This window comes from Burkholderia mycopellens (genome assembly GCF_964265025.1).
Taxonomy (GTDB): domain Bacteria; phylum Pseudomonadota; class Gammaproteobacteria; order Burkholderiales; family Burkholderiaceae; genus Burkholderia.
The window spans coordinates 3,183,407-3,238,886 of the sequence record NZ_OZ183802.1; the positions used below are offsets into that span (position 1 = coordinate 3,183,407).

A 55,480-nucleotide genomic window follows, 5' to 3' on the forward strand; every position below is an offset into this window, starting at 1 on the left:
CACATCGGCCTCTATGCATATCGTGCGCGTTTCCTGCGCACGTATCCGACGCTCGCGCAGGCGCCGATCGAACAGGCCGAGCAGCTCGAACAGCTGCGTGCGCTCTGGCACGGCGAGCGCATTGCCGTGCTGATCACCGAGTCCGCGCCCGAAGCCGGAATCGACACGCCGGCCGATCTCGCACGCGTGCAGGCCCTTTTTCAGCCGTCATCAAAATAACCCGTGGCATAATCAGGCGATTGTGCGAGCCGTCCGCGACCAGCGCGTCCTCGCTTGACCCCGCCCGCGGCCTTGCCGGCAGCCGCGCGTCGCCGAAGCCGACGCGCCGCATCAGACCGGTCCGTCGCGCGCCAGGCAAGCCCCGCGCTCGCAGTCGCCGACGCCTTAGCGTCTCGCCACACGAATCTACATACTTGGAGATATCACCATGCGTTTGATCCTGTTGGGCGCGCCCGGCGCGGGAAAGGGCACCCAGGCAAACTTCATCAAGGAAAAGTTCGGCATCCCGCAAATCTCGACGGGCGACATGCTGCGTGCGGCCGTGAAGGCCGGCACGCCGCTCGGCGTCGAGGCGAAGGGCTACATGGACGCCGGCAAGCTCGTGCCGGACGCGCTGATCATCGGCCTCGTCAAGGAGCGCCTGAAGGAATCCGACTGCGCGAACGGCTATCTGTTCGACGGCTTCCCGCGCACGATCGCGCAGGCTGACGCAATGAAGGAAGCCGGCGTCGCGATCGACTACGTGCTCGAGATCGATGTTCCGTTCTCGGAAATCATCGAGCGCATGAGCGGGCGCCGCACGCACCCGGCATCGGGCCGCACGTACCACGTCAAGTTCAACCCGCCGAAGGTCGAAGGCCACGACGACGTGACGGGCGAGCCGCTGATCCAGCGCGACGACGACAAGGAAGAAACCGTCAAGAAGCGTCTCGAAGTGTACGAAGCGCAAACCAAGCCGCTGATCACGTACTACGGCGACTGGGCGCAGCGCGGCGAGGAAAACGGCCTGAAGGCCCCGCAGTATCGCAAGATCTCCGGCCTCGGCAGTGTCGAGGAAATCCGCGCGCGCGCGTTTGACGCACTGAAGTAAGCAGCGCGTCGCGCACCCGCAAAGCCGCCCTTTCCGGGCGGTTTTTTTTGCCCGGACGGGATTCGCACGGCCGTCCCGGTCTCGCCGCCGCGCGAGAGTGCCCCGTACAATCGGTCGAGTGCGGGCGCCCCTGTTACCCGGGCACAGGCATTTCAACCGATCGCACGACATCGAACCCGGCATCCGCTTGGCGCGGCACCACAACAGGCGCCGGAGCATCAACGGCGGCCGACCACCTTGCATGGGTCCGCCCCAGGCGCCAATGCGCCAAGAGCACTCAACAAAGGAGACAGTCATGGACATTCGCGGCAACGTGTTTCTGATCACGGGCGGTGCATCGGGCCTCGGCGCCGGCACGGCGCGGATGCTCGCGCAGGCAGGCGGCACCGTCGTGCTCGCCGACCTGAACGACGCGGCGGGCACGGCGCTCGCGACCGAACTGGGCGGCATCTTCGTGCACTGCGACGTGTCGAGCGAGGCCGACGCGCAGGCGGCCGTCGGCGCCGCGCAGCGCGCCGGCACGCTGCGCGGCCTCGTGAACTGCGCGGGCATCGCGCCCGCCGCGAAGACCGTCGGCAAGGACGGCGCGCATCCGCTCGACGTGTTCGCGAAGACGATCAACGTGAACCTCGTCGGCACGTTCAACATGATCCGGCTCGCGGCCGCCGCGATGGCCGCCACCGCGCCGACCGCGGACGGCGAGCGCGGCGTGATCGTCAGCACCGCGTCGGTTGCCGCATTCGACGGACAGATCGGCCAGGCCGCTTACGCGGCATCGAAAGCCGGCGTCGCGGGCATGACGCTGCCGATCGCACGCGACCTGGCGCGCCACGGCATCCGCGTGATGACGATCGCGCCCGGCCTGTTCGAGACGCCGATGCTGCTCGGCATGCCGCAGGACGTCCAGGACGCGCTCGGCGCAATGGTGCCGTTCCCGCCCCGGCTCGGCAAACCGGCCGAGTACGCGCTGCTGGTGCGCCAGATCGTCGAGAATCCGATGCTCAACGGCGAGGTGATCCGCCTCGACGGCGCGATCCGGATGCAGCCGAAATAAGCACGAAAAACGCCCGCAGCGCGGGCGTTCTTTCATTCATTCAGGGTTCCCGCAGCGCGGTGCCGGCTCAATCGTCGCCGTCGCGCTGCATCCGCTGCCGCAATTCGGTCACCTGCGACTCGACGACGGTGGCGTCGTCCGCGTCCGGCCGCTCGCCGAGATACTGTTCGAGATCCTCGAGCGCGGGGCGCAGGTAATCGAGCCGCGCATACGCGAAGCCGCGGTCGCGGACCTCGTCGAGGTGCTCGGGCAGCAGGATCACGAGCCGCTGCTGCACCGCGAGCAGCCGCTGCCAGCGTTCCGTCTGAAGATAGATCGTCTTCAGGTTGCGCAGCATCCGCGCGATGACCTCGCGGCTCGTCGCCGGCTGCAGCAGCGCGCGCAACGCGCTGTCGACCGCACCGGCCGCACGCGCGACGTACGGCTCGAGCATCTCGACCATCTCGGCTTCGGACAGCGAATGGCCGTTGGCCGGATCGATGATCAGGTCGCCGTCCGGCAGCGTGACGCGCAGCAGGAAATGGCCGGGGAACGACACGCCGCGCGCCGGCACGCCGATCTGCTCGGCGAGCTCCAGGTACAGCACCGACAGCGAGATCGGGATCCCGCGCCGCCGCTTCAGCACCGCGTTCAGGTGGCTGTTATCGGGGTCGTAGTAGTCGTTGTGATTGCACGCGAAGCCGAGTTCGCGGAAGAAGAAATCGTTCAGTGCGGCGACGCGGCCCTTCAGGTCCGCATCGTCCGTGAGCCGCCGGCGCAGCCGCGCGGCCAGCATGTCGAGTTCGGCCAGCGTGCCCTGCAGGTCGAGGTCGGGATACGCGTCCTGTGCCAGCGACAGCGCCGCTTCCGTGACAGGCAGGCTGTCGTCGTCTGCCACGAGCGTGCTGAAGTAGTCGAGGACGCGGGTCATTGCGGTCGTCACTTGGCGCGCCTTCTGAAATAAGCGTATTTGAAGCCCATCACCCACAACATACCGAAATATAGTGCAGCGAACAGCACGAGGCACGCGGCCATCAATGCAATGCGATCGAGCGGCTGCGCACGCATCCCGGTCCAGTCGAAGCTGACCGACAGCCAGTGCATCAGGCCCGCGAGCACCAGCGCCGCGCCGATCAGCTGCACGAAGAAGCGCAGCCAGCCCGGCGACGGCTGGTAGATGCCGCGCTTGCGCAGCCCGATGAACAGCAGCAGCGAGTTCAGGCACGCGCCGACGCCGATGCTCAGCGTCAGGCCCGCGTGGCCGATCAGCGGCACGAACACGTAGTTCGAGATCTGCGTGACGATCAGCACGCCGATCGCGATCTTCACGGGCGTCTTGATGTCCTGCTTCGCATAGAAGCCCGGCGCGAGAATCTTGATCAGGATGATGCCGACGAGGCCGATCCCGTAGGTCGCGAGCGCGCGCGCGACCATCGTGACGGTATGCGCGTCGAACTTGCCGTAGTTGAAGAGCGTCGCGGTGAGCGGCGTCGCGAAGAAGAACAGCGCGAGCGCACTCGGCGCCGCGAGCAGGAACGTGACGCGCAGGCCCCAGTCGAGCAGCGCCGAATACTCGTGCGAATCGGCATCGACGTGCGCCTTCGACAGGCTCGGCAGCAGGATCGTGCCGAGCGCGACGCCGAGCAGCGCCGTCGGGAACTCCATCAGGCGGTCGGCGTAGTTGATCCACGACACGGCGCCCTGCCCGAGCCGCGACGCGATGTTGGTGTTGATGATCAGCGACAGTTGCGCGACCGACACGGCGAACGTCGCGGGCACCATCTTCGCGAGCACGCGCTTCACGCCCGGGTGACGCAGCGCGCGCAGCGGGTTGAGGCCGATCAGCGGCACCATGTCGATCTTCTTCAGGCCCGGCAGCTGCACGAGGAACTGCAGCACGCCGCCGACGATGACCGCCCACGCGAGCGCGAACACCGGCACCTTCAGGTGCGGCGCGACGAACACGGCCGCGGCGATGAACGCGACGTTGAGCAGCACCGGCGCGAACGCGGGCAGCGAGAAGCTCTTGTACGTGTTCAGCACGCCGGAGGCGAGCGTCGTCAGCGAGATGAACACGATGTACGGGAACATGATCCGCGTCATCGTGACCGCGAGCGGGAACGCCTGCCCGTCGGTGTGCAGGCCGGACGCGACCGCGAACACGACCCACGACGCGCCGACGATCCCGAAGACCGACAGCACGGCAAGCGCCCACGCCAGCACGGTCGACATCGCGTCGACAAGCGCTTTCGTCGCGTCGTGCCCCTGCTGGTTCTTGAACTCGGCGAGGATCGGCACGAACGCCTGCGAGAACGCGCCTTCGGCAGACAGGCGGCGCAGCAGGTTCGGGATTCGGAAGGCGACGTAGAACGCGTCGGTGTATTGACTGGCGCCGAACGCACGGGCGATCAGCGTCTCGCGGGCCAGTCCGGTCACGCGCGACAGCAGCGTGAAGCCGCTGACCGTCAGCAGGGCTCGGAATAGATTCATGGGGCGCTTATTATACGGACGTTGCGTGGCCCGGCCAGCGGCCGATGCCGAAAAGCGTGCATGCCTGCGGCGTCCCGCTCGGCGCATGTCACGTTGAACTTGCCACTCGCTTGATTTTGTTGCTATAATCGCCGGTTTCTGGGCTCGTACATGCACGGCAACTGCCGTTTTCATGTCCCGGCCTCGGTTAAAATCACCGTTTTTTTATGCGCCCCTGGGCAATCGTTCTCAGGGGACGGATCGAAAAGCAGCGCTTGGCCGTCAGGCTCCAAGCTCTGGAAACAGGACAGGATAAGGAACCGTCATGGCTAACTCCGCACAAGCACGCAAGCGCGCCCGCCAGGCCGCGAAGGCAAACTCGCACAACTCGGCGCTGCGCTCGAAATTCCGTACCGCGATCAAGTCGGTTCGCAAGGCTGTTGAAGCCGGCGACCAGGCAAAGGCTGCCGAGCTGTTCAAGGCTGCCGTGAAGACGATCGACACGATCGCCGACAAGAAGATCGTTCACAAGAACAAGGCCGCTCGCAGCAAGAGCCGCCTCGCCGCAGCCGTCAAGGGTCTGCAGGCAGCAGCGTAAATCCGGTGCGCCCGCTCACGCGGGCGTTCCTGTTTCCTGCGATCGCAAAAAAGCCCGCCTAGGCGGGCTTTTTTGTTGCCTGTCGCCGGCGCGCATCCTGCGAGCCAGCGACATTTGCCAGGCCGGACGCGGCAAGCGCCCTCGCCCTGGCCGGTATCACTTCTTGGCGTTGTAGTCCGGCAGTTCGCACGCCTCGGTGACAACAAGGTTGTTGTCCTTCGCGAAATTCAGCACGAAATCGAAAGCCATCGGCTCGACATCGCGCAGCCGGGAATCGAGGATCACGCATTTCAGGTCGCCGAGCATCGTCGGACGCACGTAGAGCGAATACTTGAGGCGCGCGTTCGGTCCGCTCGCCCCCGGCCCGAAGCAGGCCATCACACCGGCCAGACGTTCCGACCAGTCGCTCGGGCGAAACTTTTTCCCGTCTTTCGTGATGCCCTGGATGAAGAATTCGGTCGGAGGGGTTTCAGCCATGTGGTTACCCAAGTGACGGCCCGGCGATGTCCAGGCAACGGCGCCTGGATACGCGAACACAAAGCTGAAACGGACGGCGGCACAAGCATTCCGATATCCCGAAAACGGGACGTCGGTGTGCGCCGCCGGTGGACTGCACCGGATTTGTGCAGCGCACGGCTTGTGTCCGGCAGAGCGCGAGGAGGCTTGCCTGCCGGGCTGGAGAAAACTTTCGGATTATACCGCAGCGCGCCATCGCGCGTCGCCCCGACACCCCTCCTCCCGCTCCGCCTGCAGCACCTGGCGATCATGCCCCGCTTTTCTCCGCGGCTCGTCAAAGCACAGAAAATCCTTTATGCTGCTTTGAGTTATCCACACCCGACGGCGGCGCCGTCCGGCCTTGCTGCCGGGTGCAACCCGCCGTATTTCGCTTCATGACCGCCAAAACCATTCGTCACTACCTGCAGTTCAAGGATTTCTCGCTGGAAGACTACGAGTACGTGCTCGAACGCACGGGTATCCTGAAGCGCAAGTTCAAGAACTACGAGACCTATCACCCGCTGCACGACCGCACGCTCGCGATGATCTTCGAGAAGAGCTCCACGCGCACGCGCCTGTCGTTCGAAGCCGGGATCTTCCAGCTCGGCGGCCACGCCGTCTTCATGAGCACGCGCGACACGCAGCTCGGTCGCGGCGAACCGGTCGAGGATTCCGCGCAGGTCATCTCGCGGATGGTCGACATCATCATGATTCGTACGTTCGAGCAGGAAGTCATCAAGCGTTTCGCGGACAATTCCCGCGTGCCGGTGATCAACGGCCTGACGAACGAGTACCACCCGTGCCAGGTGCTCGCCGACATCTTCACGTACTACGAGCACCGCGGCCCGATCGCCGGCAAGACCGTTGCATGGGTCGGCGATGCGAACAACATGCTCTACACGTGGATCGAAGCCGCGCAGATCCTCGGCTTCAAGCTGCGCCTGTCCACGCCGCCCGGCTACGCACTCGACATGAAGCTCGTGTCGCCCGACAGCTCGCCGTTCTACGAAGTGTTCGACGATCCGAACGAAGCGTGCAAGGGCGCCGACCTCGTCACCACCGACGTGTGGACGAGCATGGGCTTCGAGGCCGAGAACGAGGCTCGCAAGCAGGCGTTCGCCGACTGGTGCGTCGACGAGGAAATGATGGGTCACGCTAACCCGGACGCCCTCTTCATGCACTGCCTGCCCGCGCACCGCGGCGAGGAAGTGACGGCCGGCGTGATCGACGGCCCGCAGAGCGTCGTATGGGACGAGGCGGAAAACCGCCTGCACGTGCAGAAGGCGCTGATGGAGTTCCTGCTGCTCGGCCGGCTGAAGCACTGACGCACTGACGCGCGCGGCCTCGTCGCAAGCGATAAGCGCCGGCACAGCCCGGCGCTTTTTATTTTCCCGCCACCCGCGCGGCATGCGCGCTCATGCCGATGCCCCTTCAGCCCGGCGCCGGCTGCGTCGCGGCGAAGCTTGGCCGCTCGCGCATCACCGCCTGCGCACGCGTGACGTTCGGGTATTTCCGCAGCAATTCCGCCCCTTCGGGGAACATGCCCACGTAAGCCAGAATCGGCGCCAGGAACAGATCCGCCATCGACAACCCGCTGCCGACCAGGTAGTCGCGCCCGCCACACGCCGCGTCGAACACCTGCAGATGCTGGTCGATTTCAGGCAGTGCCGCGTCGATCACCGCGCGATCGGGCTGGCCGTTCTCGCCTTTCGGGAACACGTATTGCAGTACGTAGCGGCGCACCATCGCGTCGTACGCGTGGCAGTTGATCAGGCTGATCCATTGCTCGCCGCGCGCATGCGCGGTGGCGCCCCACTGGGCCAGCAGGCTCGGGCCGTCGAACGCTTCGTCGATATAGCCGAGGATCGCACGCGTTTCGTAGAACTCGACCGGACCGTCGCAGAATGCCGGGACGCGTCCGAACGGGTTGTGCGCGAGCACTTCCGGCGAATGCGGCGGCAACGGCTTCAACGTATACGCGACGCCCTTTTCAACGAGCGCCATGCGCACGGTCCGGCAATAGCTGCTGCGCGGGCGTCGTGGCCCGGCTCACAGGCAAACCGGCTCCGGCTCCAGCTCGACACCGAATTTCGCGAACACGTCGGCCTGGATCGCCCGCGCCAGCGCGAGCACGTCGGCGCCCGTCGCGCCGCCGCGATTGACGAGCACGAGCGCCTGGCGGTCGTGTACGGCCGCCGCGCCGAGCGCACGCCCCTTCCAGCCGCAGCGGTCGATCAACCAGCCGGCCGCGAGCTTCACCTGCCCGTCCGGCTGCGGATACGACACGACATCGGGCGCGCGCGCACGCAGCGCATCGAACTGCGCGGCATCGATCACCGGATTCTTGAAGAAACTGCCCGCGTTGCCGAGCACAACCGGATCGGGCAGCTTCGCGCGGCGGATCGCGACGACCGCGTCGAACACGTCGCGCGGCGTCGCCGCATCGGGCGCGATGCCGCGCGCGTCGAGCTCGCGCGTGACGTCCGCGTAGCCGAGCCGCGGCGTCCATTGCCTGGGCAGCCGGAACGTCACCGACACGATCGCGTACCGGCCGCGCCCTTCCCGCTTGAAAAAGCTGTCGCGATAGCCGAATGCGCAGCGCGCGGCGTCGAAACGCTCGCTGCGCCCCGTCGCCAGCTCGACCGCGATCAGCGAGTCGAAATATGCCTTCATCTCGAGGCCATATGCGCCGATGTTCTGGATCGGCGCGGCGCCGACCGTGCCCGGAATCAGCGCGAGGTTCTCGAGGCCCGCCATCCCGTGCTCGAGCGTCCATGCGACGAATGCGTGCCAGTTCTCGCCGCCGCCGGCCTCGACGTACCACGCGTCGTCGTCTTCGCGCACGACGCGGCGGCCCGCGATCTCGTCGAGCAGCACGACGCCGTCGAAATCGCGCGTGAACACGACGTTGCTGCCGCCGCCGAGCACGAGCCGCGGCAGGTTCGCGACGCGCGGGTCGCGATGGAGCGCCTCGAACTGCGCCGCATGCGTGATGCGCGCGGCGAAGCGCGCGGTCGCGGCGATGCCGAACGTGTTGTGCGCGGCGAGCGGAAGGTCGGGAAGCAGCGACAGGGTGGAATCGTCAGGAGGCATCGGCATTCGCGGTCACGTCCGCCCGGGCGGCGCATGGCCGGCCTTGGGCAAACGGAGGGGCATCGGTAAAATGGCAGACAGTCCGCAATTATAGCGAGTGCCCGTGCGCGAGCCGGGTGCCCGCATCTCAAGGGAGGAATGCCATGCCATCGTTCGACGTCGTTTCCGAAGCGAACATGATCGAAGTGAAGAACGCCATCGAGCAGTCGAACAAGGAAATTTCGACGCGCTTCGACTTCAAGGGCTCCGACGCGCGCGTCGAGCAGAAGGAACGCGAGTTGACGCTGTTCGCCGATGACGATTTCAAGCTCGGCCAGGTCAAGGACGTGCTGATCGGCAAGCTGGCCAAGCGCAACGTCGACGTGCGCTTTCTCGACTACGGCAAGGTCGAGAAGATCGGCGGCGACAAGGTCAAGCAGATCGTCACCGTGAAGAAAGGCGTGAGCGGCGATCTCGCGAAGAAGATCGTGCGCCTCGTGAAGGACAGCAAGATCAAGGTGCAGGCGAGCATCCAGGGCGATGCGGTGCGCGTGGCCGGTACGAAGCGCGACGACCTGCAGAGCGTGATCGCGATGCTGCGCAAGGACGTGACCGATACGCCGCTCGACTTCAACAACTTCCGCGACTGATCGCCGGACGATCCGTCCCGTCATCCCGCCGGGCCCCGCACACGCGGCGCGCCCGGCGCGCGGCAAGCGCCGCTTCCTCAGGCTTTCCCGCCGCCCTGCGCGCCGCCGTCCGCGGCCGCCTTCTTCTTGTCGCCGATCCGGCTCTCCTGCCCCGCCAGCAGCTTCGAAATATTGCCGCGGTGACGCCACACGAGCAGTACGCTCATTGCCAGCACGGCCCACGCGACCGGGTTGTGGCCCGTGCCGAACAGGAACACGTCGAACACCGGCGCGAACACGGCCGCCACCAGCGCCGCGAGCGACGAATAGCGGAAGAAGAACGCGACGATCAGCCAGGTCAGCGCGGTCGCGAGCCCGAGCACCGGGTGCACGGCGAGCAGCACGCCGGCCGCAGTGGCGACGCCCTTGCCGCCCTGGAAGCGGAAGAACACCGGATACAGGTGGCCGAGGAACACGGCGATCGCGACCCATGCGACCGCGACGTCGGGCAGCCCGAAGTGCCGGGCGAGCCAGACGGCGAACCAGCCCTTGAACGCGTCGCCGACGAGCGTGAGGATCGCGGCCTTCTTGTTGCCGCTGCGCAGCACGTTGGTCGCGCCGGGATTCTTCGACCCGTACGAACGCGGGTCGGCCAGGCCCATCGCGCCACTGACGACGACGGCGAACGACACCGATCCGATCAGGTAGGCAACGAAGGCGGCGAGCAGGATCTGCATGCGGAGGACTCTTCTTTCAACGTATCGGTAAAGGGACGGCTGCGCACGGCACGCCGAAACGGCGCCCATTCTACCGAACGCGCGCGGCCTGCCACGAAGGTGAAACCCTCAGTCGACACTTGCGCACTGCACGGGCTGCGCGCCGAGCAGCGACGTGAGCACGGCCGGCGCGAGGCTGACGAGGTAGCCGCGACGGCCGCCGTTCAGGTAGATCGTCGGCAGTTCGAGGATCGTCGCCTCGACGTAGACGGGCATCGCCTTGCGCGTGCCGAACGGCGACGTGCCGCCGACGAGATAGCCCGAATGGCGGTTCGCGACCTCGGGCTTGCACGGCTCGATGCGCTTCGCACCGATCTGCCGCGCGAGGTTCTTCGTCGACACGGTGCGGTCGCCGTGCATCAGCACGATCAGCGGCTTCGCGTGTTCATCTTCCATCACGAGCGTCTTCACGACGCTGTGCTCGTCGACGCCGAGCTGGCGCGCCGATTCGCCGGTGCCGCCGTGCTCGACGTAGTCGTACGGGTGCTCGCCGAACGCGACGCCGTGGCGGCGCAACAACTGGGTCGCGGGGGTTTCGGACACATGCCTGGATTTGCTCATGACGGCATTTTAATGGTGAACGACCGGCGGGCGCGCATGGGTGCGCCCGCGCCGGCGTTATACTCGCGGCCCGTTTTCCGCGGGGCGGCCCTCCGCCGGGCGGCCTGCCGCGCCGCCGCAACGATTCCGTCCATCATCATTGCGGACAGCGTGAAGCGCTATTGCCCGAATGGCCGATTGTGGCACGTGCGCCATCATGGCACGATCGTTCGCCTAACTCGTCAGCCGCCTGCCCCTTTTCTGGAGACGCCATGTCCTCGTCCGTCCGTTCCTCCGAGCCGCTCGACGTCGAGGCCCTGCTCGCCGCGCTGCCTCGCCGCATCGCCGACGTGCCCGCGCGCTGGGCCGCGCGGGTATCCGCGCACCCGGCGCTGATCGAGGACGCGCGCCGCCTGTCGTACGGCGACCTGTCGCAGGCCGTCGATGCGGCGGCTGCGCGGCTCGCCAACCTCGGTGTGCAAGGCGGCGACCGCGTGATGATCGTCGCCGAAAACTGCGTCGCGCAGATCGTGCTGCTGTTCGCGGTCGCGCGCCTCGACGCGTGGGCGCTCGTGTCGAACGCGCGCTTGTCCGCCAGCGAGCTCGACGCGATCGCCGCGCACGCGCGTCCGAAGCTGATCGCGTTCACCACCGACGCATCGCCCGATGCGCGCACGCATGCCGAACGGCACGGCGCAGCACCTGCCGGCACGCTGCCGGTCGACATCGGTGCGTGGTCGTATCGCATCGACGCGAGCGCGCCGGGCGAACCGGTCGCCACCGACGGCGCGGCACAATGTGCGGCGCTGATCTACACGACCGGCACGACCGGCACGCCGAAAGGCGTGATGCTGTCGCATCGCAACCTGCTGTTCATCGCGGCGACGTCGAGCACACTGCGCCGCGTGTCGCCCGACGACGTCGTCTACACCGTGCTGCCCGTGTCGCACGTGTACGGCCTCGCGTCGGTCTGCCTCGGCAGCCTGTACGCGGGCGCGACGCTGCGGCTCGCGCCGCGCTTCTCGCCGGAAGCCGTGCGCGTCGCGCTCGCCGACGAAGGCGTCACGATCTTCCAGGGCGTACCCGCGATGCACGCGAAACTGCTCGAACACCTGCACACGCACGGCCACGCATGGCGCGCGCCACGCCTGCGCTTCGCGTATTCGGGCGGCTCGCCGCTCGACGCGAACTTGAAGGCGCGCGTCGAGCGCCTGTACGGCGTGCCGCTGCACAACGGCTACGGCATGACCGAAAGCAGCCCGACGATCACGCAGACGCCGCTCGACGCGCCGCGCACCGACAGCTCGGTCGGCGTGCCGATTCCCGGTGTGGAAATGCGGATCGTCGCGCCGGACGGCACCGACGTGCCGCCGGGTGAAGTCGGCGAGATCCGCGTGCGCGGGCCGAACGTGATGCTCGGCTACTACCGCAACGCGGACGCGACACACGCGGCCGTGTCGCCGGACGGCTGGCTGAGCACCGGCGATCTCGCGCGGCAGGAGGCGGACGGCGCGGTGACGATCGCGGGCCGCAGCAAGGAGCTGATCATCCGGTCGGGCTTCAACGTCTATCCGGTCGAAGTCGAGCAGGTACTGAACGCGCATCCGGATGTCGTGCAGGCGGCCGTCATCGGCCGCGCGGTCGAAGGCAACGAAGAAGTGCTCGCGTTCGTCGAGCTGGTGCCCGCCGCGACGGCGGACGAAGCAGCGCTGCACGCATGGTGTGCGGAGCGGCTCGCGCCTTACAAACGCCCCGCGCACATCCGTGCGCTCGACGCGCTGCCTGCCGCGTCGACGGGCAAGGTGCTGAAGCACAAACTGCGCGAGCTGGTCTGACCCGAACGGGCCGTTGCGCGTGACACAGCCCGCGCCGCACCGGATGCGTTAGCCGCGCGGATGGTGTTGCGCGTGCAGCGTCTTCAAGCGCTCGCGCGCGACGTGCGTATAGATCTGCGTGGTCGAGATGTCGCTGTGCCCGAGCAGCAGCTGCACAACGCGCAGGTCGGCGCCATGGTTCAGCAGGTGCGTCGCGAACGCGTGCCGCAGCGTGTGCGGCGACAGGTGTGCGCGCACGTCCGCGTGCTGCGCGTGACGCTTGATGATGTTCCAGAACTGCTGGCGCGTCATCCCGTCGCCGCGCGCGGTCACGAACAGCGCATCGGCCGCGCGCGCACCGAGCAGCGCCGGCCGCGCCTCGCGCAGGTAGCGCTCGATCCAGCCATGCGCGACTTCGCCGAACGGCACGAGCCGCTCCTTCGAGCCCTTGCCCATCACGCGCACGACGCCCTCGTTGAGCCCGACCTCGACGGTCTTCAGCGTCACGAGCTCGCTCACGCGCAACCCGCTCGCATACATCAGCTCGAGCATCGTGCGATCGCGCAGGCCGAGCGGCGTGCCGATGTCGGGCGCACCGAGCAGCGCCTCGACCTGCGCCTCCGACAACGTCGACGGAAACCGGACGGCCTGTTTCGCGGACATGATCCGCAGCGTCGGGTCGGCGCTCGCGCGATGCTCGCGCACGGCCCAGCCGTAATAGCGCCGAAACACGGACAGCCGCCGGTTCGACGACGTCGCCTTGCCGTCGCTGCGCGCGGCGATGTAGCCGGTCACCATCGCTTCGTCAACCGAATCGAGCGACGCGTCGTGCGTCTCTGCCAGCCATTGGGAAAACAGCACGAGATCGCGCCGGTACGCGTCGAGCGTATTGCGTGCGAGCCCGTGCTCGAGCCACAGCGCATCGCAAAACACGTCGATCGACGCGCGGCTCGCCAGCAGCGCGGGGGACGCTTCGGCGGCATCGCCATCGGCGTCGGGGGAAATCAGCGGTTCATTCATCAGTACGGCACGCCTTCGTGCGCCAGCAGCCAGCGCTTCACTTTCTGGTAGTAGCCATTGTCGTCGTGGTTCGCGAAGCCGCCGAGGCCGCCCGCCGCGACGACGCGATGGCACGGAATCACGAGCGGGAAGTAGTTCGCGCCGCACGCCTGGCCGACCGCGCGCGGCGCGCTGCCGATCCGCTTCGCGACCTGGCCGTAGGTCAGCACCGTGCCGGGCGGGATATCGCTGATCACGCCCCACACGCGGTGCTGGAACGCGCTGCCGACTTCGGCGAGCGGCAGGTCGAAGCGCGCCGACGCGCGCTCGAAATAACGTTCGATCTGCTTGACCGCGCGCTTCGCGAGCGGCGAATCCGGATCGACCGACTTCACCGATTCGGGCAGATAGACGATCTCGCGCACCACCGCGGCGTCCGTGCGGATGCCGACCTTGCCGAACGGCGCGTCGATGACTGCATTGAACATGGCCCTCTCCTGACCGATGGATGCGCACGGCACGGCCGCGCGCCGACGACACTTTACGCCGCCTTCACGCGGCACGCAGCGCCCATTCGACATGCTCGCGCACGACCGGCGACGGATCGTCGGCCCGTGCGCGCAACGCGGCGACGATCGCATCGCGCGCCTGCGGCGCGAGCCGGCCCGCGTCCGCGCGCAGCGCATTGCCGAGCCCGACCGCGAGATTGCGCAGCCAGCTTTCGTAGCCGATGCGCCGGATCGCACTGCCCTGCATCCGCGTATCGAACGTGTCCGCATCCCACGCAAACAGCTCGACGAGCGTCGCGCGGTCGAGGCCGTGCCGCACGTCAAAATCGGCGACGGGCGCGGCCTGCGCGAACTTGTTCCACGGGCACACGAGCTGGCAGTCGTCGCAGCCGTACACGCGATTGCCGATCATCGGCCGCAGCGGCTCGGGGATGCTGCCTTTCAGTTCGATCGTCAGGTACGAGATGCAGCGGCGCGCGTCGACGCGGTACGGCTCGACGATCGCGCCGGTCGGGCAGGCGTCGATGCAGCGCGTGCAGCTGCCACAGTGCGCGCCGGGCGTCTCGGGTGCGGTGTCGGGGGACGTGTGCGCGTCGGTCGGCAGCGGAACGTCGACGTAGATCTCGCCGAGGAAGAACAGCGAGCCCGCATCGCGCTGCAGCAGCAGCGTATGCTTGCCGCGCCAGCCGACGCCCGCTTTCTGCGCGAGCTCGACCTCGAGCACGGGCGCCGAATCGGTGAACACGCGGTAGCCGAACGCGCCGATCTCCTGCTCGATGCGCTCGGCGAGCGTCTGCAGCCGGTTGCGCAGCACCTTGTGATAGTCGCGGCCGCGTGCGTAGATCGACACGACGGCCGCCTGCGGATCGTCGAGCCGGGCCCGTTCGCGCGCGCGCCAGTCGTGCGCCACGAGCGCGCCCGGCTCGCCGCCGGGGGCGGCGGCGGCGAGCGTTTCGGCCGGCAGATAGGCGAGCCGGGCGGAAATCACGCGTCGCGTACCGGCCACAAGTTCGGCCGGGCGCGCGCGTTTCATCCCATGTTTCGCCATATAATCCATTTCGCCGTGGTATCCGGCTTCCAGCCAGGCAGCGAGGCCTGCTTCGGCATCCGAGAGATCGGTATCGCTGATGCCGATCGCCCCGAAACCCAATTCGCGCCCCCACGCCCTGATGCGCGCGGCGAGCGCAGTCAACGCCGCATCGTCGAGCGCGCACGGTGCCGCGCCTTCGGCACGAGTCGAAGGCCTGTCGGATGCGGCGAGTTCCGGTAATCGGTTCATCGCACTATTTTACGAGAATGCCAGCCACGCCCAGCCAACCGCCTCATGACGCCATGCTGCCCGCCCTGCTCGCGGAGCGCGTGATCGCGCTCGCCGACGAAGCGGCGACCGAGGCCTTCGGCACCCGCTTCGCGCACGCGCTCGATGCGGCGCGCACCGAGCTCGCCCGCGCGCATGCGTTCGACGGGCTGCAGATCCAGCTGGTCGGCGATCTCGGCGCGGGCAAGACGTCCCTCGTACGCGCGATCCTGCGTGGCCTCGGCCACACGGGGCGCGTACGCAGCCCGACCTACACGCTCGTCGAGCCGTATGCGCTCGAACGCGACGATGGGGAACTCGAGGTCTATCACTTCGATCTGTATCGTTTCAACGATCCGGCCGAATGGTCCGACGCAGGCTTTCGCGAATATTTCAATTCCAGCGCGATTTGCCTCGTCGAATGGCCGCAACAGGCGGGCACGCTGCTCGGCGTACCCGATCTGGTTTTCTCGCTCGACGTGGATGGCGACGGCCGCGCCCTCACCGTCCGGGCGTACAGCGCTTCAGGAAAGGCATGTCTCGAAAGATGTTGATCAAACCGTTCCGCTCGATCGAATCGGCGGCCACCGCGACGCACAACTGGCGGCGCCGCCAGATCCTGTGCGCGGGCGCGTCGACGCTGGTGCTCGGTCTCGTCGCACCACGGCTCGCGCACGCGTCGTCGGTGCTCGGCGTGCGCGTGTGGCCCGCACGCGATTACACGCGCGTCACGATCGAATCCGACCAGCCGCTGCAGAATAGCCAACAGCTGCTGCAGGGGCCCGACCGTCTGGTGGTCGACCTGACCGGCCTCGACCTCGACCAGGCGCTGCGCGACCTCGTGTCGAAGATCGCGCCGAACGACCCGCAGATCCAGTCGGTGCGCGTCGGCCAGTATCAGCCGCACGTCGTGCGGATGGTGTTCGACCTGAAAGGCTCGGTGAAGCCGCAGGTGTTCACGCTGCCGCCGGTCGGTACCTACAAGTACCGGCTCGTGTTCGACCTGTATCCGGCCGTCGCGCCCGATCCGCTGTCCGACCTGATCGCGCAGACGGAACGCAAGGAGCAGGCGCTCAACGACACCGCGCGCGCGCAGCAGATGCAGCCGCCGACCACGCTGGCCGGTCCGGGTACCCCGCCGCCCGCCGCGGGCGACAACAGCGACGCGTTCTTCCAGCGCTTCGCGCAGAACACGCCGGCCACGCCGCCCGCCGCCGCCACGCCTTCGACGCCCGCGAAGCCGGCCGTCAAGCCGCCGCCCGTCATCGCGCGCCGCGACGACAGCGACGACGACGGCGACACCTACAAGTTCACCGCGCCGAAATCCGGCAAGGGCGGCACCGTCCGCCTGCTGACGGTTGCGATCGATCCGGGCCACGGCGGCGAGGATCCAGGCGCGATCGGCGGCGGCGGCACGTACGAGAAGCACATCGCGCTCGACATCGCGAAGAAGCTGCGCGCGAAGATCGACGGCGCGCCGAACATGCGCGCGATGATGACGCGCGACGCCGACTTCTTCGTGCCGCTGAACGTGCGCGTGCAGAAGGCGCGCCGCGTCGGCGCCGATCTCTTCGTGTCGATCCACGCGGACGCGTTCACGACGCCGTCCGCGCGCGGCTCGTCGGTGTTCGCGCTGTCCGATCACGGCGCGACGAGCGCCGCGGCGCGCTGGATGGCGAACAAGGAAAACTCGTCCGACCTGATCGGCGGCATCAACATCAAGACGACAGACGCGGCCGTGAGCCGCGCGCTGTTCGACATGTCGACGACCGCGCAGATCCGCGATTCGCTGCGCTACGGCAACTACGTGCTGAAGGAAGTCGGCGGCATCAACAAGCTGCACAAGGGCTCGGTCGAGCAGGCCGGATTCGCGGTGCTGAAGGCGCCCGACATTCCGTCGATCCTCGTCGAGACCGCGTTCATCAGCAACCCCGAAGAGGAGAGCCGGCTGAACGACGACGGCTATCGCGACCAGATGGCCGACGCGATCTTCCGCGGCATCAAGCGTTATTTCGCCGCGAATCCGCCGCTCGCGAAGAACCGGATGGCCTGAGCGCCGCCCCTTCCCCGCCGCCGGCACGCAGTGCGTGCCGGCGCGTCACGATGCCGCGAAGCGGCGCATCAGTTTCCCGCCGAACACGTTCACCGCGAGCCCGCCCATCACGAGCGCCGCGCCGATCAGTTGCGTGCGCGTCAGATGCTCGTCGAGCAGCAGCGACGACGACGCAAGGCCGACGATCGGCACCAGCAGCGAGAACTGCGCGACCTGCGCGGCCGGATAGCGCGACAGCAGGCGGCTCCACAGCCCGTAGCCGAGCAGCGTCGCGACGAACGCGAGATAGACAACCGCGAAGATCGACGCGCCGTTGAGCCCGGCGAGTGCGGTCGCGATCCGCTGCGGCCCTTCGAACCACAGCGACAACAGGAAGAACGGCACGGGCGGCACGAGGCTGGCCCACACGACGAGCGACACGAGGTTCGCACGGCCGACCTTCTTCGTGACGATATTGCCGAACGCCCACATCGCCGCCGAGCAGATCGTCAGCAGGAAGCCCGCAAGCGTCATCGCGCGGCCGCCCTGCGCCGCGATCACGACGAGCCCGCCCGCGGCGATCGCGAGGCCAAGCAGGTTCTGCATGCGCAGCCGCTCGCCGAGGAACAGCATCGCGAACACGAGCGTGAAGAACGCCTGCGACTGCAGCACGAGCGACGCGAGGCCGGCCGGCATGCCGACGTACATGCCGGTGAACAGGAACACGAACTGGCCGAGCTGGATCGTCGCGCCGTACAGCACCAGCAGGCGCCACGGAATCTGCGGCCGCCGCACGAAGAACACCGCGGGCACGGCCGCGAGCGTGAAGCGCAGCGCGCCGAGCAGCATCGGCGGCATCCCGTGCAGGCCAACCTTGATCACGACGAAGTTCACGCCCCACGCCAGAATCACGACCAGCGCAAGCAGCAAGTCCTTCGGGGCCATCATCGGCGTCTCCTCGATTTTGTCGAATGGTCGTGCAAAGTTCTCCCAGGCCCTGTCGCTTTGCGCCGCGCGCCCCGAGGCGGCCGGCGCCGAGCGGGACTCCCTCCGGGGCGAAAAACCGGGGCGGCCCGGCGTTTTGCCGAGAAGCAGGCCAGTCTACCGGGTTTCAGCCACCGGTCCGATACCCGCGCGACGCGCATGGAATCGGCGGACGGCCAGTACAATGACCGACATCCCCCGCCGCCGCCACAGGATCCGCCATGACCGCTCCGATCAAAGCCCTGCTGAAGCCGCACGTGCGCGACATCGGCAACCTGCAGGTGCGCCGCACGCTGCCCGCACTCGCCGCCCGCCTCGTCGGCCCGTTCATCTTCTTCGATCACATGGGGCCCGCCACGCTGCCGCCCGGCACGGGGATCGACGTGCGCCCGCATCCGCATATCGGCCTCGCCACCGTCACCTATCTGTTCGACGGCGCGATCCTGCACCGCGACAGCCTCGGCTCGCTGCAGGAGATCGTGCCGGGCGACGTGAACTGGATGACGGCCGGCCGCGGGATCGTCCATTCGGAACGCACGCCCGACGCGCAGCGCGAAAACGGCCACACCGTCCACGGGATCCAGACCTGGGTCGCGCTGCCGCGCGCGCACGAGACGACCGAGCCGTCGTTCGAGCATCATGCGGCCGACACGCTGCCGAAGCGCATCGAGGACGGCGTGTCGCTGACGGTGATCGCCGGCGACGCGTTCGGACTGCGCTCGCCGGTCACGACGTTCTCGCGCACGCTGTACGTCGCGGCCGAATTCGCGGCCGGCGGCCGTCTCGAACTCGACGCGTCGCACGAGGAGCGCGCGGTCTACGTGGTCGACGGCGAACTCGCGATCGACGGCACGCCGGTGCCGGCCGAACAGATGGCCGTGCTCGCGCCCGGCGCCGCGGTCACGCTGACGAGCGGCAGCGGCGCGCGTGCGATGCTGCTCGGCGGCGACAGGATCGACGGCGAGCGCTTCATCGAATGGAACTTCGTCGCCAGCAGCCGCGAGGCGATCGAGCGCGCGAAAGCGGCCTGGACGCGCCAGGAAATGGGCAAGGTGCCGGGCGAGACCGAATGGATTCCGCTGCCCGAGTCGAAACCGCGTTGAAAAAGGGGCGCGCCGCCCCCATCCTGACGACATTCGAACGGAAGAGAACGACATGGACACCACGCTTGCCACATTCGAGAAAGACGTCATCGAGGCGTCGCTGGACGCCCCCGTGCTGGTCGACTTCTGGGCGCCCTGGTGCGGCCCCTGCAAGACGCTCGGCCCGCTGCTGGAAAAGCTCGAAGGCGACTACGAAGGCCGCTGGAAGCTCGTGAAGGTCAACGTCGACGAGAACCAGGAACTCGCCGCGCACTTCCAGACGCGCAGCAACCCGCACGTGATCGCGTTCGCCGACGGGCGCCCCGTCGACCAGTTCGTCGGCGTGCTGCCCGAAGGCCAGCTGCGCGCATTCCTCGACCGGCTGCTGCCGGCGCCCGAGGAAGCCGAACGGCGTGCCGCGCAGGACGCGATGGCCGAGGCGCGCCACGACGACGCGCTCGCGCACCTCGAGGCGGCGCTCGCGCTGAACCCCGGCTTCGACGACGCGCGCCTCGACTTGATCGAACTGCTGCTCGCGAGCAACCAGGTCGACGCCGCGCGCGCCGAGACCGAGCGCCTGTCGCCGCAGACCGTGCAGAACGGCGACCCGCGCTACCAGGCGATCAAGACCCGTTTCGACGCACTCGACGCCACGGCCGACCTGCCGCCGACCGATGCGCTCGAAGCGCGCATCGCGGCGAACCCGGCCGATCTCGACGCGCGTTTCGATCTCGCGCAGAGCCTGATCGCACGGCGCGCGTATGAAGGCGCGCTGGAGCAGTTGCTGGAAATCGTGACGCGCGACCGCACGTACGGCGACGATCTCGGCCGCCGCACGATGATCTCGGTGTTCGAGCTGGCCGGCGATCGCCCGGACCTCGTCGCCGGGTGGCGGCGCAGGCTGAGCATGGCGCTCAACTGAACGGATGCGTGACCGGCCGGGCCGCAACGGCCCGGCTGCGGAATCGCCCCGCATGGCATGCGACGGCGCGCGTCACGCGCCGCAGCATGCGTCAACGACCGCGATTCACGGCGGCTCAGCCGGCGGCCTGCGCCGCGATCGCGCGCAGCGCATGCGCGGCGGCCGCGAAGCCGAAGCTCGCGGTCACGCATACGCTCGAACCGAATCCCGCACAGTTGAGCCCCGCGACGTGCGCGGCCGCGGACGGCTCGGCGCCATCCTCGAGGTCGCAGGCGGCCGCTTCCGGATAGATCAGCGGCTCGTCCGAATACACGGCGCTGACCTTGAAACGCGCCTTCGGCCCGCGCGGAAAGCCGTGCTGCTTGCGCAACTGCGCGCGCACCTTCGACAGCAGCGGATCCTGGATCGTCAGCGCGAGATCGTCGATCCGGATGCGCGTCGGGTCGAGCTGGCCGCCCGCGCCGCCGACCACGACGAGCGGCTGGCGCTTCGCGACGCACCAGGCGATCAGCGCGACCTTCGTGCGCACGCTGTCGATCGCGTCGATCACGTAGTCGAAACCGCCGCCGAGCAGCGCATCGAAGTTGTCGGGCTCGACGAAATCCTCGATCCGGTTCACGCGGCACGCGGGATCGATCAGCGCGATCCGCTCGGCCATCGCGTCGACCTTCGGCTTGCCGTAATTGCCGTCGAGCGCGTGGATCTGCCGGTTCGTATTGCTTTCGGCGACGTTGTCGAGATCGATCAGCGTCAGCGTGCCGACCGCGTTGCGCGCGAGCGCCTCGGCCACCCACGACCCGACGCCGCCGATCCCGATCACCGCGACGTGCGCGCGCTCGAACGCGGCCGCGGCCGGCGCCCCGTACAACCGCGCAACGCCGCCGAAGCGCCGCGCGCGATCCACGTCAAGCTGGATTTCCGGGGTCGGGGTAAGATCAAAGGAACTGGGCGGGGCAGCGTCGGCGGCGGACATGGCAGCAAGGAAAACGTAAGTCGTGCGGCCCTCTATTCTGCCTGAACTCCCTGCTCGCACGCGCCACTGTGCACGCACGTTTCTCGCGCGTTGGCTACAATGGTTCCAGATTGAAGCGTTTGCATAACATGACGACTCTCGCCGATCTCCGCATCAATTACTCACGTGCTTCGCTCGACGAAGCCGATGTCGCCCACGACCCCTTCGCCCAGTTCGACCGCTGGTTCAAGGAGGCGCTCGCCGCCAAGCTGCCCGAGCCGAACACGATGACGCTCGCGACCGTCGGCGACGATGGCCGGCCGTCGGCACGCATCGTGCTCATCAAGGGCGTCGACGAACGCGGGTTCGTCTTCTTTACCAATTACGAAAGCCGCAAGGGGCGCGATCTTGCCGCGCATCCGCAGGCCGCGCTGCTGTTCTACTGGATCGAGCTCGAGCGTCAGGTGCGCATCGAAGGCCGGGTCGAGAAAACCAGCGCCGAGGAAAGCGACCGCTATTTCGCGTCGCGCCCGCTGGGCTCGCGCATCGGCGCCTGGGCATCCGAACAGAGCGCGGTGATCGACAGCCGCGCCACGCTCGAAGCGCAGGAAAAGGCCGCCAGCGAACGCTTCGGCGAGAACCCGCCACGGCCGCCGCACTGGGGCGGCTACCGCCTCGTGCCCGACTCGATCGAGTTCTGGCAGGGCCGCCCGTCGCGGCTGCACGACCGCCTGCTCTATACGCGCGACGCCGACACGTCGCCGGGCTGGTCGATCTCGCGCCTGTCGCCGTAAGCGCGGCGCCGGCGCACGCCGGTCGTGTCTCGTGTTGCATCCGGGCGCCCGCCTCGCAAGCGGCGGGCGCCGGTCAAGATACTTGGCTGTATTCGATTCAACGAACAAACGGAGAATCCAAATGTTCTGGGAAAAGAAGCTGGCACAGTGGGCGGACGAGGTACGGGCGAAAGCGAACATACCGGCGCGCCTCGTGCTGTGGAACGGCGATCAACTCGATTTCGGCACCTTCAGCGCACCGCAGGTCACGTTGAAGGTGAACAGCGCGTCGGCGTTGCCGCTCCTGCTCGAACCGAGCCTCGACAACCTCGGCGAGGCGTACGTGAAAGGCAAGATCGACATCGAGGGCAAGGTGTCGGACATCATCAACATCGGCTACTCGCTCGCGCGCAGCACCGTGACGAGCGCGAGCAAGCTGGCGCGCGTGAAGCGCTACTTCAGCCACACGAAGAACACCGACAGGAAGGCGATCCAGTATCACTACGACGTCTCGAACGAGTTCTACCAGCTGTGGCTCGACGAGAACATGGTGTACTCGTGCGCGTACTTCGAGAACGGCGACGAGGATCTCGCCACCGCGCAGATCAAGAAGATCGACCACATCCTGACGAAGATCCGGCTCCAGCCCGGCCAGCGCCTGCTCGACATCGGCTGCGGCTGGGGTGCGCTCGTGCTGCGCGCCGCGCAGAAGTTCGGCGCGCAGTGCCTCGGCGTCACGCTGTCGCAGAACCAGTTCGACCTCGCGACCGCGCGCGTGAAGGCTGCCGGGCTGGAGGACAGGATCGAGATCCGGCTGCAGGACTACCGCGAGATCGACGGCCAGTTCGACCGCATCACGAGCGTCGGGATGTTCGAGCACGTCGGGCGCAAGAACCTGCCGCTCTATTTCTCGCGGGTCCATGACCTGCTCGCCGACGACGGCATCGCAATGAACCACGGGATCACGTCGACCGACGCGGAAAGCGGCGAGACGGCGCTCGGCGGCGGCGAGTTCATCGACCGCTACGTGTTCCCGGACGGCGAGCTGCCGCACATCAGCCTTGCGCTGGAAGCCGCGCAGCGCGGCGGGCTCGAAGCGATTGACGTCGAAAGCCTGCGGCGGCACTATGCGCGCACGCTCGACATCTGGACGGAAAACTTCGAGGCGAAGGCAGAAGCCGCGCGACAACTCGTCGACGACGAAAAATTCCGCATCTGGCGCGTGTATCTCGCCGGCTGCGCGTATGCGTTCGAGCACGACGACGTGTCGATCTTCCAGATCGTGTGCCGCAAGGCCGGGCAGAGCGCAAAAACGCTGCCGTGGTCGCGGCGCTATATGTACGAACACACGCTGCCGCGCTAGGCAGCGCTTCACGCTGGGCATGCATGGGTGACGGCAGGACGCGGCGCAAGGCGCCGCCGCAACGACAGCAGCACGACGACGACGACGCGACACACGCCGACGGGCAATTCGACCTGTTCGGCGTGCCGGCCGATGCTGCACGCGCGTCGCCCGACGACGATGGCCCGCGTGCCGACACCAGCGAACACGTGAACCCGGGCGCGTCTGACGGCGCACACCCGGCTCCACGCTCCCGCACCCGCCCCATTCCTTCAGACGAAACGCTGCCTGCCGCTTCCGGCCTGCTGTGGGACGAGCCGTCGCCGCCCGCTGCGCCACCGAAGAAAGGCCGGCGCCGGCGCGGCGTGCTGCCCGCGCCGATCGCGCCGGATGTGGCCGCCGCAGCGGCCGGCCTGCCGCCGAACGTCCGGCTCGGCACGTCGTCGTGGTATTTCCCTGGCTGGGACGGCATCGTCTACGACGGGGATTTCGCGCAAACCAGGCTGTCGCGCGAAGGGCTTGAAGCGTACGGCGCGCATCCGCTGCTGAAAAGCGTGAGCCTCGACCGGTCGTTCTACGGCCCGCTGTCGGTGGCCGACTACCTGCGCTATGCGCAGCAGGTGCCCGACGATTTCCGCTTCGTCGTGAAGGCGCCGGCCTCCGTGACCGACGCGGTCATCCGCGGCCGGCGCGGCGAGCCGTCGGGGCCGAACCCGACCTTCCTCGACGCGGATCTCGCCACCCGCGAATTCGTGCAGCCGTGCGTCGAAGGGCTCGGCCGGAAAGCCGGCGTGCTCGTGTTCCAGTTCTCGCCGCTGCCCGACCCGCTGCTCGCCCAGCCGGCCGCACTGATCGACCGGCTGGCCGCATTCTTCGCGGCGCTGCCGCCGCTGCCGCCCGAAGCCGACGGCACCCGCTATGCGATCGAGATTCGCGACGCGAGCCTGCTCACGCCGCGCTTCATCCGCGCACTCGCAGCACTCGGCGTGCGCTACTGCGTCGGCCTGCACGCCCGGATGCCCGACCCGCTGCGTCAGGCCGCCGCGCTCGCACTGCTCGACGGCGACGCGCCGGGCCCGCTGATCGTGCGCTGGAGCCTGCACGGCGGATTCAAGTACGAACAGGCGAAAGCGAAGTACGAGCCGTTCGACAAGCTCGTCGACGAGGATCCGGCCACGCGCTCGGCGCTCGCCGAACTGGCCGCGCGCTATGCGCTGGCCGGGCAACCCGTGATCATCACGATCAACAACAAGGCGGAAGGCTCCGCGCCGCTGTCGTGCATCGCGCTTGCGCGCGAGATCGCCGCCGCATGCGCGCAGTGGCGCAACGAGGCGGCTTGATACCGGCGTGATACCGGCTTGCGCCGGCCGCGCTTACGCGCCGCGCAGCGACTTCAGCCGGTGCGAGAACTTCTGCCGAAATTTCGCGAGCTTCGGCCCGATCACGACCGAGCAGTAACCCTGCCCCGGGTTACGCGCGTAATAGTTCTGGTGATAGTCCTCGGCCGGCCAGTAGTTGCCGTCGAGCGGCACGACCTGCGTGACGATCGGCTGCCCGAATACCTGCTCGCGCTCCAGTTCGCGGATGACGTCGAGGGCCGTCTCGCGCTGCGCGTCCGAATGGGTGAACACGACCGAACGGTATTGCGTGCCGACGTCGTTGCCCTGCCGGTTCAACTGGGTCGGATCGTGCGTCGCGAAGAAGATCTCGAGGATCTCGCGATAGCCGATGCGCGCCGGATCGAACGTCACGTTGACGACTTCCGCGTGGCCCGTATCGCCCTCGCAGATGTCGCGATAGCCGGGATTGCGCGTATGACCGCCGGCGTAACCCGACTGGACGGCCGTCACGCCATCGACGTCGAGAAACACCGCCTCCGTGCACCAGAAACACCCGCCTCCCAATGTCGCGGTTTCAAGCATCTCGTTCACCATGAAATCAGTCCCTCGTTGATGTCGGCAGCCGGCACGCATGCGCCGGCGCCACCGTTCCGTCTCGCCGCTGCCCACTCGCATACGGGCCGCAGCGGCACTTCGCCAAGTATCTCACTCGCGCGCGAACCTGACAGAATGCACAGGTGTCGCGCGCGGCCGGACGCCCGTTTTCTCGTCTACACTTAGGCACGCGCGAGCGCGGCGGCCAACCCGCTGTCTCGCGTAAAGCACCCGATGCACGCCCGACCCTGATGCAAACATCATCTGCCGGAACATCGATATGCATGCCTTAACAGACATCACTCGCGTCACTCGCATGGCCGTTGCCGCGTCGCAGGCCACCGCTTCGACCACGCCACCCCGTTGGCGTGCATCCGTCCCGCCTCGCGGGCGGCGATCCGGCGCACAGCCTTTATCCGCTTTCACGATCTGATGCACGGCGTCGCATGCGCACCGACGCGTGCCTCCGCCTGCCGATCGCTCCCGCCGGCGTGTCATGCGCCGCGCGGCAACCCCGACCCGCACGCCCGCAACGAACGGCCGTGCGACCACGATCCGACACCATCGAGAGGGCATCACCATGAGCATGCGGCCTGACCCGACGTTTCACGCTTCGCCGGAACTTGCGATGCAGGCACCGCCGGAAGCGTTCGCCTATACGTTGTTGCTGAGCCCCGATTTTTCCAGACCCGACGCGCTCGCCGTGATCGACGTGAAGCCTGGCTCGTCGACCTACGGAAAGATCGTGCACACGGTGACGATGCCGAACACCGGCGACGAGTTTCACCACTTCGGCTGGAATGCGTGCTCGTCGTCGCTGTCGCCGTTGACCGGCCATGCGTTCCTCGAGCGCCGCTTCCTGATCATCCCCGGCCTGCGCTCGTCGCGCATCTACGTGATCGATACGAAGCCGCACCCGACGCAGGCGCGCATCCACAAGATCATCGAGCCCGACGAAATCTTCTCGAAGACCGGCTATTCGCGGCCGCACACGGTTCACTGCGGGCCGGAGGGCATCTACGTGAGCACGCTCGGCGGCGCGGGCAAGGACGGCACCGACGGCGCACCCGGCATCTTCATCATGGATTGCGAAACCTTCGACGTGCTCGGCCGCTGGGAGATCGATCGCGGCCCGCAGGACAAGCACTACGACTTCTGGTGGAACCTGCCGCGCGACTACATGGTGTCGAGCGAATGGGCGCTGCCGCCGCAATTCGAGAACGGGATCGTGCCCGAGGACCTGCTCGCGAACAAATACGGGCACCGGCTGCATTTCTGGGACCTGCGCGCGCGGCGCAACGTGCAGACGATCGATCTCGGCGCGCAGCACCAGATGGCGCTCGAGGTGCGGCCCGCGCACGACCCGGCGCGCGAATACGGCTTCGTCGGCGTCGTGGTCGACACGACCAATCTCGAAGGCTCGATCTGGACCTGGTGGCGCGAAGGCGGCAAGTTCCATGTGAAGAAGACGGCGACGATCCCGGCCGAGCCGGCCGCGGCCGATGAATTGCCGCCGCTGCTGAAATCCTTCGGCGCGGTGCCGCCGCTCGTGACCGACATCGACCTGTCGCTCGACGACCGCTTCCTCTACGTGTCGTGCTGGGGCACCGGCGAGATGCGCCAGTACGACGTGTCGGACCCGCACCACCCGGTGCTCGCGGGGTCGGTACGGATCGGCGGCATCGCGCGCCGTGCGCCGCACTCAAACGGCCGCAGGTTCGCGGGCGGCCCGCAGATGGTCGAGATCAGCCGCGACGGGAAGCGCGTGTACTGGACCAACTCGCTGTATTCGACGTGGGACGACCAGTTCTATCCGGACGGCGTGCCGGGCGCGCAGGTGCTCGCACATGTGGGACCGGAAGGCGGGCTGACGCTCGCCGACGATTACTGGGTCGAGTTCCCCGACGGCTATCGCGCGCACCAGATCCGGCTCGAAGGCGGCGACTGCTCGACCGACTCGTTCTGCTATCCGTCGGTCAAGCGTTGAACGCCGGCCTTCACGCCCAGTTCGCACTGTGGGCGGCCGTGCTCGCGAGCGGCATCTATCACGGACTCAACCCCGCGATGGGCTGGCCGCTTGCGGTGTCGAATGCACTGATGACGCGCCGCGGCGGCGCGCTCGTCGCGGCGCTCGGCTATCTCGCGCTCGGCCATGCGCTCGCGGTCTTCGCGGTGATGCTGCCGTTCGGGCTGCTCGCCGCGCTGCTCGCGTGGCAAACGGCGATCCGGATCGGCGCGAGCGCGCTCGTGATCGGCTTCGGCGCCGTGCTGCTGATCCGGCGCCGGCATCCGCGGGCGCTCGCGCGGATTCCGCCCGCGCGGCTCGGCCTGTGGTCGTTCGCGGTCGCGATCGCGCATGGCGCGGGGCTGATGCTGGTGCCGATCTACCTGGGGCTGTGCGGGCTCGACCAGGACGCCGGCCACCGGGCGGCGGCCACGCTCGTCGATGCGCATCTCGGGATGGCGCTCGTCGTCGCGGCCGTGCATGCCATCGCGATGATCGGCGCCGGCGGCGGGCTCGCCTGGCTCGTGTACCGCTATCTCGGGCTGAAGTTCGTGTCGCGGAGCTGGTTCAATCTCGATGCGGTGTGGGCGTCGAGCCTGATCGTGACGGGGGCGTTGTCGCTCGGACTGGCGGCGGCGCGCTAGCGCGGGCGTCGATGGCACGCGTGGCGGAGCGGCGGATCGGCAGGCGGACGGGCCGACCGCACCGCGCAAGAACGCGACAGAGCGGCCTTGCCGACCACGCGCCATCGGGAACCCGGCATCGCACCGCAGTGTTCGCTACGTCACGCTATCCCCGCGATGCGCCGTCCGGCTGGGCCCGGCGGCCCCGATTCCGCTAAAATCGGGCCATGCGCACCCCTTCCCAACCGACCGCCTTGTCGCCTTTCGTCCGCCGTGCCCGCCCCACCCGCGTCGCGCCGCGCCCGCCCGTTTCGTTCCGGATGGCCGCCCGATGAGCCACGCCAACCCGCCGGATTTCGACGCCGCCGCCTTCCGCCAGGCACTCGGCCAGTTCGCGACGGGCGTGACGGTGATCACGACGCGCGCGCCGTCGGGGCAACTGATCGGCATCACCGCCAGCTCGTTCAACTCGGTCTCGCTCGATCCGCCGCTCGTGCTGTGGAGCCTCGCGCACAAATCGGCGTCGACGCCGGTGTTCCGCGGCAACAGCCATTACGTGGTGAACGTGCTCGCAGCATCGCAGCTCGACCTGTGCAAGCGCTTCTCGACCTACAGGGGCGACCGCTTCGAAGGCATCGCGCATGCGGCCGGCAACTCGGGGATGCCCGTGCTCGACGGCGCACTCGCCTGGTTCGAGTGCCACAATCGCAGCCGCTACGATGAAGGCGACCACGTGATCTTCGTCGGCGAAGTGGAGCGCTGCGGCGTGCGCGCGGTATCGGACACGGCACCGCCGCTCGTGTTCCACGGCGGCGGCTTCCACGGCCTTACACCGCTTTGATCGCTCCGGTGCGCGCCAGCCCGACCGGCGCGCCGGCTTCATCCTTCAGCGTCTGCAGCACGATGTTCGAACGGATGTCCATTACGCCCGGCGCCTTGTAGAGCCGGTTCAGCACGAAATCCGAATAGTGCTTGAGGTTGTGCGCGAGCACGCGCAGCAGATAGTGGCTCTCGCCCGTCACGACGAACGCGCCGACGACCTCCGGCCATTCGCGCAGCGCTTCCGCGAAGCGCTCGTGCCATTGATTTTCTTCGTTGCGCATCGACACCTGAACGAACGCCTCGAGCTCGAAGCCGAGCTTTTCGCGGCTCAGGCATGCCCGATAGTGCTCGATCACGCCCTGCTCCTCGAGCAGGCGCATGCGGCGCAGACAAGCGGATGGCGAAAGCGAAATCCGTTCCGCCAAATCGAGATTGCTGATTCTGCCCTCTTCCTGCAGTACCGCCAGAATCCGGCAGTCGGTGGCATCGAGCGTGATCGCGTGCATTTTTGGTCCCCGTTTTCCCTCTGAGTCGAATTATCTGCCAATCCGGCGGATTGTCCATGTTTATTTCGCAAGCACTTTCTGCGAGCGTCCACCTATCATTCGAAGCATCGATTCACCGATTCGTCATGCCATGGACACTCTCTGGGACATCTCGCCGCCTGTCAGCCCCGCCACCCCCGTGTGGCCGGGCGATACGCCGGTTTCCGTCGAACGCGTGTGGCGGATGGAGGCCGGCTCGCCGGTCAACGTCGCACGCCTGACGCTGTCGCCGCACACGGGCGCGCACTGCGACGCGCCGCTGCACTACGACGCCGACGGCGCGCCGATCGGCGCCGTGCCGCTCGATACTTATCTCGGCCCGTGCCGCGTGATCCATTGCATCGGCGCATCGCCCGTCGTACAGCCGGCCGACGTTGCGGCCGCGCTCGACGGCGTGCCGCCGCGCGTGCTGCTGCGCACCTGTGCGCAAGCGCCGCTCACGCAATGGGACCCCGGCTTCTGCGCGGTCGCGCCTGAAACGATCGACCTGCTCGCCGCGCACGGCGTGAAACTGATCGGCATCGACACGCCGTCGCTCGACCCGCAGGAATCGAAGACGATGGATGCGCATCACCGCGTGCGCGCGCACCGGATGGCGATTCTCGAAGGCATCGTGCTCGACGACGTGCCGCCCGGCGACTACGAACTGATCGCACTGCCGCTGAAATTCGCGACGCTCGACGCGAGCCCCGTGCGCGCGGTGCTGCGCGCGCTGCCCGCGCGTGCCGCCTGATTACCCCGACTGACGAACCCACATCATGATCAAGACCCGTGAAGACGCGCTCGCGCTCGACCGCGACGACCCGCTCGCCCCGCTGCGCGACCAGTTCTCCCTGCCCGACGGCGTGATCTATCTCGACGGCAACTCGCTCGGCGCGCAACCGCGCGCATCGGCCGCCCGCGCGCAGCAGGTAATCGGCGCCGAATGGGGCGAAGGCCTGATCCGCAGCTGGAACACGGCCGGCTGGTTCGCGCTGCCGCGCCGTCTTGGCGACAAGCTCGCCACGCTGATCGGCGGCGCGCCCGGCGAAACGGTCGTGACCGATACGATCTCGATCAACCTGTTCAAGCTGCTGTCGGCGATGGTGCGCCACCAGGCCGAGCGCGCGCCCGAGCGCCGCGTGATCGTGTCGGAACGCGCGAATTTCCCGACCGACCTGTATATCGCGCAGGGGCTGATCGAACAGCTCGGCGGCAACTACGAACTGCGCCTGATCGACGATCCGGCCGACCTGCCCGGCGCGCTCGGCGCGGACACGGCCGTCGCGATGATCACGCACGTGAACTACCGCACCGGCTACATGCACGACATGCCGGCGGTCACGCAGCTCGTGCACGACGCGGGTGGGCTCATGCTGTGGGATCTCGCGCACTCGGCCGGCGCGGTGCCGGTCGACCTGAACGGCGCACGCGCGGACGGCGCGGTCGGCTGCACGTACAAGTACCTGAACGGCGGCCCCGGTTCGCCCGCCTTCGTGTGGGTGCCGCAGCGCCATCACGCGCACTTCTCGCAGCCGCTGTCCGGCTGGTGGGGTCACCGTGCGCCGTTCGCGATGCAGCCGGGCTTCGCGCCCGATCCGGGCATCGCGCGCTTCCTGTGCGGCACGCAGCCGATCGTGTCGATGTCGATGGTCGAATGCGGGCTCGACGTGTTCCTGCAGACCGACATGCACGCGATCCGCCGCAAGTCGCTCGCGCTGACCGATGCGTTCATCGCGCTCGTCGAAGCGCGCTGCGCGGGCCTGTCGCTGAAGCTCGTCACGCCGCGCGCACATCACCAGCGCGGCTCGCAGGCGAGCTTCGAGCATCCGCACGGCTACGAGGTGATGCAGGCGCTGATCGCGCGCGGCGTGATCGGCGACTACCGCGAGCCGTACGTGCTGCGCTTCGGCTTCACGCCGCTCTATACGCGCTTCGCCGACGTGTGGGATGCCGTCGAGACGCTGCGCGACATCCTCGCCACCGGCGCGTGGAAGGCGCCCGAGTTCGCCGAACGCGGCGCGGTGACCTGACCCGCTTCGCGCGGCGCACGCATGACGCGCGCCGCGCCCCCGTCATTCAAATCTGGAGAGAGTCGTGAATTCTGGTCATATGCAGCCACCCGGCGACGACGCGCCGGCGGGCTGCCCGTTCTCGGGCGCACGCGCCGCGCATCCGGCACCCGCGGCCCAGGCCGCGCACGAAGCGTCGCACGTGCCGAGCGACGCCGGCTGGCACAACGCGCAGCTCGATTTCTCGAAGTCGATGAGCTACGGCGACTACCTGTCGCTGAATTCGATCCTCGACGCGCAGCACCCGCTGTCGCCCGATCACAACGAGATGCTGTTCATCATCCAGCATCAGACGAGCGAGCTGTGGATGAAGCTTGCGCTGTTCGAGCTGCGCGGCGCCCTCGACGCGGTACGCACCGACGCGCTGCCGCCCGCGTTCAAGATGCTCGCGCGCGTGTCGCGGATTCTCGAGCAGCTCGTGCAGGCGTGGAACGTGCTGTCGACGATGACGCCGTCCGAATATTCGGCGATGCGGCCCTATCTCGGGCAGTCGTCGGGCTTCCAGTCGTACCAGTACCGGCAGCTCGAATTCCTGCTCGGCAACAAGAACGTGCAGATGCTGCAACCGCATGCGCACCGGCCCGACCTCCTCGAACAGGTGCGTGCAACGCTCGAGGCGCCGTCGTTCTACGACGAAGTCGTGCGCCTGCTCGCACGGCGCGGCTTCCCGATCGCGGCGGAGCGGCTCGAACGCGACTGGACCCAGCCGACCCGGCATGACGAGACGGTCGAGGCCGCGTGGCTCGAGGTGTACCGTCACCCGCAGCAGCACTGGGAACTCTACGAGATGGCCGAAGAACTCGTCGATCTCGAGGATGCATTCCGCCAGTGGCGCTTCCGTCACGTGACGACCGTCGAGCGCATCATCGGCTTCAAGCAGGGCACGGGCGGCACCAGCGGCGCGCCGTACCTGCGCAAGATGCTCGACGTCGTGCTGTTCCCGGAGCTCTGGCACGTGCGCACCACGCTGTAACGCACGACGCGCGCCCCGGCCGGCCCGCCGTCACGACGAGGTGCGGGCCAGTTCCTCCCCTTCGCGCGGCTGCACGGCCGCGCGCGACAGTCGCGGGATGTGCCGTCGCACGACGAGCAGCGCGACACAAACAATCCCCATCGCGATCGCCAGCATCGTCAGATAGGCCGCGGCGCCGCCCGTGGTGATCACGAGCGCGCCCGCGAACGCGCTGAGGATCGCGCCGAGCCGGCCGAACGCGAGCGCGCTGGCCGTCCCCGTCGCGCGCACGGCTGTCGGATAGATGTACGCACAGAGCGCATACATCGTCGACTGCACCGCATTGACGAACAAGCCGTGCAGGCCGAGCCCGACGATCAGCCAGCCCGTGTGGCGGCCGGCATCGACACCCATCAGCCACACCGCACTCGCCGCGCCGCCGATACTGCACAGCACGAGCGGCCAGCGCGACCCGGCATGCGCGATCGTCCACGCGCACAACAGCGCGCCGATCACGCCGCCGAGGTTGTACGCGGTGAGGCCCGTACCGGCGACCGACACGCTCAGCCCGCTCGCCGCCAGCATCGTCGGCAGCCAGCTGAACGCCGCATACACGGCGAGCAGGCACATGAAGAAGGCGCACCACAGCGCGATCGTGTCGCGCGCCTGACCGCTCGCGAACAGCGCACCGAAGCCGCCGCGCCCGCCTGCCGCGCGCGCGTCCCTCATATCGGTAAAGACGGTGCCCGGTGCGACCGGCCGCTCCATCCGCGCAAGCAGCGCGCCGAGCTCCGGCCAGCGCGCGGGGCGCCGCGCGAGATAGCGCGGCGATTCGGGCAACGCACGCACGAGCACGAAACCGAGCACGAGCGGCAATGCGCCGCCCGCGAAGAACAACCCGCGCCAGCCGTAGCGCGGCAGCACCTCGTGCGCGAACAGGCCGGCCAGCATCCCGCCGAGCGGCACGCAGACGATCGTCGCGGTCACCATCATCGTGCGACGCCGCGCGGGCGTGTATTCGGCCGTCATCGTCGTGGCCGTCGGCAATGCACCGCCGATCCCGAGCCCCGCGACGAAGCGCAGCACCGCGATCGCCGTGACGTCCGGTGCGAAGCCGATCGAGCAGGTCGCGATGCCGAACAGGAACACGCTGCCGATCACGGCCTGGCGGCGGCCGAAGCGGTCCGCAACGATCCCCGCGCACGCGCTGCCGATGCCCATCCCGATCAGCCCCGCCGCAACGGCAGGCGCGAACGCGCCACGCGTGATGCCCCATTCGCGGATCAGCACCGGAATCGCGAAGCCGATCAGCTGGCCGTCGAAGCCGTCGAGCACGATCGCGAGCGCGGCGAGCAGCACCACGCCACGCTGCATCGCCGTAAACGGCCCGTCGTCGAGCGTCGCGCCGATGTCGACGGACGGCGACTGAACTCCGTCGCGCGTGCTCATGCGGCCTCCCGTTCGCCGCGCCGAGGCGGCAACGTGCGCGAACGGCGCGCGGCAAGACAACGGCATTCGATGGCTTTCATGGCGTCTCCTGTGGCCCGGGCTGGCGCGACGGCGCGTGCCCGGATCCCGTGCTGCGCAGGCGGCCGGTGTCGACGCAGCGGCGCCGGCCCCGGTGTCTCGTCCAACCCGTCCCGATCCGGTGCCGTCGCCTGCGCGCGACGCGCTCGTATCGTCGTGCGGCGCAAGCAGCGCCGCCGGCCCGATGCTCAGTTCATCCGCGCGTCGATCAGCCGGACCAGCGTGAGCAGCGTTTCCGCATGCGGCACCGCCACGCCCGCTTCGCGCGCGGCCGCGACGACCTTGCCGCTGATCGCGTCGATTTCCGTGCGGCGGCCCGCGAGCACGTCCTGCAGCATCGACGGGCGATGACCGCGATGCGCGCGGATCGCATGCTCGACATTGCGCGCGATGCGTTCGCCGTCGACCGCGATGCCCTTCGCGCGGGCGACGGCGGCCACCTCGGCCGCAATCGCGAGCGCGAGCCGCGGCCCGTCGTGATGATTGCCGAGCTGGTCGACCATGCAGCCCGTCACCGCGCACAGCGTGTTGAGCGCCGCGTTGAACGCGACCTTCTCCCAGATCGCGGCCCACACGTCGGCATCCAGCGTGCACGCGAGCCCCGCGCGCGACAGCGTATCGGCCACGGCCGTCGCGAACGGGCGCGCCGCGCCGTCGGCCGTCATCATGCGGATCGTGCCCGCACCGTGCGAGCGCACGTGCGCAGGCCCCACGGCGTCGGCGGGCCACGTCGTCACGCCAACCAGGATGCGTTCGAGCGGCATGAACGCATTCAGCGTCTCCACGTTGCCGAGCCCGTTCTGCAACGTGAGCACGTGCGTGTGCGGCGTCAGCAGCGCCCGCACGCCGTCGAGCGCGGTGCGCGTATGCAGCGACTTCGTGAAAACGATCAGCAGGTCGAATGGCGTATCGGGCGATGCGGCCGCATCCGCTTGCGCGGTTTCCGGCCGCACGGCCTGCAACGTGCGAACGCGTCGTTCACCACGATCGTCGTCGATGCGCAGCCCGTCGCGGCGAATCGCATCGAGGTGCGCGTCGTTCACGTCGATCAGCGTGACGGCCTCACCGCTTTCGGCCAGCAGCCCGCCGAACAGCGAGCCCATCGCGCCGGCGCCCAGAATCGCAATCCTCATGGTCGGCGGCCTCGTCAGAACGGATAGTGGCGCGGTGCGGTCTGCACGGTGATCCAGCGCAGGTCCGTGAACGCCGCGATGCCAGCCTTGCCGCCGAAGTGGCCGAAGCCGCTGTCCTTCACGCCGCCGAACGGCATCTGCGCCTCGTCGTGCACGGTCGGACCGTTCACGTGGCAGATGCCCGACTCGATGCGCCCCGCGACGCGCAGCGCACGCGCGACGTCGCGGCTGAAGACGGCCGACGACAGCCCGAACGCGTTGTCGTTCGCGCAACGGATCGCGGCCTCCTCGCCATCGACGCGCACGATGCCCTTCACCGGGCCGAACGATTCTTCCGCATAGACGCGCATCGCCGGCGTCACATGGTCGAGCAGCGTGGCCGGGTACAGCGTGCTGTCGGCCTTGCCGCCGCACACGAGCGTCGCGCCGTGCGCGAGCGCATCGTCGATCAGCGCATTGCACCGCTCGACGGCCTTCATGTCGATCAGCGAACCGAGCACGACGGGGCCCTTGCGCGGATCGCCGAGCGGCAGCGACGCGGCCTTGTCGGCGAGCTTCGCGACGAACGCATCGGCGATCGATGCGTCGACGACGATGCGTTCGGTCGACATGCAGATCTGCCCGGAATTCGCGAACGCGCCGAACGCGGCCGCCGCGACCGCCGCATCGAGATCGGCATCGTCGAGCACGATGAACGGCGCCTTGCCGCCGAGTTCCAGCACCGCCGGTTTCAGATGACGTGCGCAGGCTTCGGCGATGATCCTGCCGACACGCGTCGAGCCCGTGAAATTCACGCGGCGCACGGCCGGATGCGCGATCAACGCATCGACGATGGCGCCCGCATCCTCGGGCGCGTTCGTCACGAAATTGACGACGCCCGGCGGCAGCCCGGCCTCCTGCAGCGCCTCGACGATCAGCCCGTGCGTGACGGGGCACAGCTCCGAACCCTTCAGGACGACCGTGTTGCCGCATGCGAGCGGCAGCGCGAGCGCGCGCGTCGCGAGGATCACCGGCGCGTTCCACGGCGCGATGCCGAGCACGACGCCTGCCGGCTGCCGCACGCCCATCGCGAGCGAGCCCGGCACGTCGGACGGAATCAGCTCGCCGCCGACCTGCGTGGTCAGCGACGCGGCCTCGACGAGCCCACTCGCGGCAAGATGCACGTTGAAGCCGGCCCACAGCGCGGAGGCGCCCGTCTCGGCCGCCATCGCGGCGACGAACTGCTCGTGCTTCGCTTCGAGCGCGGCGGCCGCCTTCAGCAGCAGCGCACGGCGCGCACCGGGGCCGAGCGCGGCCCAGTCGGGAAACGCGCGGGCGGCCGCGTCGGCCGCCGCACGCGCATCGTCGACGGTGCAGGCGGGCGCTTCGGACGCGACTGCGCCATCAAGCGGGTTGCGGCGCACGAAGGTCGCGCCGCCGGACGAGTGACGGCGTTCGCCGCCGATCAGCATCGATACGGTTTGCATGGAGTCTCCGGAGGGACGCGCGTTGCGCATCACATGATTCAGGCAATCTCGACTTCGACGACGACCGGCGTCGCCGCACGCAGCGCATCGGCCAGCGTGTCGCGCAGGTGCGCGGCAGCGCTCACGCGCACCCCGCGGCAGCCCATCCCTTGCGCGAGCGCGACGAAATCCAGGTTCGGCAGATCGGTGCCCTGCACGGGGTCATCGGGGCCGAAGCCGAACACCGGCGCGAAATCCTGCAGCGCCGCGTAGCGCCGGTTGTTCAGGATCACGAACGTAATCGGCAGCTTCAGCTGCGCGGCGCTCCACAAGGCCTGGATCGAATACAGGCTCGACCCGTCGCCGATCAGCCCGATCACGCGCCGGCCCGGCTGCGCGAGCGCGACGCCGACGGCGGCCGGCATCCCGTAGCCGAGGCCGCCGCTGTCCATCGTGTAGAACGTGCCGCTGCGCGTGAACGGCAGGTGTTCCTGCATCACGGGCCGTGCGCTCGGCGCTTCCTCGACGACGATGTCGTGCGCGTCGCGCACGTCGGCGAGCGTCTGCAGTGCGAACGCGACCGGCATGCGCTCGCCGGCGGCCGGCGGTTCGACACGCGCACGCGGCGGCCGCGGTGCGGGCATCGGCCGCTCGGGCGGCGCCGGGCGCGCGAGCAGGTCGCGCGCCGCGAGCCGCAGGTTGCCGACGACCGCATCGCCCGACGGCGTCCACGCGGCGACGCCCGGATCGTCGACCAGCTGCACGAGCGTCGCGCCCGGCGGCACGTGCGGGCCGAAGCCCTCGATGTGATAGGTGAACGCGGGCGCGCCGAACGCGAACACGAGGTCGTGCCCGTCGAGCCGGGCGACGATCTTCTCGCGGATCGCGGGCAGGAAGCCGGCGAACAGCGGATGGTCCTCGGGGAAACTGCAGCGCCCCGACATCGGCGCGACGTACACGCGCGCACGGTGCCGCTCGGCGAGCCGCACGGCTTCATCCCACGCACCGGCCCGATCGACGGCCGCACCGACCACGAACGCGGGACGCCGCGCGGCGTCGAGCGCGTGGCCGAGCCGCGCAAGCGCATCGGGATCGGGCCGCACGACACTGCTGACGTCGCGGCGCGGCAGCAGTTCGGCCGGCTGGTCCCAGTCGTCGACCGGAATCGACACGAACACCGGGCCGCGCGGTTCCTGCATCGCGATGCGGTATGCACGCGCGATCGCGGCCGGCACGTCCTGCGCGCGCGCGGGCTCGATGCTCCACTTCACGTACGGCTTCGGCAGCTCGGCGGCCTGCGTCGCGCCGAGGAACGGGTCGAACGGCAGGATCGCGCGCGCCTGCTGGCCCGCGGTGACGATCAGCGGCGTGCGGTTCTTGAATGCGGTGAAGAGGTTGCCCATCGCGTTGCCGACGCCCGCCGCCGAATGCAGGTTGACGACCGCCGCGTTGCCGCTGGCCTGCGCATGGCCGTCAGCCATCCCGACCACGACGGCCTCATGCAAACCGAGCACGTAGCGGAAATCGTCCGGGAAGTCGCGGAACATCGGCAGCTCGGTCGAGCCGGGATTGCCGAACACGCGGTCGATGCCGAACTGGCGAAGCAGGTCGATCACCGCATCGCGAACGGTGATCGATGCGGCGGAAGGGGGCAGATGGCCGGACATGCTCGGCGCTCCTCGATGGCTTGGCGGTTTCCACAGTATCGAAGCGCAAGCCATTCTCGGATACTGTATTTTTTGCGATAAGCCATACCATTCCGTCATGACTTTCGATCTCCGGCAATTGCGCGCCTTCACGACGATCGTCGCGTGCGGCAGCCTCGGCCGCGCGGCCGACGCGCTGCACGTGACCCAGCCGGCGCTGAGCCGGATCCTGAAGCGGCTCGAGGGCCAGGTCGGTGCGCCCTTGTTCGAGCGTCACTCGAAGGGCGTGCAGCTCACCGCGTTCGGCGAGGCGCTGCTGCCGCACGCGACGCTGCTGCAGCACGAGGCCGAGCACGCGCGCGAAGAGCTCGACGCGATGCGCGGGTTCGCGAAGGGCACGATCAAGGTCGGCACGGTGGGCAGCATCGCGAGCCTCGTGCTGCCGGTCGCGGTGGGCCGCGTGCTCGACCGCTGGCCGAACCTGCGCGTCGAGATCATCGAAGGCGTGTGGGACCGTCTCGCGGAAGGGCTGAACAAGCACGAGATCGATCTCGCGCTGTCCGCGCACGGGCCCGATACCGACGAGATCGTCGCGATTCCCGAGTGCCGCTGGGAAGATCGCAGCCATATCGTTGCGGCGCCGCACCATCCGCTGCGCGCGCTCGGCCGCGCGCCGACGCTCGCCGATACGCTGCACGCGCGCTGGGCGATTCCGCCGCGCGGCACCGCGCCGTTCGACCACATGCGCGCAACCTTCGACGCGCACGGGCTCGCGCTGCCCGACATCGCGGTCGAGACGCGCTCGGTCACGACATTGAAGAGCCTCGTCGCGCATGCGGGCTTCCTCAGCTGGATGGCCGAGCCGATGTACGGCGCCGAGCAGCGCGCCGGCACGATCGACACGCTGCCCGTGCACGAGGTCGTCGCGGTACGCACGCTCACCGCGTTCCGGCGCCGCCACGGCATCCTGCCGGGGCCGGCCGGCAAGCTGCTCGACGAACTCGTCGCGCTGACGCGCGAAGGACGCTGACGGCACCTCGCGCACCGGCCGCCCGTTCGCGCGCTCCCCGCCCTGCCCGCGCCGCCACCGCAGCGCACCATCGAAATGCGGTTTCCCCACCTTGACTTTCGCTCGCCCGAATACGATCATTCGCTCACACAAAGAGCAAATGATCGTATTCGTCGGTCGCATGCGACCGGACAGTCAGGCACGAACAGGAGACACCGGATGAGCGCATCGCCCTCCGCCCGCACGCCCGTGCTGCTGCACATCGGCGTGGGCTCGTTTCACCGCGCGCACCAGGCGTGGTATCTGCATCGCGTGAACGCGGCCGTACCGGCCGACGAGCGCTGGTCGCTGACCGTCGGCAACATCCGCGACGACATGCACGCGACGATGGACGCACTCGCCGCGCAGCACGGCGCCTACACGCTCGAAACCGTCACGCCGCAAGGCGAACGCGCGTACGAGACGATTCGGGCAATCACGCGCGTGCTGCCGTGGTCGATCGACCTCGCCGCGCTGATCGACGCCGGCGCCGATCCGGCCTGCCGGATCGTATCGTTCACCGTCACCGAAGGCGGCTACTACCTCGACGAACACAACCGGCTCGACATCGCGAATGCCGATCTCGCGGCCGACCTGCAAGGCGCGCGCACGACGCTGTACGGCGCGCTCGCGGCGCTGCTCGCCGAACGCGTGAAGCGCGGCGCGGGCCCGCTCACGCTGCAGAGCTGCGACAACCTGCGCAACAACGGCGCGCGCTTTCGCGCGGGGATGCGCGAATTCCTCGAACGGCGCGGGCAGGCCGACCTGCTCGCGTGGTTCGATGCGAACGTCGCCACGCCGAGCGCGATGGTCGACCGCATTACGCCGCGCCCGACCGCCGACGTGCGCGAACGCGTGCTGGCCGCCACCGGCATCGACGACGCTTGCCCGGTGATGGGCGAATCGTTCATCCAGTGGGTGATCGAGGACCGTTTCGCGGCCGGCCGGCCGCGCTGGGAGCTGGCCGGCGCCGAACTCGTCGATGACGTGCACCCGTACGAGGAAGCGAAGATCCGCATCCTCAACGCGACGCACAGCTGCATCGCGTGGGCCGGCACGCTCGCAGGCCACACGTACATCCACGAAGGCACGCACGACGCGGCGATCCGCCGCTTCGCGCACGACTACGTGACGCAGGACGTGATCCCGTGCCTCACGCCGAGCCCGCTCGATCTCGCGCGCTACCGCGACGTCGTGCTCGAGCGCTTCGGCAACCCGTACGTGCTCGACACGAACCAGCGCGTCGCGGCTGACGGCTTCTCGAAGATCCCCGGCTTCATCGCGCCGACGCTCGTCGAATCGTTCGCGCGCGGCGCGGCGCCGGTCGCCACCGCCGTGCTGCCCGCGCTGTTCCTGCGCTTTCTCGAACGCTGGGCGCGCGGCACGCTGCCGTATGCATACCAGGACGGCGTGATGGACGAAGGCGCCGCGCGGGCGATCGTCGCGGCCGACGACCCGGTCGTCGCGCTGTGCGCGAGCCGCGCGCTGTGGGGCTCGCTCGCCGGCAACGCGGCGCTGTTCGAGGCGCTGCGCGCCGGGCTCGCGCGGGTCGACGCATGGCTCGCGGCACGCTGACCCGCATCCGGGCGAACCTGCCTTGGCACGGGTGCGGCCGCGCGGCTAAAGTAGCGACTCCCCACTGACGGAACGGATCGCTCATGTATCTCGGCATCGACCTCGGCACCTCGGAAGTGAAGGTGCTGCTGCTCGCCCCGGACGGCACGGTCGTCGGCACCGCCGGCTCGCCGTTCACCGTGTCGCGGCCGCATCCGCGCTGGGCCGAACAGCATCCGGAGGACTGGTGGCAAGGCACGCTCGCCGCGCTCGCGGCCCTGCGCGAACGGCACCGCCAGGCGTTCGCGGCCGTGCGCGGCATCGGGCTGTCGGGCCAGATGCACGGCGCCGTGCTGCTCGGGCGCGACGACCGTGTGCTGCGCCCCGCGATCCTGTGGAACGACATGCGCAGCGCCGACGAATGCGCGCTGCTCACCGAACGCGCGCCCGATCTCCACGCCCTCGCCGGCAATCTCGCGATGCCGGGCTTTACCGCGCCGAAACTGCTGTGGGTCGCGAAGCATGAACCCGACGTGTTCGCGGCGACCGCCTGCGTGCTGATGCCGAAGGACTACCTGCGGTTCCGGCTGACCGGCGCGAAGGTGTCCGATCCGTCGGACGCGGCCGGCACGCTGTGGCTCGACGTCGCGCGCCGCGACTGGTCCGATGCGCTGCTCGCCGCGTGCGGGATGTCGCGTGACCAGATGCCGCGCATCGTCGAAGGCAATGCGCCGTCCGGCACGCTGCGCGCGGACATCGCCCGCGAACTCGGGCTCTCGGAAGCCGTCGTGGTCGCCGGCGGCGGCGGCGACAACGCGACGAGCGCGCTCGGCATCGGCGCGATCCATGCAGGCGACGGCTTCGTATCGCTCGGCACGTCGGGCGTGCTGAGCGTGGTCGGCGATCGTTTCATGCCGAATCCGGCATCGGCCGTGCATGCGTTCTGCCATGCGATTCCCGATCGCTGGCAATTGATGAGCGTCGTGCTGTCGGCCGCGAGCTGCCTGCGCTGGGTCTGCAAGCTGACCGGCACCGACGAGCCCGCGTTGCTCGCCGAAGTCGAGGCGCTCGACGCCGACGCGCTCGCGACGGCGCCGCTGTTCCTGCCCTACCTGTCCGGCGAGCGCACGCCGCACAACGATCCGTATGCGCAGGGTGTGTTCTTCGGGATGACGCATGCGACCGAACGCGCGCATCTCGGCTACGCGGTACTCGAAGGCGTGACGCTCGGCCTCGCCGACGGTCTCGACGCGCTGCATGCGGCCGGCGTCGAAACCGACCAGTTGTCGCTGATCGGCGGCGGCGCGCGCAGCGCGTTCTGGGCGCAACTGATCGCCGATGCGCTGAACGTGCGCACGCGCCGGCACGGCGGCGGCGAAACGGGCGCGGCGCTCGGCGCGGCCCGGCTCGGCTGGCTGGCCGTCGGCGGCGATCCGCATGCGGTGCTGACCAAGCCGCCGGTGCGCGCCGAATACACGCCGGATGCTGCCCGCCATGCGCTGCTGCGCGAGCGCCTCGATGCATTCCGCGCACTGTACCGCCACGTGCGACCGCTGTACGAACCGTCGCGCGCGCGGCTCGCGTAAGCACCACCGCCGCGCGCCGATCGGCCGTCGGTCGTGCGCAAGACATGCGGTACAGTGGATGCCGTCATGCGGCCCATCGGCCGGCCCGCGGGGCGGCCCCCAGATCCGAATCGAATCGCTATCGTGTCCAAGTCCTCAGAAAAACTCGATCTCGCCACGCGTGCCGCGTGGCTCTACTACGTCGCGGGCGACACGCAGAACGAAATCGCGGAAAAGTTGCAGGTGTCGCGCCCGGTCGCGCAGCGCCTGGTCGCGTTCGCGGTCGAAAAGAACCTGATCCGCGTGCGCGTCGACCATCAGCTCGCCGACTGCCTCGATCTCGGCGCGCAATTGTCGAAGCGCTACGGCCTCACGATGTGCGAAGTCGTGCCCGTCGATGCCGATGCGCCCGACGCGATCGACCGCAAGCTCGCGGTCGCCGGCGCGCAGGTGATGGAGCGCTACCTGAACGAAACGCGGCCGATGGTGATCGCGGTCAGCAGCGGCCGGACGCTGAAGGCAGCAGTCGCGCAGATCGCGCAGATCGACCGCCCGCAGCACCGGCTCGTGTCGATGGTCGGCGCGATCGCGGCCGACGGCTCGTCGAACCGCTACGACGTCGCGCAGTACATCTCCGAGAAGACCGGCAGCAAGCACTTCCTGCTGCCCGCGCCGCTGTTCGCCGACAGCGCCACCGAACGCGCGCAGTGGTGCAATCACCGGCTGTACCGGATCGTCGAGGCGCTGTCGGGCGAGGCCGATGTCGCGTTCGTCGGGATCGGCAACACCGGCCCGCACTGCCCGCTCTACGAAGACGGCTTCATCACCGAACAGGAACTCGACGAGATGACCGCGCTCGGTGCGGTGGCCGAACTGCTCGGCATGCCGATCGACGCGCACGGCAAGATGATCGACGTGTCGACCAGCGAGCGCGTGACAAGCGTATCGCTCGCCGCGCCGCCGAAACGCCCGACGATCGCGTTCGCCGGCGGCCCGAGGAAACGCGACGCGGTGATCGCCGCGCTGCGCGGCGGCTGGCTGTCCGGGCTCGTCACCGACGAAACCTGCGCGCGCGCGGCGCTCGACGCGAAGGCGGACTGATGCGGCGGCCGAACGTTCAGGCCGCGCGCGGCGCCGGAAACCCATGCCGGCGCGCACGCCACGCGCCGATCCACGCAGCCGCCAGCAGCGCAACGAGCACCCACGGAATCGCGCCGGCGCCCGTTGCGCCGAGCAGCATCCCGCCTGCAATGCCGCCCCCGGCGATCGCGAGATTCCACACCGTCACGAGCATCGACTGCGCGACGTCGGCCGACTCCCCTGCCGCATTCGCGGCAGCGGTCTGGAACAGCGTCGGCGCGCCGCCGAACGCGAGCCCCCACAGCGCGACGCCCACGTAGACGATCACCATTCCGGAACCGGCGCCGAGCATCGCCGCCGCGAGCGCGAACAGCGCGATGCTGGCGAGCGTCAGACGCCGTTGCGCGGCGCCGATCCACGCGCCCGTCAGTGCGATGCCGGCAAGCGACGCGATGCCGAACACGAGCAGCACCGCATCGACCTGCGCGCCCATCCGCACGCCGGCGAGAAACGGCGCAACGTATGTGTACAGCATGTTGTGCGCAAGCACGTACGCGAACATCACGGTCAGCACCGGCCGCACGCCGGGCAGCGTCATCACGCCGAGCACCGGCTCGCGTGCGCCGGCCTGCTGCCCCGGGTAATCGGGTACGCGCAAGCGGATCCAGCCGATCAGCGCGAGCGCCGCGAACGTGATGGCCGCGAACGCAACACGCCACCCGAGCGCCGCGCCGAGTGCGGTGCCGGCCGGAATGCCGATCGACATCGCGACCGGCGCGCCGAGCATGGCGACCGCAATCGCACGGCCGCGCATCGACACGTCGACCATCCGGCTCGCATAACCGGCCAGCAACGCCCACAGCAGTCCGGCCGCCATCCCCGCGACGAAGCGCGCGGCGAGCGTGAGCGCGTAGTACGGCGACACGGCCGTCAGCGCATTCGACACGACGAAGCCGGCCAGCGCCGCGAGCAGCAGGCGGCGCCGGCGCATCGCGCGCGTCGCGGCGACGAGCGGAATCGCCGCGACGATCGAGCCGAGCGCATACACGGTCACGAGCTGGCCGATCAGCGCCTGGGGCACGCGCAGGTCGACGCTCATCAGCGGCAGCAGGCCGGCCGGCAACGCTTCAGTGAGGATCGTGATGAAGGCGGCGGTCGCGAGCGCCAGCAGGTTCGCGACCGGCAGGCGAGCGCGCGCCTGCGCGGGCCCGACGGAAACATCATCGTCAATCTCAGTCGACGTGCAGTCGCTCATGACGCGCTCCCGGTATCGACGCCGTAGACCGCATCGCGCACGTCGGTCACGATCCGCCCGTGCATGCCCTCGTACAGCGTGTTTGTCAGCGCAACGACCGTCAGCCCGGCGGCGCGGTCGACGAACCATGCATGCCCGTACGCGCCGCCCCAGCGCCAGGTGCCGACCGATTCCGGCGACCGCGCGGCCGCCGGATCGCGCAGCACCGAAAAGCCGAGCCCGAAGCCGAAACCCGGCGCATCCTGCAGTTCGTGCGCGCCCGGCTGGATGCGCGCCATCTCGTCGATCCACGCGGGTTCGAGCCAGCCATCGCGGCCGGTGCGCAGCGCGTCGAGCAGCGTCACGCAATCGCGCGCGGTGCCGACCATCCCCGCGCCGCCCGACGGCCACGCATCGCGATCGAACGCGCGGGCCGGTTCGAAGCGGATGCCGATCGTGCCGTCGAACGCCGGCACGAGATCGGTATCGGCCATCCGGCGCGGGGCGCCCGGCGTGCTCACGTAAGGCGTCGCGACACGCGCGGCGTCGTGCGCGACGAACGCGGTGTCGGTCATCCCGAGCGGCCCCGTGACGAGCGCGGCCACCGCGTCGGCGAGCGGCCGGCCGTCGACCGCCTCGATCAGCGCGCCGACCACGTCGGTCGCGAGCGAATAGCCCCACGCCGTGCCGGGCGCGAACTGCAGCGGCACGCCGGCGATGCGCCGCACATTCTCGGCGAGCGAGATGCCCGCGCGATCCATCCCGTCGGACACGCCGGCGCGCGCATACGGGCCGTCGCCGTCGGCTTCGAGAAAGCGGTAGCCGAGGCCGGCCGTATGCGACAGCAGATGGCGCAACGTGATCGCGGCGGGCGCGCCATCGGGCAGCGCCGGACGGAATTCGGGCAACCGGCGCGCGACGGGTTCGTCGAGCGCGATGCGCCCCGCCGCGACGAGCCGCATCGCGGCGGCCGTCACGACCGGCTTCGTGACCGACGCGAGCCGGAACAGCGCGTCTTCCCGCATCGGCGTACCGGCTTCGCGATCGGCAAGCCCGGCGGCGCGCGCATAGCGCAGCTCGCCGTCGCGCGCGACCAGCACGACCGCGCCGACCATGCGCTCGTCGGCGAGTGCACGATCGAGCGCATGGTCGAGACGGTGGCGCAGCGCGGCATCCGGTTCGGCGCGGGAAGCTGTAACAGGCAGGGATGACATGGCGTGACCTCATAGCGTGAACGAGCGTCCATCGTAGGGGGCCGACGCAACGAGAAAAACCGGGTTAGAGTTCCGGACACTCCGGACGCTGGCGTCCGCAATCGGAAACTTGCATGGAAAATCTCGGCGGGTTCGTCGTGTTCGTTCAGGTCGCGGAAACGCGCAGTTTCGTCGCGGCCGGCCGCGCGCTCGGGCTGTCGGCGTCGGCGGTCGGCAAGCGCATCGCGCGGCTCGAGGCGCGCCTGAACGTGCGGCTGTTTCATCGCAGCACGCGCAGCATCACGCTGACGGCCGAAGGCACGCGCTTTCTCGAGCGGTGCCGGCGCGTGATCGCCGAGATCGACGCGGCCGAACGGGAACTGACGCACAGCGCCGAAGCGCCGCGCGGGCGCTTGCGCGTGAGCCTGCCGACGATCGGCACGCTGCTGCTGCCGGTGCTCGCGGATTTCATGGCCGCGTATCCGGAAATCGAACTCGATATCGATTTCAGCGACCGGCTCGTCGACGTCGTCGACGAAGGTTTCGACGCGGTACTGCGCACCGGCCGGCCGTCGGATTCGCGGCTGTCGTCGCGGCTGCTCGGCCATTTCCGCCAGCACCTCGTCGCGTCGCCCGACTATCTCGACCGGCACGGCACGCCGCGCACGCCGGCCGATCTCGCGCGGCACCGCTGCCTGCATTACCGCTTCCCGAGCAGCGGCAAGCTCGAAACCTGGCCGCTGCGCATGCCGCGCTCGGGCACGCCGCCGGACGTGCCGGTATCGATGGTCAGCAACAACGCGGAAACGCGCCTGTGCTTCGCGCTGCGCGGGCTCGGCATCGCGTGCCTGCCCGAATTCTTCGTGCGCGGCGCGCTCGATGACGGCGCGCTGCGCGCGGTGCTCGACGAACACGTCGCGAGCCGCACGCCGCTCTACGTGCTGTGGCCGTCAGGCCGCCATCCGACGCCGAAGCTGCGCGCGTTCGTCGATTACATGGCCGCGCACCTGCACCTCTGACCGAAGCCGACCGTCACGCCGCCTTCGCGTGCGCGCTCAGCCGGCGCAACGCCTGCCCGTGCTCGTCGAACAGATGGCAGTGCTCGGCTTCCGCGTGCACGTGCAGCGCCTCGCCGGTGCGGTACGTGTCGAGCGGCGGAATCCGCGCGATCAGCCCGTCCGGCGCGACCGCCGACTCCGCATACAGGTACGCGGCATCGCCGAGCGACTCCACGGCCATCGTCTTCGCAGCGACGCCGGCAGCCGCCGCTTCGACTTTCAGGTGCTCGGGCCGCACGCCGACCGTCACCGCTGCCCCGCGCTGCAACCCGGCCGCCTCGACCGCGACACGCTGCGTCTCGCCGCTGTCGAAGCGCACGAGCACGCCGCCCGCATCGACCGATTCGACAGTGCCCTTCAGGAAGTTCATCTTCGGCGAACCGATGAAGCCTGCGACGAACAGGTTCGCCGGCGCGTGATACAGCGCGTTCGGCGTGCCGACCTGCTGCACCGCGCCGCCCGACAGCACGACGATCTTGTCCGCGAGCGTCATCGCCTCGACCTGGTCGTGCGTCACGTAGATCATCGTCGTCTTCAGCTCGTCGTGCAGCCGCGCGAACTCCAGCCGCATCTTCACGCGCAGCGCCGCGTCGAGGTTCGACAGCGGCTCGTCGAACAGGAACACCTTCGGCTTGCGCGTGATCGCGCGGCCGATCGCGACGCGCTGCCGCTGGCCGCCCGACAACTGCTTCGGCTTGCGGTCGAGCAGATGGTCGATGTGCAGGATCTTCGCGGCCTGCTTCACGGCCTGGTCGATCTCCGGCTTCTTCGCGCCCGCGAGCTTCAGGCCGAACGCCATGTTGTCGTACAGCGTCATGTGCGGGTACAGCGCATACGACTGGAACACCATTGCAATGCCGCGCTTCGCGCTCGGCACGTCGTTGACCTTCGCGCCGTCGATCAGCAGGTCGCCGCTCGAAATATCCTCGAGGCCGGCGATCATCCGCATCAGCGTGGATTTGCCGCAGCCGCTCGGGCCGACGAACACGACGAATTCGCCGTCGGCGATGTCGAGGTTCACGTTGCGCAGCACTTCGGTGTCGTCGTAGCGCTTCGCGATGTTGCGCAGGAGCACGCTTGCCATGATCTGTCTCCGTTCGTTCGTGATGCGCCGCGTCGAACGCGGCGCGCAGTCGTTCGTGGTTGCTAGTTCGGCAGCACCGCGCCCGTCGCCTGCCAGCGCGCGACGTAACCGGGCAGCTCGTGCATGTCGTCGAATACGTGACGCGCGCCGATCCCGCGCAGCGCGTCGATCTGCGCGGCCGACGCATGCCCGCCGCCGACGAAGCCGAGCACGGTCATGCCGGCCGCGGCGGCCGCGGTGATGCCGGTCACGCTGTCCTCGACCACGAGGCACTGCGCGGGCGCGACGCCGAGCGTGCGCGCGGCCGCGAGATACACGTCGGGCGCCGGCTTCGGCCGCGCGACGGCATCCGCGCAGAACAGCCGGTCGCCGAAAAAGCGCGCGAGGCCCGTGCGTGTCAGTGCCGCCTCGACGTACGCGCGGTAGCTGTTGCTCGCGCAGGCCGTCGTCAGTTGAATCGCGCCCAGCGCCGCATCGATGCCGTCGACCATCGGCGCATTGACGGCCGCCGCCTCGACCGCGGCACGGATTTCGACCACGTCGTCGTTCGACAGCCTGCGCCCGACGGCCTCGCTCGCGCCGGCCAGCACGCGCTCGATGCGCAGCCCGAGCAACGGCATCACGGCCGGCCGCGCATCGACGCCCGGCCAGCGCGCATCGAGCTCGCGCACGAGCACGTCGGCGGCCACCGCCTCGCTGTCGATCAGCACGCCGTCGCAATCGCAGATCAGTACGCTCGTCGTCATTTGACCGCTCCGAACGTGAGCCCGCGCACCAGCTGCTTCTGCGACAGCCAGCCGACGATCAGGATCGGCGCGACCGCGAGCAGCGAAGCCGCCGACAGCTTCGCCCAGAACAACCCTTCCGGGCTCGAGTACGACGCGATGAACACGGTCAGCGGCGCCGCGTTCGAGCTCGACAGGTTGATGCTCCAGAACGCCTCGTTCCACGACAGGATCACGAGCAGCAGCGCGGTGGACGCGAGCCCCGGCAGCGCCATCGGCATCAGCAGGTAGACGATCTCCTGCCACGTCGATGCGCCGTCGATGCGCCCGGCTTCGAGGATGTCCTTCGGGATCTCGTTGAAGTACGTGAAGGTCATCCACACCGCGATCGGCAGGTTGATCAGCGTGTAGACGATCACGAGGCCCGACACGGTATCGAGCAGCCCCGCGTTCTTCCACAGCAGGTAGATCGGCACGAGCACGCCGACCGACGGCATCATCTTCGTCGACAGCATCCACAGCAGCACCTTCTGCGTGCGGTGGTTCGGGAAGAACGCCATCGCGTACGCGGCCGGCACCGCGAACATAAGCGAGATCACCGTGACGCCCGCCGAGATCAGCACCGAATTCCACGCGAACGCGAAATAGTTGCTGCGCGCGAACACCTCGCGGAAGCTGTCGAGCGTCGGCATGAAGAACAGCGTCGATGCATACGCCTGCTGCTCGGTCTTGAACGCGGTAATCGCCATCCAGAAGATCGGAAAGAACAGCAACAGCGCGATCAGCCACGCGAGCGTGCCGGGCAGCGCGCGCCGCACGAGGTCGAACACGGCCGGCACGCGCCGGCCTTCGAAGGTCAGGTCGCTCATTTCTCGTACTCTCCCTTCAGGTTGCGCGCGAGCATCCGCACGAGGAAGAACGACACGACGTTCGCGACCACGACGGCGATGATCCCGCCGGCGGACGCGAGGCCGACGTCGAACTGCTGCAGGCCGAGCGCGTAGATCAGGTACGACAGGTTGGTCGTCGCGTTGCCCGGGCCGCCGCCGGTCGTCGTGTAGATCTCCGCGAAGATCGACAGCAGGAAGATCGTCTCCATCATCACGACCACGGCGATCGCACGCTTCAGGTGCGGCAGCGTGATGTAGAAGAACATCGCGATCGGGCCCGCGCCGTCGATGCGCGCGGCTTCCTTCTGCTCCTGGTCGAGCGACTGGATCGCGGTGAACAGGATCAGGAACGCGAACGGCAGCCATTGCCACGCGACGATGATGATCACCGCGGTGAGCGGGTAATCCGCGAACCAGTCGATCGGCGTCATCCCGAGCGCGCGCATCGCGTTCGCGACGAGCCCGTACACCGGGTGCAGGATCATATTCTTCCAGATCAGCGCGGACACCGTCGGCATCACGAAGAACGGCGCGATCGCGAGCAGGCGTGCCACGCCCTGCCCGTAGAACTTGCGGTCGAACAGCACGGACATCAGCACGCCGCCGATCACCGTGATCGCGAGCACCGCGCCGATCAGCACGAGCGTGTGCCAGATCGCGGGCAGGAACGACGGATCGGTCGCGAGGAAGCGGTAATTGTCGAGCCCGGCGAACCCCTTCACGTCCGGGTTCAGCAGGTTGTAGCGCGAGAACGAATACCAGATCGTCATCGCGAGCGGAATCGACATCCACAGCAGCAGCACCGCGACGGACGGCGAGACGAGCCAGCTCGCGCCGCCGCGCGCGCGGCGCGGCGCGCCGGGCGGCGACGACGCGTCGCCCGCCGACGGCGCGTGGGCATGGCTCAGGGGAAGACGCAGGTGACGCATGATCGGAGTCCCTCCGGTTGATGCGCGGGCGCGAAGGCCCGCCCGCCTTTCGGCTTCGACGACGCGCACCGTGCGCCACCGCGCACGGTGCGGGCCGCATTACTTCTTGTAGCCGGCCTGCCGCACCGCGCGGTCGGCGGCGGCCTGCCCGGCGGCGAGCGCCTGATCGACCGTCATCTGGCCCGCCACCGCGCCCGCGATCGACTGGCCGACCACCGTGCCGAACGACTGGAATTCAGGAATCCCGACGTACTGCACGCCCGTGTACGGCACCTTCTTCAGCGACGGATCGTTCGGATCGGCCGTCTCGATCGCCTTCAGCACGAAGTCCGAGAACGGCGCGGCGGCCTTGTACTCGGGGCGCTGATACGTCGACGTACGCGTGCCCGGCGGCACCGACGCCCAGCCTTCGTCCTTGCCGACCATCTCGATGTACTGCTTCGACGTCGCCCACGCGATGAACTTGCGCGCGGCGTCCTGCTGCTTCGACGTCTTCGGCACGGCCAGCGCCCACGCCCACAACCAGTGCGACCCCTTCGGTGTGGCGGCAATCGGCGCAGCCGCGAAGCCGATCTTGTCAGCGACCTGCGACTGCTGTTTGTTATAGAGCATGCCGGCCGCGACCGTCGCATCGATCCACATCGCGCACTTGCCCGATGCGGTCAGGGTCAGGTTCTCGTTGAAGCCGTTCGAACTCGCTCCCGGCGGGCCGTCCTTCTTCAGCAGGTTCACGTAGAACGTGATCGCCTTCTTCCATTCGGGCGACGTGAGCTGCGCGTTCCAGTTCTCGTCGAACCAGCGCCCGCCGAACGTGTTCACGACCGTCGACACGTACGCCATGTTCTCGCCCCACCCGGCCTTGCCGCGCAGGCAGATCCCGTAGGTGCCCTTCGCCTTGTCGGTGAGCTTGTCCGCGAATTCTGCGATCTGGTCGTAGGTCGGCTGGTCCGGCATCTTCAGGCCCTTCGCCGCGAACAGGTCCTTGCGGTAGAACGTCATCGAGCTTTCGACATAGAACGGCAGCGCGTACAGCTGGCCGTTGTACGACAGGCTGTCGCGCGCGGTCTTCACGATGTCATTCAGGTCGTAGTCGGCGGGCAGGCCGGTGATCGGCGCCAGCCAGCCGCGCTTGCCCCACTGCGGCGTCTCGTAGGTCCCGATCGCCATCACGTCGAACTGGCCGCTGCCGGTCGTGATGTCGGTCGTCGCGCGCTGGCGCAGCACGTTTTCCTCGAGGATCACCCAGTTCAGCTTGATGTCCGGGTTCGCCTTCTCGAATGCCGGCGACAGCTTCTTCAGCTCGATCATGTCGGGATTGTTCAGCGTCGCGATCGTCAGCGTGCCGGCGGACGCGGCGCAGGCCGCCGTCGCGAGCGCGGCTCCGGCGAAGCAGCGTGCGGCGGCGTCGAGCATCTTTCGTTGCATGGCATGTCTCCTGTGTTTTTTCGAAGTGTCGTCGGTACTGCGTTTCGCTCGCGGCCCGTCATGCCGGCCGCTGCATTCCGCACGCGCGCGCATAGTGCGCGATCACGTCGCGTATCCGGTGGCGCACCCATGCGCGCGGCTCTTTCTCGAGGCCGCCCGCGCGGCATGCCGCGTACACGTCCGGCAACCACTGCGCGACGAGCGTTTCCGGCACCGGCTGGCGCGCCAGGTTGTCGAACAGTTGCTCGACCGCGGCCGCGACGGCCGGCTGCAGCCAGTAGTAGCGGATCCGGTCGCTGTAGCTGAACTGGCGCGCGAGCCGCTGCTCGGCTTCGTCGCCACGGTAGTACGGCGCCCAGTGCTCGGGCTGCGCGCGCATCGCGGCGTCGACGACCTCGCGCAGCCGCGAGCGCTGTGCGAGCTCGCCGATCAGCGCGTCCTCGATGAAGGTCAGCGCGAACAGCGCCTCGCGCAGCGCGAACGTCAGCGCGGGGCCAACCTTCAGCACCGCGAAGTGGTCGCGCACGAGCGCGGCGAGTGCGCCCTCGGTCTGGTAGTCGGTCGAATGCGCCTCGAACACGAGGCGCGGTATCTGCAGGATACTCGCGCCGAGCGAGGCGGCCTTTGTGCTGTCATAGTCGAGCACGTGGCGATCGTCGAAGTCGACGCCCGGTTGCGCGACGATCGCGACGACGCGCGCCCATGCCTGGTCGAGACCGGCAGCCGCGAACGCATGGCGGTGCGCGTCGAGCGTGGCCGCGATGCTGTCGCTGCGCGTGACCGCAATGTGTGCGATCGCTGCGTCGCCGCCGCTGCCGCCGACTTCGCCGCCCGGCGTCGGCACCTCGGTGCCGATCACGTAGACGGGCGCGATGCCGGCGCGCGCCGCCGCGTCTTCCGCCGCGCGGCACAGCTCGGCCGCGCGTGCGGCGATCGTGCGATCGTCGAGCCGCACCGGATCGTCCGCGCACGCCATGCTCGCATCGAGATGGATCTTCTCGAAACCGGCTTCGACGTACGCGGCAACCATCGCGCACGCTTCGCGCATCGCGTCGGCCGCGCGGCGATGCCGCCACGGGTTCGGGCCGAGATGGTCGCCGCCGAGCACGAGCGCCGACGGGGCCAGCCCGCAACGCTGCGCGATCGCGTCGACGTCACGGCGGAAATCGGCGGGCGTCATGCCCGTATAACCGCCGAGATGGTTGACCTGGTTGCAGGTCGCTTCGATCAGCAGCGGCGAACCGTCCGCGCGCGCCGCTTCGCACGCGGCCTCCAGCACGAGCCGGTGCGCGCTGCAGATCGCATAAATGCCGCGCTGCGCGTCCGCGCGGTTCGCGTCGAAGATCATCCGCAGCACGGCGTCCGCATGCGCGGTGCGCGAACGCTCGACGAAGGTCGTCAGGCCGGACATGCAATCCCTCGTTCGGTCAGGAAACGGTCGATTTCGACTGCACTGCTGTTGCCTTCCATCGGGCCGCGCCGCGTGACCGCGATCGCACCGGCCGCGTTCGCGCGGCGCAGCGCGATCTCGATCGGCACGCCCGCGACGAGGCTCGCGACCAGCGTGCCGCCGAAGCAGTCGCCGGCGCCGGTCGGATCGACTTCGTCGACCTGGAACGCGGGCGCTTCCACGCGGTTCGCCCGGTCGAACGCGACGCTGCCTTGTGCGCCGCGTTTCAGCACGACACGCTCGAGCAGCGGATGCGTCGCGAGCAGGCCCGCGATCGCGCGCTCGGCCGACTGCGGCCCGCAGAAAAACGGCAGGTCGGCTTCGCTCGGCAGGAACAGGTGGCACGCGGCGAGCATCGCGTCGAGCGCCGCGCGCATCGGCCGAAAACCCAGCATTTCGGGCCGCACGTTCGGATCGAACGACACCTTCGCGCCGGCGCGCGCCGCCTCGATCACGCCGCGCTGCACCGCGGCGATCGCCGATTCGCTCGTCAGCGACGAGCCCATCACGTGGAAGTAGCGGCAGCCGTCGAACATCGCGGTATCGACGTCGGATGCATCGACGCACGCGGCCGCGCTGGTGGACAGGCTGTAGACGAAGCTGCGCGAGCCGTCGTCGCGATACGCGACGAATGCGGTGCCGGTCGGACGCGCGACGCGGCGGATGCGCGCGACGTCGACCCCGTCGCGTTCGAGCCGCGCGACGATCGCGTCACCAAACGCGTCGCGGCCGACGCAGCCCGCATACGCGACGCGCGCACCGAGCCGCGCGGCCTGGTCGGCGAAGATCGCCGGCGCGCCGCTCGGGAACGGCCCCTCGAACAGCCCCGGCGCATCGAAACCCTGGCCGCGCTCGGCGGCGACGAATTCGGCGAGCAGTTCGCCGGCGACGACGATCTCGGCCATCAGGCGTGCCCTCCTCGTTCGACGGCGGCCTCGGCGTGCGGCCATGCCGCTGCGTCGCAGGCCGGCAGGCAAGTGGCGCGTGCGAGCGGCGCCATGTCAGCTCATCCAGTTGCCGCCGTCGACGTTCAGCGTCTGGGCGGTGATGTAGTCGGCGTCGGACGACGCGAGGAACAATGCGGCGCCGGTCAGGTCGCCCGGCACGCCCATGCGGCCGAGCGGCACGGCTTCGCCGACCAGCCGCTTCTTCTCGCCGAGCGGCCGGTTCTCGTAGCGCGCGAACAGCGCATCGACCTGTTCCCACATCGGCGTGTCGACGACGCCCGGCGCGATGCCGTTCACGTTGATCCGATGCGGCGCGAGCGCGAGCGCGGCCGACTGCGTATAGCTGATCACCGCGGCCTTGGTCGCGCAGTAGTGCGAAACGAGCGCCTCGCCGCGACGCCCGGCCTGCGACGACATGTTGACGATCTTGCCGCCGCGCCCCTGCTCGACCATCCGCTGTGCGACGGCCTGCATCAGGAAGAACAGCCCTTTCACGTTGACCGCGAACAGCCGGTCAAACACGTCCCACGATTCGTCGAGGATCGGGCGCATGTCGAACAGCGCCGCGTTGTTGAACAGGATGTCGACGCCGCCGAAGCGTTCGACCGTCGTGGTGACGATCCGCTCGATATCGTCGCGACGCGTGACGTCCGCGGTGACCGCCACCGCGCGGCCGGGGTTCGCCTCGATGAGCCGCGCGAGCGAGCCGCCTGCCGGCTTCACGTCGACGAGCACGCAGCGTGCGCCCTCATCCAGATAGCGTTGCGCGACCGCCTCGCCAATGCCGCTTGCGGCGCCCGTCAGGATCGCGACCTTGTCTTCCAGTCTCACTGGCTGTCTCCGGTTCGTTCTGCTTTACGACGGCCGCGAGGTGAGCGAACGCTCGCCAACCGATCAATTGCTCTAGTAGTGATCGAATGATCGGATACGCGATTCGCGCTGTCAAGGCGGCGTGACGGCTTTCTATGATGCGCTGCGGCACAACGGCGCCGCGTGGCGGCCCGCCGCGCACGCCCGGCAAGGCGCGGCGCGCGCGGTGCGGCGCGGTCGGAATCGCGATGAAGGGGACGGAACGAGGACGGAAAGGGGAATTCGCGCTGCACGGCGCGGCGATACGTTATATCATCGCCGTACTGTGTTTCATCGCCCTGCCTCACGCCATGGCTACCTCATCGTCCATTGACGCCCGGCTGTCCCGGGCCGACGC

The 55,480-nt window shown here is 68.7% G+C and carries 53 protein-coding genes and 1 pseudogene (2 of these 54 cut by a window edge); 26 read left to right on the forward strand and 28 right to left on the reverse strand.

Annotated features, from left to right (window positions below; genetic code table 11):
• The 3 genes from kdsB to ACPTTC_RS14825 all read left to right on the forward strand — a co-directional run.
• Positions 1–219: the 3' end of a 3-deoxy-manno-octulosonate cytidylyltransferase gene (gene kdsB, locus ACPTTC_RS14815; RefSeq protein ID WP_423392908.1), read on the forward strand. The gene continues 567 nt to the left of window position 1, outside the view; 219 of the gene's 786 nt are visible here — the last part of the coding sequence; its start codon lies off the left edge, out of view; the stop codon is at positions 217–219.
• A 208-nt stretch (positions 220–427) separates the two neighbouring features.
• Entirely contained in the window at positions 428–1,090 is a 663-nt protein-coding gene (gene adk, locus ACPTTC_RS14820; protein WP_423392909.1) for an adenylate kinase, read from the forward strand.
• A 295-nt stretch (positions 1,091–1,385) separates the two neighbouring features.
• Positions 1,386–2,144 (forward strand): SDR family NAD(P)-dependent oxidoreductase, encoded by a 759-nt coding sequence (locus ACPTTC_RS14825; protein ID WP_423392910.1) that lies wholly within the window; start codon positions 1,386–1,388, stop codon positions 2,142–2,144.
• Positions 2,145–2,211: 67 nt separating this feature from the next.
• On the opposite strand, the gene ACPTTC_RS14830 is transcribed toward ACPTTC_RS14825, so the two are convergent.
• Positions 2,212–3,054: a SirB1 family protein gene (locus ACPTTC_RS14830; RefSeq protein ID WP_175971188.1), complete on the reverse strand. Its 843-nt coding sequence runs from the start codon at positions 3,052–3,054 to the stop codon at positions 2,212–2,214.
• Positions 3,055–3,062: 8 nt separating this feature from the next.
• Positions 3,063–4,613: a murein biosynthesis integral membrane protein MurJ gene (murJ, locus tag ACPTTC_RS14835; RefSeq protein ID WP_423392911.1), complete on the reverse strand. Its 1,551-nt coding sequence runs from the start codon at positions 4,611–4,613 to the stop codon at positions 3,063–3,065.
• 304 nt (positions 4,614–4,917) lie between these two features.
• Here murJ and rpsT point away from each other — a divergent pair, with 304 nt between their 5' ends.
• A complete protein-coding gene (gene rpsT / locus ACPTTC_RS14840) occupies positions 4,918–5,190 on the forward strand; it encodes a 30S ribosomal protein S20 (RefSeq protein ID WP_006482211.1) in 273 nt (90 codons plus the stop codon).
• A 156-nt stretch (positions 5,191–5,346) separates the two neighbouring features.
• Here the strand turns inward: rpsT and ACPTTC_RS14845 are convergent, their stop codons facing one another.
• Complete coding sequence (locus tag ACPTTC_RS14845) at positions 5,347–5,667, reverse strand: DUF3579 domain-containing protein (protein WP_175971311.1); 321 nt, start codon at positions 5,665–5,667, stop codon at positions 5,347–5,349.
• A gap of 413 nt (positions 5,668–6,080) precedes the next feature.
• Here ACPTTC_RS14845 and argF point away from each other — a divergent pair, with 413 nt between their 5' ends.
• Positions 6,081–7,010 (forward strand): ornithine carbamoyltransferase, encoded by a 930-nt coding sequence (gene argF / locus ACPTTC_RS14850; RefSeq protein ID WP_175950927.1) that lies wholly within the window; start codon positions 6,081–6,083, stop codon positions 7,008–7,010.
• A 106-nt stretch (positions 7,011–7,116) separates the two neighbouring features.
• Here argF and ACPTTC_RS14855 read toward each other — a convergent pair.
• Together ACPTTC_RS14855 and murB are read right to left on the reverse strand one after the other, a co-directional pair.
• Positions 7,117–7,719: pseudogene (locus tag ACPTTC_RS14855) on the reverse strand (glutathione S-transferase family protein); the annotation flags it as partial.
• Between the two features lie 15 nt (positions 7,720–7,734).
• Positions 7,735–8,784 (reverse strand): UDP-N-acetylmuramate dehydrogenase, encoded by a 1,050-nt coding sequence (gene murB / locus ACPTTC_RS14860; RefSeq protein ID WP_423392912.1) that lies wholly within the window; start codon positions 8,782–8,784, stop codon positions 7,735–7,737.
• 137 nt (positions 8,785–8,921) lie between these two features.
• On the opposite strand from murB, the gene ACPTTC_RS14865 reads away from it, so the two are divergent.
• A complete protein-coding gene (locus tag ACPTTC_RS14865; RefSeq protein ID WP_175950925.1) occupies positions 8,922–9,407 on the forward strand; it encodes a YajQ family cyclic di-GMP-binding protein in 486 nt (161 codons plus the stop codon).
• A 77-nt stretch (positions 9,408–9,484) separates the two neighbouring features.
• Here the strand turns inward: ACPTTC_RS14865 and plsY are convergent, their stop codons facing one another.
• A complete protein-coding gene (plsY, locus tag ACPTTC_RS14870; RefSeq protein ID WP_423392913.1) occupies positions 9,485–10,123 on the reverse strand; it encodes a glycerol-3-phosphate 1-O-acyltransferase PlsY in 639 nt (212 codons plus the stop codon).
• A 108-nt stretch (positions 10,124–10,231) separates the two neighbouring features.
• Entirely contained in the window at positions 10,232–10,723 is a 492-nt protein-coding gene (ybaK, locus tag ACPTTC_RS14875) for a Cys-tRNA(Pro) deacylase (protein WP_175950923.1), read from the reverse strand.
• Between the two features lie 251 nt (positions 10,724–10,974).
• Here ybaK and ACPTTC_RS14880 point away from each other — a divergent pair, with 251 nt between their 5' ends.
• Positions 10,975–12,537, forward strand: coding sequence for a class I adenylate-forming enzyme family protein (locus tag ACPTTC_RS14880; protein ID WP_423392914.1), 1,563 nt, complete (start codon positions 10,975–10,977; stop codon positions 12,535–12,537).
• A 48-nt stretch (positions 12,538–12,585) separates the two neighbouring features.
• On the opposite strand, the gene xerD is transcribed toward ACPTTC_RS14880, so the two are convergent.
• The 3 genes from xerD to queG form a co-directional block, all read right to left on the reverse strand.
• Positions 12,586–13,536, reverse strand: a complete 951-nt coding sequence (xerD, locus tag ACPTTC_RS14885; protein ID WP_423392915.1) for a site-specific tyrosine recombinase XerD — start codon at positions 13,534–13,536, stop codon at positions 12,586–12,588.
• A complete protein-coding gene (locus ACPTTC_RS14890; RefSeq protein WP_423392916.1) occupies positions 13,536–14,003 on the reverse strand; it encodes a methylated-DNA--[protein]-cysteine S-methyltransferase in 468 nt (155 codons plus the stop codon). The genes xerD and ACPTTC_RS14890 overlap by 1 nt, the downstream gene beginning before the upstream one ends.
• 64 nt (positions 14,004–14,067) lie before the next feature.
• Entirely contained in the window at positions 14,068–15,303 is a 1,236-nt protein-coding gene (queG, locus tag ACPTTC_RS14895; protein ID WP_423392917.1) for a tRNA epoxyqueuosine(34) reductase QueG, read from the reverse strand.
• Positions 15,304–15,320: 17 nt separating this feature from the next.
• Between queG and tsaE the strand changes: the two genes are divergently transcribed.
• Positions 15,321–15,875, forward strand: coding sequence for a tRNA (adenosine(37)-N6)-threonylcarbamoyltransferase complex ATPase subunit type 1 TsaE (gene tsaE, locus ACPTTC_RS14900; RefSeq protein WP_174951540.1), 555 nt, complete (start codon positions 15,321–15,323; stop codon positions 15,873–15,875).
• On the forward strand, positions 15,857–17,374 hold the full coding sequence (locus ACPTTC_RS14905; RefSeq protein WP_423392918.1) for an N-acetylmuramoyl-L-alanine amidase: 1,518 nt from the start codon (positions 15,857–15,859) through the stop codon (positions 17,372–17,374). The genes tsaE and ACPTTC_RS14905 overlap by 19 nt, the downstream gene beginning before the upstream one ends.
• A gap of 45 nt (positions 17,375–17,419) precedes the next feature.
• Here the strand turns inward: ACPTTC_RS14905 and ACPTTC_RS14910 are convergent, their stop codons facing one another.
• Positions 17,420–18,298 (reverse strand): EamA family transporter, encoded by an 879-nt coding sequence (locus tag ACPTTC_RS14910; RefSeq protein ID WP_423393364.1) that lies wholly within the window; start codon positions 18,296–18,298, stop codon positions 17,420–17,422.
• A 260-nt stretch (positions 18,299–18,558) separates the two neighbouring features.
• Between ACPTTC_RS14910 and ACPTTC_RS14915 the strand changes: the two genes are divergently transcribed.
• Positions 18,559–19,440: a pirin family protein gene (locus tag ACPTTC_RS14915; RefSeq protein WP_423392919.1), complete on the forward strand. Its 882-nt coding sequence runs from the start codon at positions 18,559–18,561 to the stop codon at positions 19,438–19,440.
• 52 nt (positions 19,441–19,492) lie between these two features.
• Complete coding sequence (trxA, locus tag ACPTTC_RS14920; protein ID WP_423392920.1) at positions 19,493–20,341, forward strand: thioredoxin; 849 nt, start codon at positions 19,493–19,495, stop codon at positions 20,339–20,341.
• 115 nt (positions 20,342–20,456) lie between these two features.
• Here the strand turns inward: trxA and ACPTTC_RS14925 are convergent, their stop codons facing one another.
• A complete protein-coding gene (locus tag ACPTTC_RS14925) occupies positions 20,457–21,314 on the reverse strand; it encodes a tRNA threonylcarbamoyladenosine dehydratase (protein WP_226201378.1) in 858 nt (285 codons plus the stop codon).
• A gap of 128 nt (positions 21,315–21,442) precedes the next feature.
• Here ACPTTC_RS14925 and pdxH point away from each other — a divergent pair, with 128 nt between their 5' ends.
• The 3 genes from pdxH (at position 21,443) to ACPTTC_RS14940 (ending at position 24,748) form a co-directional block, all read left to right on the forward strand.
• Positions 21,443–22,087: a pyridoxamine 5'-phosphate oxidase gene (gene pdxH / locus ACPTTC_RS14930; RefSeq protein WP_175971176.1), complete on the forward strand. Its 645-nt coding sequence runs from the start codon at positions 21,443–21,445 to the stop codon at positions 22,085–22,087.
• Positions 22,088–22,208: 121 nt separating this feature from the next.
• Positions 22,209–23,429 carry a class I SAM-dependent methyltransferase gene (locus tag ACPTTC_RS14935; protein ID WP_423392921.1) on the forward strand — a complete coding sequence of 407 codons (1,221 nt, stop codon included), beginning with the start codon at positions 22,209–22,211 and terminating at the stop codon, positions 23,427–23,429.
• A gap of 23 nt (positions 23,430–23,452) precedes the next feature.
• Positions 23,453–24,748, forward strand: coding sequence for a DUF72 domain-containing protein (locus tag ACPTTC_RS14940; RefSeq protein ID WP_423392922.1), 1,296 nt, complete (start codon positions 23,453–23,455; stop codon positions 24,746–24,748).
• 33 nt (positions 24,749–24,781) lie between these two features.
• On the opposite strand, the gene msrA is transcribed toward ACPTTC_RS14940, so the two are convergent.
• Entirely contained in the window at positions 24,782–25,342 is a 561-nt protein-coding gene (gene msrA, locus ACPTTC_RS14945; protein WP_175950911.1) for a peptide-methionine (S)-S-oxide reductase MsrA, read from the reverse strand.
• A gap of 580 nt (positions 25,343–25,922) precedes the next feature.
• Here msrA and ACPTTC_RS14950 point away from each other — a divergent pair.
• The 3 genes from ACPTTC_RS14950 (at position 25,923) to ACPTTC_RS14960 (ending at position 28,811) form a co-directional block, all read left to right on the forward strand.
• Positions 25,923–27,329, forward strand: coding sequence for a selenium-binding family protein (locus tag ACPTTC_RS14950; protein WP_226200767.1), 1,407 nt, complete (start codon positions 25,923–25,925; stop codon positions 27,327–27,329).
• Positions 27,326–27,991, forward strand: coding sequence for a hypothetical protein (locus tag ACPTTC_RS14955; RefSeq protein WP_423392923.1), 666 nt, complete (start codon positions 27,326–27,328; stop codon positions 27,989–27,991). Before ACPTTC_RS14950 ends, ACPTTC_RS14955 begins: the two co-directional genes overlap by 4 nt.
• Positions 27,992–28,301: 310 nt before the next feature.
• On the forward strand, positions 28,302–28,811 hold the full coding sequence (locus ACPTTC_RS14960) for a flavin reductase family protein (RefSeq protein WP_423392924.1): 510 nt from the start codon (positions 28,302–28,304) through the stop codon (positions 28,809–28,811).
• Here ACPTTC_RS14960 and ACPTTC_RS14965 read toward each other — a convergent pair.
• The gene (locus ACPTTC_RS14965; protein WP_006477992.1) at positions 28,798–29,298 is read right to left on the reverse strand and encodes an Lrp/AsnC family transcriptional regulator; all 501 of its coding nucleotides are present in this window, start codon (positions 29,296–29,298) and stop codon (positions 28,798–28,800) included. The two genes, ACPTTC_RS14960 and ACPTTC_RS14965, sit on opposite strands and share 14 nt — an antisense overlap.
• A gap of 130 nt (positions 29,299–29,428) precedes the next feature.
• Here ACPTTC_RS14965 and kynB point away from each other — a divergent pair, with 130 nt between their 5' ends.
• The 3 genes from kynB (at position 29,429) to kynA (ending at position 32,361) form a co-directional block, all read left to right on the forward strand.
• A complete protein-coding gene (gene kynB / locus ACPTTC_RS14970; protein ID WP_175970973.1) occupies positions 29,429–30,070 on the forward strand; it encodes an arylformamidase in 642 nt (213 codons plus the stop codon).
• Positions 30,071–30,095: 25 nt separating this feature from the next.
• Positions 30,096–31,349: a kynureninase gene (gene kynU / locus ACPTTC_RS14975; RefSeq protein WP_423392925.1), complete on the forward strand. Its 1,254-nt coding sequence runs from the start codon at positions 30,096–30,098 to the stop codon at positions 31,347–31,349.
• A 79-nt stretch (positions 31,350–31,428) separates the two neighbouring features.
• Positions 31,429–32,361: a tryptophan 2,3-dioxygenase gene (kynA, locus tag ACPTTC_RS14980; protein WP_423393365.1), complete on the forward strand. Its 933-nt coding sequence runs from the start codon at positions 31,429–31,431 to the stop codon at positions 32,359–32,361.
• Between the two features lie 30 nt (positions 32,362–32,391).
• Here kynA and ACPTTC_RS14985 read toward each other — a convergent pair whose 3' ends face one another.
• From ACPTTC_RS14985 to mdlC, 4 genes are all read right to left on the reverse strand, one after another.
• Positions 32,392–33,789: an MFS transporter gene (locus ACPTTC_RS14985; protein ID WP_423392926.1), complete on the reverse strand. Its 1,398-nt coding sequence runs from the start codon at positions 33,787–33,789 to the stop codon at positions 32,392–32,394.
• 266 nt (positions 33,790–34,055) lie between these two features.
• Positions 34,056–35,000, reverse strand: coding sequence for a ketopantoate reductase family protein (locus ACPTTC_RS14990; RefSeq protein ID WP_423392927.1), 945 nt, complete (start codon positions 34,998–35,000; stop codon positions 34,056–34,058).
• A 14-nt stretch (positions 35,001–35,014) separates the two neighbouring features.
• Complete coding sequence (locus ACPTTC_RS14995; RefSeq protein WP_423392928.1) at positions 35,015–36,466, reverse strand: aldehyde dehydrogenase; 1,452 nt, start codon at positions 36,464–36,466, stop codon at positions 35,015–35,017.
• A gap of 38 nt (positions 36,467–36,504) precedes the next feature.
• Positions 36,505–38,112 (reverse strand): benzoylformate decarboxylase, encoded by a 1,608-nt coding sequence (gene mdlC / locus ACPTTC_RS15000; protein ID WP_423392929.1) that lies wholly within the window; start codon positions 38,110–38,112, stop codon positions 36,505–36,507.
• Positions 38,113–38,209: 97 nt separating this feature from the next.
• On the opposite strand from mdlC, the gene ACPTTC_RS15005 reads away from it, so the two are divergent.
• From ACPTTC_RS15005 to ACPTTC_RS15020, 4 genes are all read left to right on the forward strand, one after another.
• Positions 38,210–39,121: a LysR family transcriptional regulator gene (locus tag ACPTTC_RS15005; RefSeq protein WP_423392930.1), complete on the forward strand. Its 912-nt coding sequence runs from the start codon at positions 38,210–38,212 to the stop codon at positions 39,119–39,121.
• Positions 39,122–39,319: 198 nt separating this feature from the next.
• Positions 39,320–40,714, forward strand: a complete 1,395-nt coding sequence (gene dalD / locus ACPTTC_RS15010; RefSeq protein WP_423392931.1) for a D-arabinitol 4-dehydrogenase — start codon at positions 39,320–39,322, stop codon at positions 40,712–40,714.
• An 83-nt stretch (positions 40,715–40,797) separates the two neighbouring features.
• The gene (xylB, locus tag ACPTTC_RS15015; RefSeq protein WP_423392932.1) at positions 40,798–42,279 is read left to right on the forward strand and encodes a xylulokinase; all 1,482 of its coding nucleotides are present in this window, start codon (positions 40,798–40,800) and stop codon (positions 42,277–42,279) included.
• 66 nt (positions 42,280–42,345) lie between these two features.
• On the forward strand, positions 42,346–43,359 hold the full coding sequence (locus tag ACPTTC_RS15020; RefSeq protein WP_423392933.1) for a sugar-binding transcriptional regulator: 1,014 nt from the start codon (positions 42,346–42,348) through the stop codon (positions 43,357–43,359).
• A 16-nt stretch (positions 43,360–43,375) separates the two neighbouring features.
• Here the strand turns inward: ACPTTC_RS15020 and ACPTTC_RS15025 are convergent, their stop codons facing one another.
• Both ACPTTC_RS15025 and ACPTTC_RS15030 read right to left on the reverse strand, forming a co-directional pair.
• Entirely contained in the window at positions 43,376–44,593 is a 1,218-nt protein-coding gene (locus ACPTTC_RS15025) for an MFS transporter (protein ID WP_423392934.1), read from the reverse strand.
• The gene (locus ACPTTC_RS15030) at positions 44,590–45,786 is read right to left on the reverse strand and encodes a serine hydrolase domain-containing protein (protein WP_423392935.1); all 1,197 of its coding nucleotides are present in this window, start codon (positions 45,784–45,786) and stop codon (positions 44,590–44,592) included. The genes ACPTTC_RS15025 and ACPTTC_RS15030 overlap by 4 nt, the downstream gene beginning before the upstream one ends.
• 113 nt (positions 45,787–45,899) lie before the next feature.
• Between ACPTTC_RS15030 and ACPTTC_RS15035 the strand changes: the two genes are divergently transcribed.
• Complete coding sequence (locus tag ACPTTC_RS15035) at positions 45,900–46,784, forward strand: LysR family transcriptional regulator (RefSeq protein ID WP_423392936.1); 885 nt, start codon at positions 45,900–45,902, stop codon at positions 46,782–46,784.
• A gap of 13 nt (positions 46,785–46,797) precedes the next feature.
• On the opposite strand, the gene ACPTTC_RS15040 is transcribed toward ACPTTC_RS15035, so the two are convergent.
• The 8 genes from ACPTTC_RS15040 to ACPTTC_RS15075 all read right to left on the reverse strand — a co-directional run bounded on the left by ACPTTC_RS15040 (position 46,798) and on the right by ACPTTC_RS15075 (position 55,104).
• Positions 46,798–47,907, reverse strand: a complete 1,110-nt coding sequence (locus ACPTTC_RS15040; protein WP_423392937.1) for an ABC transporter ATP-binding protein — start codon at positions 47,905–47,907, stop codon at positions 46,798–46,800.
• 62 nt (positions 47,908–47,969) lie between these two features.
• Positions 47,970–48,653 (reverse strand): HAD family hydrolase, encoded by a 684-nt coding sequence (locus ACPTTC_RS15045; protein WP_423392938.1) that lies wholly within the window; start codon positions 48,651–48,653, stop codon positions 47,970–47,972.
• Complete coding sequence (locus tag ACPTTC_RS15050; protein ID WP_423392939.1) at positions 48,650–49,501, reverse strand: carbohydrate ABC transporter permease; 852 nt, start codon at positions 49,499–49,501, stop codon at positions 48,650–48,652. Before ACPTTC_RS15050 ends, ACPTTC_RS15045 begins: the two co-directional genes overlap by 4 nt.
• Positions 49,498–50,451: a carbohydrate ABC transporter permease gene (locus ACPTTC_RS15055; protein WP_226200784.1), complete on the reverse strand. Its 954-nt coding sequence runs from the start codon at positions 50,449–50,451 to the stop codon at positions 49,498–49,500. The genes ACPTTC_RS15050 and ACPTTC_RS15055 overlap by 4 nt, the downstream gene beginning before the upstream one ends.
• 99 nt (positions 50,452–50,550) lie before the next feature.
• On the reverse strand, positions 50,551–51,876 hold the full coding sequence (locus tag ACPTTC_RS15060) for an ABC transporter substrate-binding protein (RefSeq protein ID WP_423392940.1): 1,326 nt from the start codon (positions 51,874–51,876) through the stop codon (positions 50,551–50,553).
• 58 nt (positions 51,877–51,934) lie between these two features.
• Positions 51,935–53,287, reverse strand: a complete 1,353-nt coding sequence (locus tag ACPTTC_RS15065) for a D-tagatose-bisphosphate aldolase, class II, non-catalytic subunit (RefSeq protein WP_423392941.1) — start codon at positions 53,285–53,287, stop codon at positions 51,935–51,937.
• On the reverse strand, positions 53,275–54,231 hold the full coding sequence (locus tag ACPTTC_RS15070) for a sugar kinase (protein ID WP_423392942.1): 957 nt from the start codon (positions 54,229–54,231) through the stop codon (positions 53,275–53,277). Before ACPTTC_RS15070 ends, ACPTTC_RS15065 begins: the two co-directional genes overlap by 13 nt.
• A gap of 96 nt (positions 54,232–54,327) precedes the next feature.
• Positions 54,328–55,104 carry an L-iditol 2-dehydrogenase gene (locus ACPTTC_RS15075; RefSeq protein ID WP_175950892.1) on the reverse strand — a complete coding sequence of 259 codons (777 nt, stop codon included), beginning with the start codon at positions 55,102–55,104 and terminating at the stop codon, positions 54,328–54,330.
• 329 nt (positions 55,105–55,433) lie between these two features.
• Here ACPTTC_RS15075 and ACPTTC_RS15080 point away from each other — a divergent pair, with 329 nt between their 5' ends.
• On the forward strand, positions 55,434–55,480 hold the 5' end (the start) of the coding sequence (locus ACPTTC_RS15080; protein ID WP_175970954.1) for a Fur family transcriptional regulator. Its footprint extends 415 nt past the window's final position; only the first 47 of its 462 coding nucleotides appear in the window; it begins with the start codon at positions 55,434–55,436; its stop codon lies beyond the right edge, outside the window.

Bases quoted from the DNA above. Each gene is read 5' to 3' on its own strand.
- adk (WP_423392909.1), top strand. From the start codon at position 428: ATGCGTTTGATCCTGTTGGGCGCGCCCGGCGCGGGAAAGGGCACCCAG.
- ACPTTC_RS14825 (WP_423392910.1), top strand. From the start codon at position 1,386: ATGGACATTCGCGGCAACGTGTTTCTGATCACGGGCGGTGCATCGGGC.
- ACPTTC_RS14830 (WP_175971188.1), bottom strand. From the start codon at position 3,054: ATGACCCGCGTCCTCGACTACTTCAGCACGCTCGTGGCAGACGACGAC.
- murJ (WP_423392911.1), bottom strand. From the start codon at position 4,613: ATGAATCTATTCCGAGCCCTGCTGACGGTCAGCGGCTTCACGCTGCTG.
- rpsT (WP_006482211.1), top strand. From the start codon at position 4,918: ATGGCTAACTCCGCACAAGCACGCAAGCGCGCCCGCCAGGCCGCGAAG.
- ACPTTC_RS14845 (WP_175971311.1), bottom strand. From the start codon at position 5,667: ATGGCTGAAACCCCTCCGACCGAATTCTTCATCCAGGGCATCACGAAA.
- argF (WP_175950927.1), top strand. From the start codon at position 6,081: ATGACCGCCAAAACCATTCGTCACTACCTGCAGTTCAAGGATTTCTCG.
- murB (WP_423392912.1), bottom strand. From the start codon at position 8,784: ATGCCGATGCCTCCTGACGATTCCACCCTGTCGCTGCTTCCCGACCTT.
- ACPTTC_RS14865 (WP_175950925.1), top strand. From the start codon at position 8,922: ATGCCATCGTTCGACGTCGTTTCCGAAGCGAACATGATCGAAGTGAAG.
- plsY (WP_423392913.1), bottom strand. From the start codon at position 10,123: ATGCAGATCCTGCTCGCCGCCTTCGTTGCCTACCTGATCGGATCGGTG.
- ybaK (WP_175950923.1), bottom strand. From the start codon at position 10,723: ATGAGCAAATCCAGGCATGTGTCCGAAACCCCCGCGACCCAGTTGTTG.
- ACPTTC_RS14880 (WP_423392914.1), top strand. From the start codon at position 10,975: ATGTCCTCGTCCGTCCGTTCCTCCGAGCCGCTCGACGTCGAGGCCCTG.
- xerD (WP_423392915.1), bottom strand. From the start codon at position 13,536: ATGAATGAACCGCTGATTTCCCCCGACGCCGATGGCGATGCCGCCGAA.
- ACPTTC_RS14890 (WP_423392916.1), bottom strand. From the start codon at position 14,003: ATGTTCAATGCAGTCATCGACGCGCCGTTCGGCAAGGTCGGCATCCGC.
- queG (WP_423392917.1), bottom strand. From the start codon at position 15,303: ATGAACCGATTACCGGAACTCGCCGCATCCGACAGGCCTTCGACTCGT.
- tsaE (WP_174951540.1), top strand. From the start codon at position 15,321: ATGCCAGCCACGCCCAGCCAACCGCCTCATGACGCCATGCTGCCCGCC.
- ACPTTC_RS14905 (WP_423392918.1), top strand. From the start codon at position 15,857: ATGTCTCGAAAGATGTTGATCAAACCGTTCCGCTCGATCGAATCGGCG.
- ACPTTC_RS14910 (WP_423393364.1), bottom strand. From the start codon at position 18,298: ATGGCCCCGAAGGACTTGCTGCTTGCGCTGGTCGTGATTCTGGCGTGG.
- ACPTTC_RS14915 (WP_423392919.1), top strand. From the start codon at position 18,559: ATGACCGCTCCGATCAAAGCCCTGCTGAAGCCGCACGTGCGCGACATC.
- trxA (WP_423392920.1), top strand. From the start codon at position 19,493: ATGGACACCACGCTTGCCACATTCGAGAAAGACGTCATCGAGGCGTCG.
- ACPTTC_RS14925 (WP_226201378.1), bottom strand. From the start codon at position 21,314: ATGTCCGCCGCCGACGCTGCCCCGCCCAGTTCCTTTGATCTTACCCCG.
- pdxH (WP_175971176.1), top strand. From the start codon at position 21,443: ATGACGACTCTCGCCGATCTCCGCATCAATTACTCACGTGCTTCGCTC.
- ACPTTC_RS14935 (WP_423392921.1), top strand. From the start codon at position 22,209: ATGTTCTGGGAAAAGAAGCTGGCACAGTGGGCGGACGAGGTACGGGCG.
- ACPTTC_RS14940 (WP_423392922.1), top strand. From the start codon at position 23,453: ATGGGTGACGGCAGGACGCGGCGCAAGGCGCCGCCGCAACGACAGCAG.
- msrA (WP_175950911.1), bottom strand. From the start codon at position 25,342: ATGGTGAACGAGATGCTTGAAACCGCGACATTGGGAGGCGGGTGTTTC.
- ACPTTC_RS14950 (WP_226200767.1), top strand. From the start codon at position 25,923: ATGAGCATGCGGCCTGACCCGACGTTTCACGCTTCGCCGGAACTTGCG.
- ACPTTC_RS14960 (WP_423392924.1), top strand. From the start codon at position 28,302: ATGAGCCACGCCAACCCGCCGGATTTCGACGCCGCCGCCTTCCGCCAG.
- ACPTTC_RS14965 (WP_006477992.1), bottom strand. From the start codon at position 29,298: ATGCACGCGATCACGCTCGATGCCACCGACTGCCGGATTCTGGCGGTA.
- kynB (WP_175970973.1), top strand. From the start codon at position 29,429: ATGGACACTCTCTGGGACATCTCGCCGCCTGTCAGCCCCGCCACCCCC.
- kynU (WP_423392925.1), top strand. From the start codon at position 30,096: ATGATCAAGACCCGTGAAGACGCGCTCGCGCTCGACCGCGACGACCCG.
- kynA (WP_423393365.1), top strand. From the start codon at position 31,429: ATGCAGCCACCCGGCGACGACGCGCCGGCGGGCTGCCCGTTCTCGGGC.
- ACPTTC_RS14985 (WP_423392926.1), bottom strand. From the start codon at position 33,789: ATGAGCACGCGCGACGGAGTTCAGTCGCCGTCCGTCGACATCGGCGCG.
- ACPTTC_RS14990 (WP_423392927.1), bottom strand. From the start codon at position 35,000: ATGAGGATTGCGATTCTGGGCGCCGGCGCGATGGGCTCGCTGTTCGGC.
- ACPTTC_RS14995 (WP_423392928.1), bottom strand. From the start codon at position 36,466: ATGCAAACCGTATCGATGCTGATCGGCGGCGAACGCCGTCACTCGTCC.
- mdlC (WP_423392929.1), bottom strand. From the start codon at position 38,112: ATGTCCGGCCATCTGCCCCCTTCCGCCGCATCGATCACCGTTCGCGAT.
- ACPTTC_RS15005 (WP_423392930.1), top strand. From the start codon at position 38,210: ATGACTTTCGATCTCCGGCAATTGCGCGCCTTCACGACGATCGTCGCG.
- dalD (WP_423392931.1), top strand. From the start codon at position 39,320: ATGAGCGCATCGCCCTCCGCCCGCACGCCCGTGCTGCTGCACATCGGC.
- xylB (WP_423392932.1), top strand. From the start codon at position 40,798: ATGTATCTCGGCATCGACCTCGGCACCTCGGAAGTGAAGGTGCTGCTG.
- ACPTTC_RS15020 (WP_423392933.1), top strand. From the start codon at position 42,346: ATGCGGCCCATCGGCCGGCCCGCGGGGCGGCCCCCAGATCCGAATCGA.
- ACPTTC_RS15025 (WP_423392934.1), bottom strand. From the start codon at position 44,593: ATGAGCGACTGCACGTCGACTGAGATTGACGATGATGTTTCCGTCGGG.
- ACPTTC_RS15030 (WP_423392935.1), bottom strand. From the start codon at position 45,786: ATGTCATCCCTGCCTGTTACAGCTTCCCGCGCCGAACCGGATGCCGCG.
- ACPTTC_RS15035 (WP_423392936.1), top strand. From the start codon at position 45,900: ATGGAAAATCTCGGCGGGTTCGTCGTGTTCGTTCAGGTCGCGGAAACG.
- ACPTTC_RS15040 (WP_423392937.1), bottom strand. From the start codon at position 47,907: ATGGCAAGCGTGCTCCTGCGCAACATCGCGAAGCGCTACGACGACACC.
- ACPTTC_RS15045 (WP_423392938.1), bottom strand. From the start codon at position 48,653: ATGACGACGAGCGTACTGATCTGCGATTGCGACGGCGTGCTGATCGAC.
- ACPTTC_RS15050 (WP_423392939.1), bottom strand. From the start codon at position 49,501: ATGAGCGACCTGACCTTCGAAGGCCGGCGCGTGCCGGCCGTGTTCGAC.
- ACPTTC_RS15055 (WP_226200784.1), bottom strand. From the start codon at position 50,451: ATGCGTCACCTGCGTCTTCCCCTGAGCCATGCCCACGCGCCGTCGGCG.
- ACPTTC_RS15060 (WP_423392940.1), bottom strand. From the start codon at position 51,876: ATGCAACGAAAGATGCTCGACGCCGCCGCACGCTGCTTCGCCGGAGCC.
- ACPTTC_RS15065 (WP_423392941.1), bottom strand. From the start codon at position 53,287: ATGTCCGGCCTGACGACCTTCGTCGAGCGTTCGCGCACCGCGCATGCG.
- ACPTTC_RS15070 (WP_423392942.1), bottom strand. From the start codon at position 54,231: ATGGCCGAGATCGTCGTCGCCGGCGAACTGCTCGCCGAATTCGTCGCC.